General features: G+C 70.8%; 52 protein-coding genes and 1 pseudogene (1 of these 53 cut by a window edge). 31 read left to right on the forward strand and 22 right to left on the reverse strand.

Going from position 1 to position 51,907, the window contains the following annotated elements; genetic code table 11:
* From NMN56_RS28760 to NMN56_RS28770, 3 genes are all read right to left on the reverse strand, one after another.
* On the reverse strand, positions 1-156 hold the start of the coding sequence (locus tag NMN56_RS28760) for a LacI family DNA-binding transcriptional regulator (protein WP_274044881.1). It extends 918 nt beyond the left edge of the window; only the first 156 of its 1,074 coding nucleotides appear in the window; its start codon is at positions 154-156; its stop codon lies beyond the left edge, outside the window.
* Between the two features lie 220 nt (positions 157-376).
* The gene (locus tag NMN56_RS28765; RefSeq protein WP_274044880.1) at positions 377-1,231 is read right to left on the reverse strand and encodes a response regulator transcription factor; all 855 of its coding nucleotides are present in this window, start codon (positions 1,229-1,231) and stop codon (positions 377-379) included.
* Positions 1,228-1,395 (reverse strand): hypothetical protein, encoded by a 168-nt coding sequence (locus tag NMN56_RS28770; RefSeq protein ID WP_274044879.1) that lies wholly within the window; start codon positions 1,393-1,395, stop codon positions 1,228-1,230. Before NMN56_RS28770 ends, NMN56_RS28765 begins: the two co-directional genes overlap by 4 nt.
* Before the next feature lie 179 nt (positions 1,396-1,574).
* Here NMN56_RS28770 and NMN56_RS28775 point away from each other — a divergent pair, with 179 nt between their 5' ends.
* The 10 genes from NMN56_RS28775 to ygfZ all read left to right on the forward strand — a co-directional run bounded on the left by NMN56_RS28775 (position 1,575) and on the right by ygfZ (position 9,883).
* Positions 1,575-2,666 carry an alpha/beta hydrolase family protein gene (locus NMN56_RS28775; protein WP_274044878.1) on the forward strand — a complete coding sequence of 364 codons (1,092 nt, stop codon included), beginning with the start codon at positions 1,575-1,577 and terminating at the stop codon, positions 2,664-2,666.
* A 14-nt stretch (positions 2,667-2,680) separates the two neighbouring features.
* Entirely contained in the window at positions 2,681-2,947 is a 267-nt protein-coding gene (locus tag NMN56_RS28780) for a MoaD/ThiS family protein (protein ID WP_274044877.1), read from the forward strand.
* Positions 2,944-4,479 carry a hypothetical protein gene (locus NMN56_RS28785; protein ID WP_274044876.1) on the forward strand — a complete coding sequence of 512 codons (1,536 nt, stop codon included), beginning with the start codon at positions 2,944-2,946 and terminating at the stop codon, positions 4,477-4,479. The genes NMN56_RS28780 and NMN56_RS28785 overlap by 4 nt, the downstream gene beginning before the upstream one ends.
* Before the next feature lie 92 nt (positions 4,480-4,571).
* Positions 4,572-5,288 (forward strand): LmeA family phospholipid-binding protein, encoded by a 717-nt coding sequence (locus NMN56_RS28790; RefSeq protein WP_274044875.1) that lies wholly within the window; start codon positions 4,572-4,574, stop codon positions 5,286-5,288.
* Between the two features lie 629 nt (positions 5,289-5,917).
* Positions 5,918-6,754 (forward strand): sulfurtransferase, encoded by an 837-nt coding sequence (locus tag NMN56_RS28795; protein ID WP_274044874.1) that lies wholly within the window; start codon positions 5,918-5,920, stop codon positions 6,752-6,754.
* Between the two features lie 49 nt (positions 6,755-6,803).
* A complete protein-coding gene (locus NMN56_RS28800) occupies positions 6,804-7,091 on the forward strand; it encodes a DUF1416 domain-containing protein (protein WP_274045060.1) in 288 nt (95 codons plus the stop codon).
* A 67-nt stretch (positions 7,092-7,158) separates the two neighbouring features.
* Complete coding sequence (locus tag NMN56_RS28805; protein WP_274044873.1) at positions 7,159-7,521, forward strand: DsrE family protein; 363 nt, start codon at positions 7,159-7,161, stop codon at positions 7,519-7,521.
* A gap of 292 nt (positions 7,522-7,813) precedes the next feature.
* Positions 7,814-8,392: a heme-binding beta-barrel domain-containing protein gene (locus tag NMN56_RS28810; protein WP_274044872.1), complete on the forward strand. Its 579-nt coding sequence runs from the start codon at positions 7,814-7,816 to the stop codon at positions 8,390-8,392.
* A 51-nt stretch (positions 8,393-8,443) separates the two neighbouring features.
* A complete protein-coding gene (locus NMN56_RS28815) occupies positions 8,444-8,881 on the forward strand; it encodes a Fur family transcriptional regulator (protein WP_274044871.1) in 438 nt (145 codons plus the stop codon).
* Positions 8,882-8,890: 9 nt separating this feature from the next.
* Positions 8,891-9,883, forward strand: coding sequence for a CAF17-like 4Fe-4S cluster assembly/insertion protein YgfZ (gene ygfZ / locus NMN56_RS28820; RefSeq protein ID WP_274044870.1), 993 nt, complete (start codon positions 8,891-8,893; stop codon positions 9,881-9,883).
* A gap of 144 nt (positions 9,884-10,027) precedes the next feature.
* Here ygfZ and dtd read toward each other — a convergent pair whose 3' ends face one another.
* A complete protein-coding gene (gene dtd, locus NMN56_RS28825) occupies positions 10,028-10,453 on the reverse strand; it encodes a D-aminoacyl-tRNA deacylase (RefSeq protein ID WP_274044869.1) in 426 nt (141 codons plus the stop codon).
* Between the two features lie 149 nt (positions 10,454-10,602).
* On the opposite strand from dtd, the gene NMN56_RS28830 reads away from it, so the two are divergent.
* Positions 10,603-11,229: an RsiG family protein gene (locus NMN56_RS28830; protein WP_274044867.1), complete on the forward strand. Its 627-nt coding sequence runs from the start codon at positions 10,603-10,605 to the stop codon at positions 11,227-11,229.
* Between the two features lie 164 nt (positions 11,230-11,393).
* Entirely contained in the window at positions 11,394-12,347 is a 954-nt protein-coding gene (locus tag NMN56_RS28835) for an asparaginase (RefSeq protein ID WP_274044866.1), read from the forward strand.
* Between the two features lie 119 nt (positions 12,348-12,466).
* On the opposite strand, the gene NMN56_RS28840 is transcribed toward NMN56_RS28835, so the two are convergent.
* The 6 genes from NMN56_RS28840 to NMN56_RS28865 form a co-directional block, all read right to left on the reverse strand.
* On the reverse strand, positions 12,467-14,080 hold the full coding sequence (locus NMN56_RS28840) for a purple acid phosphatase family protein (RefSeq protein WP_274044865.1): 1,614 nt from the start codon (positions 14,078-14,080) through the stop codon (positions 12,467-12,469).
* On the reverse strand, positions 14,077-15,783 hold the full coding sequence (locus tag NMN56_RS28845) for an acyl-CoA synthetase (protein WP_274044864.1): 1,707 nt from the start codon (positions 15,781-15,783) through the stop codon (positions 14,077-14,079). Before NMN56_RS28845 ends, NMN56_RS28840 begins: the two co-directional genes overlap by 4 nt.
* Positions 15,780-16,871, reverse strand: coding sequence for a zinc-binding dehydrogenase (locus NMN56_RS28850; RefSeq protein ID WP_274044863.1), 1,092 nt, complete (start codon positions 16,869-16,871; stop codon positions 15,780-15,782). Before NMN56_RS28850 ends, NMN56_RS28845 begins: the two co-directional genes overlap by 4 nt.
* Positions 16,871-18,019 carry an LLM class flavin-dependent oxidoreductase gene (locus tag NMN56_RS28855; RefSeq protein WP_274044862.1) on the reverse strand — a complete coding sequence of 383 codons (1,149 nt, stop codon included), beginning with the start codon at positions 18,017-18,019 and terminating at the stop codon, positions 16,871-16,873. The genes NMN56_RS28850 and NMN56_RS28855 overlap by 1 nt, the downstream gene beginning before the upstream one ends.
* 213 nt (positions 18,020-18,232) lie before the next feature.
* Positions 18,233-19,069 (reverse strand): PaaX family transcriptional regulator, encoded by an 837-nt coding sequence (locus NMN56_RS28860; protein WP_274044861.1) that lies wholly within the window; start codon positions 19,067-19,069, stop codon positions 18,233-18,235.
* A 310-nt stretch (positions 19,070-19,379) separates the two neighbouring features.
* Entirely contained in the window at positions 19,380-19,562 is a 183-nt protein-coding gene (locus NMN56_RS28865; protein ID WP_274044860.1) for a hypothetical protein, read from the reverse strand.
* A 245-nt stretch (positions 19,563-19,807) separates the two neighbouring features.
* Here NMN56_RS28865 and NMN56_RS28870 point away from each other — a divergent pair, with 245 nt between their 5' ends.
* The 4 genes from NMN56_RS28870 (at position 19,808) to NMN56_RS28885 (ending at position 23,321) form a co-directional block, all read left to right on the forward strand.
* Positions 19,808-20,686: a winged helix-turn-helix domain-containing protein gene (locus NMN56_RS28870; RefSeq protein ID WP_274044859.1), complete on the forward strand. Its 879-nt coding sequence runs from the start codon at positions 19,808-19,810 to the stop codon at positions 20,684-20,686.
* A 231-nt stretch (positions 20,687-20,917) separates the two neighbouring features.
* The gene (locus NMN56_RS28875; RefSeq protein WP_274044857.1) at positions 20,918-22,102 is read left to right on the forward strand and encodes a phosphotransferase family protein; all 1,185 of its coding nucleotides are present in this window, start codon (positions 20,918-20,920) and stop codon (positions 22,100-22,102) included.
* 34 nt (positions 22,103-22,136) lie between these two features.
* Complete coding sequence (locus NMN56_RS28880) at positions 22,137-22,892, forward strand: HAD family hydrolase (RefSeq protein WP_274044856.1); 756 nt, start codon at positions 22,137-22,139, stop codon at positions 22,890-22,892.
* A gap of 9 nt (positions 22,893-22,901) precedes the next feature.
* The gene (locus tag NMN56_RS28885) at positions 22,902-23,321 is read left to right on the forward strand and encodes an ankyrin repeat domain-containing protein (RefSeq protein ID WP_274044855.1); all 420 of its coding nucleotides are present in this window, start codon (positions 22,902-22,904) and stop codon (positions 23,319-23,321) included.
* Positions 23,322-23,418: 97 nt separating this feature from the next.
* Here NMN56_RS28885 and phsA read toward each other — a convergent pair whose 3' ends face one another.
* From phsA to NMN56_RS28910, 5 genes are all read right to left on the reverse strand, one after another.
* Positions 23,419-25,335, reverse strand: a complete 1,917-nt coding sequence (gene phsA, locus NMN56_RS28890; RefSeq protein ID WP_430542731.1) for an O-aminophenol oxidase PhsA — start codon at positions 25,333-25,335, stop codon at positions 23,419-23,421.
* Positions 25,336-25,626: 291 nt separating this feature from the next.
* Entirely contained in the window at positions 25,627-26,403 is a 777-nt protein-coding gene (locus NMN56_RS28895; protein ID WP_274044854.1) for a class I SAM-dependent methyltransferase, read from the reverse strand.
* Between the two features lie 168 nt (positions 26,404-26,571).
* On the reverse strand, positions 26,572-27,411 hold the full coding sequence (locus tag NMN56_RS28900) for a maleylpyruvate isomerase family mycothiol-dependent enzyme (RefSeq protein WP_274044853.1): 840 nt from the start codon (positions 27,409-27,411) through the stop codon (positions 26,572-26,574).
* Positions 27,408-28,529, reverse strand: coding sequence for a Vgb family protein (locus tag NMN56_RS28905; RefSeq protein WP_430542732.1), 1,122 nt, complete (start codon positions 28,527-28,529; stop codon positions 27,408-27,410). The genes NMN56_RS28900 and NMN56_RS28905 overlap by 4 nt, the downstream gene beginning before the upstream one ends.
* A 38-nt stretch (positions 28,530-28,567) precedes the next feature.
* The gene (locus tag NMN56_RS28910; RefSeq protein ID WP_274044852.1) at positions 28,568-30,367 is read right to left on the reverse strand and encodes an ABC-F family ATP-binding cassette domain-containing protein; all 1,800 of its coding nucleotides are present in this window, start codon (positions 30,365-30,367) and stop codon (positions 28,568-28,570) included.
* A gap of 121 nt (positions 30,368-30,488) precedes the next feature.
* On the opposite strand from NMN56_RS28910, the gene NMN56_RS28915 reads away from it, so the two are divergent.
* Positions 30,489-31,142 (forward strand): TetR/AcrR family transcriptional regulator, encoded by a 654-nt coding sequence (locus NMN56_RS28915; protein ID WP_274044850.1) that lies wholly within the window; start codon positions 30,489-30,491, stop codon positions 31,140-31,142.
* Between the two features lie 233 nt (positions 31,143-31,375).
* On the opposite strand, the gene NMN56_RS28920 is transcribed toward NMN56_RS28915, so the two are convergent.
* On the reverse strand, positions 31,376-32,512 hold the full coding sequence (locus tag NMN56_RS28920; RefSeq protein WP_274044849.1) for a MerR family transcriptional regulator: 1,137 nt from the start codon (positions 32,510-32,512) through the stop codon (positions 31,376-31,378).
* A gap of 181 nt (positions 32,513-32,693) precedes the next feature.
* Positions 32,694-33,461 (reverse strand): AraC family transcriptional regulator, encoded by a 768-nt coding sequence (locus tag NMN56_RS28925; RefSeq protein WP_274044848.1) that lies wholly within the window; start codon positions 33,459-33,461, stop codon positions 32,694-32,696.
* 94 nt (positions 33,462-33,555) lie between these two features.
* Here NMN56_RS28925 and NMN56_RS28930 point away from each other — a divergent pair, with 94 nt between their 5' ends.
* Positions 33,556-34,641 (forward strand): TSUP family transporter, encoded by a 1,086-nt coding sequence (locus NMN56_RS28930; RefSeq protein ID WP_347178679.1) that lies wholly within the window; start codon positions 33,556-33,558, stop codon positions 34,639-34,641.
* A 258-nt stretch (positions 34,642-34,899) separates the two neighbouring features.
* Positions 34,900-35,823, forward strand: a complete 924-nt coding sequence (locus tag NMN56_RS28935) for an RNA polymerase sigma-70 factor (RefSeq protein WP_274044847.1) — start codon at positions 34,900-34,902, stop codon at positions 35,821-35,823.
* Between the two features lie 318 nt (positions 35,824-36,141).
* Here NMN56_RS28935 and NMN56_RS28940 read toward each other — a convergent pair whose 3' ends face one another.
* A complete protein-coding gene (locus NMN56_RS28940; RefSeq protein WP_274044846.1) occupies positions 36,142-37,056 on the reverse strand; it encodes an alpha/beta fold hydrolase in 915 nt (304 codons plus the stop codon).
* Positions 37,057-37,422: 366 nt separating this feature from the next.
* On the opposite strand from NMN56_RS28940, the gene NMN56_RS28945 reads away from it, so the two are divergent.
* Complete coding sequence (locus NMN56_RS28945) at positions 37,423-38,259, forward strand: helix-turn-helix domain-containing protein (protein ID WP_274044845.1); 837 nt, start codon at positions 37,423-37,425, stop codon at positions 38,257-38,259.
* A 4-nt stretch (positions 38,260-38,263) separates the two neighbouring features.
* Positions 38,264-38,386 (forward strand): annotated as a pseudogene (locus tag NMN56_RS43390) (VOC family protein); the annotation flags it as partial.
* Here the strand turns inward: NMN56_RS43390 and NMN56_RS28955 are convergent.
* Positions 38,373-38,954, reverse strand: a complete 582-nt coding sequence (locus NMN56_RS28955) for a TetR/AcrR family transcriptional regulator (protein ID WP_274045056.1) — start codon at positions 38,952-38,954, stop codon at positions 38,373-38,375. The pseudogene NMN56_RS43390 and the gene NMN56_RS28955 overlap by 14 nt on opposite strands.
* Positions 38,955-39,090: 136 nt before the next feature.
* Between NMN56_RS28955 and NMN56_RS28960 the strand changes: the two genes are divergently transcribed.
* Positions 39,091-40,101: an NADP-dependent oxidoreductase gene (locus NMN56_RS28960; protein ID WP_274044844.1), complete on the forward strand. Its 1,011-nt coding sequence runs from the start codon at positions 39,091-39,093 to the stop codon at positions 40,099-40,101.
* A 99-nt stretch (positions 40,102-40,200) separates the two neighbouring features.
* A complete protein-coding gene (locus NMN56_RS28965; protein WP_274044843.1) occupies positions 40,201-40,323 on the forward strand; it encodes a hypothetical protein in 123 nt (40 codons plus the stop codon).
* Between the two features lie 156 nt (positions 40,324-40,479).
* Here the strand turns inward: NMN56_RS28965 and NMN56_RS28970 are convergent, their stop codons facing one another.
* Positions 40,480-41,079, reverse strand: a complete 600-nt coding sequence (locus NMN56_RS28970) for a TetR/AcrR family transcriptional regulator (protein ID WP_280842827.1) — start codon at positions 41,077-41,079, stop codon at positions 40,480-40,482.
* 68 nt (positions 41,080-41,147) lie between these two features.
* On the opposite strand from NMN56_RS28970, the gene NMN56_RS28975 reads away from it, so the two are divergent.
* The 4 genes from NMN56_RS28975 (at position 41,148) to NMN56_RS28990 (ending at position 44,070) form a co-directional block, all read left to right on the forward strand.
* Positions 41,148-42,383: an erythromycin esterase family protein gene (locus tag NMN56_RS28975; protein ID WP_280842825.1), complete on the forward strand. Its 1,236-nt coding sequence runs from the start codon at positions 41,148-41,150 to the stop codon at positions 42,381-42,383.
* 70 nt (positions 42,384-42,453) lie between these two features.
* Complete coding sequence (locus NMN56_RS28980; RefSeq protein WP_274044840.1) at positions 42,454-42,834, forward strand: helix-turn-helix domain-containing protein; 381 nt, start codon at positions 42,454-42,456, stop codon at positions 42,832-42,834.
* A gap of 44 nt (positions 42,835-42,878) precedes the next feature.
* Positions 42,879-43,604, forward strand: coding sequence for a hypothetical protein (locus tag NMN56_RS28985; RefSeq protein ID WP_274044839.1), 726 nt, complete (start codon positions 42,879-42,881; stop codon positions 43,602-43,604).
* 133 nt (positions 43,605-43,737) lie between these two features.
* The gene (locus tag NMN56_RS28990; RefSeq protein WP_274045055.1) at positions 43,738-44,070 is read left to right on the forward strand and encodes a DUF2516 family protein; all 333 of its coding nucleotides are present in this window, start codon (positions 43,738-43,740) and stop codon (positions 44,068-44,070) included.
* A 124-nt stretch (positions 44,071-44,194) separates the two neighbouring features.
* Here NMN56_RS28990 and NMN56_RS28995 read toward each other — a convergent pair whose 3' ends face one another.
* Complete coding sequence (locus tag NMN56_RS28995) at positions 44,195-45,721, reverse strand: SpoIIE family protein phosphatase (RefSeq protein ID WP_274044838.1); 1,527 nt, start codon at positions 45,719-45,721, stop codon at positions 44,195-44,197.
* A gap of 246 nt (positions 45,722-45,967) precedes the next feature.
* Positions 45,968-46,972 carry a C40 family peptidase gene (locus NMN56_RS29000; protein WP_430542733.1) on the reverse strand — a complete coding sequence of 335 codons (1,005 nt, stop codon included), beginning with the start codon at positions 46,970-46,972 and terminating at the stop codon, positions 45,968-45,970.
* A 551-nt stretch (positions 46,973-47,523) separates the two neighbouring features.
* Here NMN56_RS29000 and pstS point away from each other — a divergent pair.
* The 4 genes from pstS to pstB all read left to right on the forward strand — a co-directional run bounded on the left by pstS (position 47,524) and on the right by pstB (position 51,751).
* Positions 47,524-48,651: a phosphate ABC transporter substrate-binding protein PstS gene (pstS, locus tag NMN56_RS29005; protein WP_274044836.1), complete on the forward strand. Its 1,128-nt coding sequence runs from the start codon at positions 47,524-47,526 to the stop codon at positions 48,649-48,651.
* Between the two features lie 268 nt (positions 48,652-48,919).
* Positions 48,920-49,873 (forward strand): phosphate ABC transporter permease subunit PstC, encoded by a 954-nt coding sequence (gene pstC / locus NMN56_RS29010; RefSeq protein WP_274044835.1) that lies wholly within the window; start codon positions 48,920-48,922, stop codon positions 49,871-49,873.
* Entirely contained in the window at positions 49,873-50,961 is a 1,089-nt protein-coding gene (gene pstA, locus NMN56_RS29015) for a phosphate ABC transporter permease PstA (RefSeq protein ID WP_274044834.1), read from the forward strand. The genes pstC and pstA overlap by 1 nt, the downstream gene beginning before the upstream one ends.
* 13 nt (positions 50,962-50,974) lie before the next feature.
* Entirely contained in the window at positions 50,975-51,751 is a 777-nt protein-coding gene (pstB, locus tag NMN56_RS29020; protein ID WP_274044833.1) for a phosphate ABC transporter ATP-binding protein PstB, read from the forward strand.
* The last annotated feature ends 156 nt before the right edge of the window (positions 51,752-51,907 follow it).

A 51,907-nucleotide genomic window follows, 5' to 3' on the forward strand; every position in this document is an offset into this window, starting at 1 on the left:
CCGGTCAGGGCGGTACCCCAGCTCCTTGATCGCCGCGAGCACCCGCTCCTTGGTCGCCGGGGCGACGGGCCGGGGACCATTGTTGATCACATAACTGACAACCGCCGTCGAGGTCCCCGCCAACCTCGCCACGTCGTCCCGCGTCACCTTGGCCACGCCGCGCAGTCTACGCGTGTCCCGACACGCGCGGCCCCCACCTTTCCGGCCCCCGAAAAGGGCGGGGCACACACGTGCCCCCGCTTCCCCCGCAACCGCGCCAAGCCCCCACATACACACCCGGCGGCGCCGAACCGGCCCACCGGGACGGTGCTTTCGGCACCGCCGGACACGCACGTCGCGGACGGAGGCGGAGCAGAGGTGGCGCGATCGGTCGGCGTCAGTCGGCGTCGCGGCGGGTGGAGGAGGGCGTGGCCTCGCCCAGGTGGCTGGAGGAGGACGTGGCCTCGTTCAGGTGGTGGGGGGAGGGCGTGCCCTCTCCTACCGCTTCGCGGGCGACGCGTGCAGCCGCGTCGGCCACGGCGCGCTCCTCGGCGGATGCCGCCTTCTCCCCCTTCTTGTCCTTGTCAGGCGACACGAAGCGGTAACCGACGTTGCGGACGGTCCCGATCAACGCCTCGTACTCGGGGCCCAGCTTGGCCCGGAGCCGTCGCACGTGGACGTCGACGGTGCGGGTGCCGCCGAAGTAGTCGTAGCCCCACACCTCCTGGAGCAGCTGGGCGCGGGTGAACACGCGCCCAGGATGCTGCGCGAGGAACTTCAGCAACTCGAACTCCTTGAAGGTGAGGTCGAGGACCCTCCCCTTCAACTTGGCGCTGTAGGTGGCCTCGTCGACCGACAGGTCACCGTTGCGGATCTCCATCGGGCTGTCGTCCGCCGTGATCTGCTGCCTGCCGGTGGCGAGCCGGAGCCGCGCCTCGACCTCGGCGGGGCCCGCCGAGTCGAGGAGCACGTCGTCGACGCCCCAGTCGGCCGTGACGGCGGCGAGCCCGCCCTCGGTCACGATCAGCACCAGCGGGCAGCCCGGCCCTGTCGACCTGAGCAGCTGGCACAGGGACCGCACCTGCGGCAGGTCGCGGCGGCCGTCGACGAGGATGACGTCGGCGGACGGCGCGTCAACGAGCGCAGGGCCTTCGGCCGGCGCGACGCGCACGTTGTGCAGGAGCAGTCCCAGCGCGGGAAGCACCTCGGTGGACGGCTGGAGCGCGTTGGTGAGAAGAAGCAGTGAACTCATGCGCTGACGGCCTCCTTCATCAGGAGCGTGTGCGGCTGGGTCAGGAGCGTGTGCGGCTTCGTCGGGAGCGCGTACGGCGGATTCGACGGGCGCTTCGGCGTCGGTGTCGGCTTCGGATGGTGTGCGGTCGTACGGTCTCGGTTCTGCGGGGTTCGCTTGCCCATGACCTGAGTTCCCTCCTGGCGCCCCCGCCCGGGGGCACCACCCGGGCCGTGTGCCCGGGGGAAGTGTGGCGGCACTGCTTCGTACGGCACTGCCCAAGGACCGCTCCAGGCCCTCAGAAAGCACAAAAGGACCCGGGGGCGACGCTGCCCGGATCCTCCTAGCCCAGCAGAATACCCATATGAGCAACCGAGCGGTGTGTGACCTCGCTCGCCCTCCCCACGCGTTTGTCACGGAGCGTGGTCGGCACGGAGCGGTACGGAGAGAGCTGCGAACGGCGGACGGAGTGCGGATCGAGGCCCTCTACGAACCGTACGCCGGACCTGTCGAACCGGCCTCCGGAAGCGCAGGGCAGGGCGGTGGACCAGGCGGAACGCCGGGCGCGATCGTCCTGGCGCACGGCTTCACCGGCGCCCTGGACCGTCCGGCGCTGCGCCGCGCGGCGACGGCGTTCACCGAGTACGCGGCCGTGGTCACGTTCTCCTTCCGTGGCCACGGCGGCTCGGGAGGGCGCTCGACGGTGGGTGACCTGGAGGTGCTCGATCTGGCCGCCGCGGTGGAATGGGCGCGCTCGCTGGGGCACGAACGAGTGGCGACGGCCGGCTTCTCCATGGGCGGATCCGTCGTCCTGCGGCACGGCGCGCTCTTCCGTCCCGAGGGCGCGGGGAGCCACGAGGGCAGCCCCGCGCAGCGTCACGCAGCGTCAGAGTCGGCGTTCTTGGCGCACAGGGGGCGCGCGGGCTCACACGCATCGGCATCCTCCGATGCGGTGATCGCCGTCAGCGCGCCCGCACGCTGGTACTACCGGGGTACGGCGCCCATGCGGCGGCTGCACTGGGCGGTGCAGCGGCCCCTGGGCCGGGTGGTCGCGCGGTACGGGCTGCGTACGCGCGTACAGGCGGGCGACTGGGATCCGGTACCGCTCTCGCCCGTGGGCGCCGTCCCGCACATCGCGCCCGCGCCGCTGCTCGTCGTGCACGGCGACCGCGACCCGTACTTCCCGCTCGACCACCCGCGCTCCCTCGCTGCTGCGGCGTCTCGTGAGGCGTGCGAGCTGTGGATCGTGCCCGGGTTCGGGCACGCGGAGAACGCTGCGGAGATGGCGCTGCTGCACCGTATCGGCGGCTGGGCGCGCGAGCGGGCGGCGGAATCCGCCACGGCCCGTTCACAGGCACCCGGCGCGAGGCGCCATCATGGGAGCCGCGACGCGCAGGGCCCACGCGAAGCGGAGCGCACCGAGAACACCGAGGGCACCGAGGGCACGGACGGCTGAAGGGGATCCCCACCATGGCGAGCGGCACGATCCGCTACTGGGCGGCGGCGAAGGCAGCGGCCGGTACGGCCGAGGAGCCGTACGAGGCCGGCACCCTCGCCGACGCGCTCCAGCGCGCCCGCGAGACGCGCACGGAACGGCCGGAGTTCGCACGCGTGCTGCTGCGGTGCTCGTACCTCGTGGACGGCACCCCGGTCGGTACCCGCGCACACGACGCGGTCGGGCTCAGCGAGGGCGGCACCGTCGAGGTCCTCCCGCCGTTCGCCGGCGGTGCCGCGTGAGCGGGCACGGCACGGAGGGGCCCGGCGGAGCCAACGGGCCCGGGCCCGGGCCGGGATCGGGGTCCGCCTGGCAGGGCGAGGACGCCCGGTGGTACGAGGAGCCGCAGGGCTACGACAGCCACGGCCGCCCCCTCCCCCAACCGCTCCCCGAACCCCAGTCCCAGCCACAGCCACAGCCACAGCCACAGCCACAGCAGCAGCCGTACGAGCAACCCGCGTCCTACCGACAGCCCGAGCCGTACCAGCAGGCCGAGCCCTATCAACAGCCTCAGCCGTATCAACAGACCGAGCCCTACCAGCAGACCGAGCCCTACCAGCAGCACCAGCCGCAACCCCTGTCGCAGCCGTACCCCCAACCCGAGCCCCAGCCCCAGCCCCACGTGCAGCCCTACCCGCAGCAGCAGCCGCTTCCGCCGCAGGCGCACCCTCAGCCGTTGCCGCCGCAGCAGCCGGATCCGTACGACCACCAGATGTACGAGCCGACGTACGAGGTCACGCGGGACACCGGGCCCGCGCCGTACGAGATCCCGCAGCACCCGGCGTCCTACGAGCTGCCGCAGGAGACCTCGTCCCGGTCGCCCGACGAGACGTACGAGATCCCGGTCGTCCCCCGGCACGCACGGCAACAGCCACAGCACCTGCACCGCCCCCACCCCGGCCCTCTCCCCCCGGAACACCACACACCCATGCAGACACAGCCCCAGCCGCATCCCCACCCCCAGGCACAGCCGCAGCGCCCCGAGCCGGCCTCCGTCCTGACGGAGCCCGGCACCGCCGCTTCTCCCGCGACGGGGCAGCGGGCGCGTACGGGGTCGCCGATCATCGCGCCCGGCTTCCGGCCGGCCGCCGTCACGGTGGTGCTCGCCGCGCTGCTCGCCGGGACGGCGCAGCTCGGTACGGGCGCGCTGGCCGGTGCGGTCGTCGTGCTCCAGGCTCTGACCTCGGCCGGCTGGTACCGGCTGAACGGGATGTGGCCCGCGCGGCAGGGCATCGCGCTCGCGTTCCTCGCCGGGATCTCGGCGGACGTCGGGCTGCTGCTCACCGAAGGTGACCAGGCGCCGACCGTGCTGATCGGCGCCATCGGCGTCTGGTCCGTGCTGTCGCTCGTGCTGCAGCTGCGTAACCGTTCGAGCCCCGACGAACGCCTGTACGCGCTCACGGCTGGGCTCGCCGCGACGGGGCTGACCGTGCTCGCCGCGGGGACGATTCCGTCGGCGCCCGACGCCGTGACGGTCGGCGCAGCCGCCGTGGGCGTCGCGGCGCTGGCCCGCGCGATCCCGCTGCCCGCGCTGGTGTCCCCTGTGGTCGCGCTGCTCGCCTCCGCCGGTGCGGGAGTGGCGTTCGGCCAGCTCACAGGCATGGGGCAGGAGGGCGCGCTGCTCGGCCTCGCGGCCGGCGCCTGCGCTCTGGTCGGCCTGCGCGTGGCCAGCTACGACTGGCCCTCGCGCTTTGTCCACATGACAGCGGGTGTGGCTCTCCCCCTGACCCTTGCCGTCCCCGCCCTCTATCTCCTGGGCCGGGCACTGGCCTGAAACCCCCGGGCAGCCGGGGAACCTCCGGCGGGGGCTCTCCGTCACTCGGGTTACGCTCGCGAGGAAGCCGACTCCATGGGGGACCCGACGTAATGCGCGCACTTCGCATCTGGCTTGTGATCTTGATCGTTCTGGCCGGACTGTTCGTCGCCGCCGACAGGGTCGCGGTGAACCTGGCCGAGGACGAGGTCGCCAAGAAGCTCAAGACCGAGCTGGAGGTGCCCGCTTCGGGCGATGCCTCGGTGTCGATCGACGGCTTCCCCTTCCTGACGCAGATCGCCTCCAAGGAACTGGACGAGGTGAACGCGGAGCTGACCGGCATCACCGCGAAGGCGGGCGGGCGCCAGGTGCGGCTCAGCACCATCGACCTCTCGGCGCGCGACGTCCAGCTCAAGGACAACTTCTCCTCCGCCGTCGCGGCCGACGCGACGGGCACGGTGCATATCTCCTACGACGATCTGTCCAAGGCGGCAGACGACGGTGTACGCATCGGCTGGGGCGGCAAGACCAAGTCGGGCCAGGGCCAGGTGAAGGTGACCGCGGGTGTGGTCCTCCCGCTCCTCAACCGCACCATCGAACGCAGCGTCTACAGCACGGTCAGCATCACCGGGGGCGACACGGTGCGGCTGCACGCCGACGAGGTGCCTGGCTCGAAGATTCCCGGGCTTGAGGACGCCATCCGCAAGAAGATCGACTTCGCCCGCCAGATCGACAAGCTGCCCTCCGGGCTGAAGCTGGAGAAGGTCGAGGCGACGAAGTCCGGCGTCGACCTGTCGATGTCCGGCACGGACGTACGGCTCGCGGGCTGAGCCCGCCGGGCGCGCGACCGGCCGCCCTGTGAACGAACGGCCCGTGAACGGCCGCCCTGTGAACGGCCGAGCCTCGGCGGACTCCGTGCGCCGACCGCCGTACGCCTCCTGTCGTCCGTAGAGCGAGACGTCCCGTCCAAGGGGCAGAAGAGGCCCGTCCGGTCGCCCCCGCACCCGGTGTCCCGCGACACCTTCGTCCCACATCGCGGACAAAGGTGTCTCAGAGTGCGGATCGACGGTGACACGGCCCCGTACTCCTCCTTACGATCGAGCGCATGAAGCGACAGGCGGACCTCACGAAGCGACGGGCAGTCGACCTGTGCCGCATCGCCGCCATGCTGTGTCCCGGGTGCGACGGGCCCAGCGACTCCCGCTGACGGCGCGCGCATCCGGAGCCGTGCCGCAGCGCACGGTATTCCCCTCGCGCAGACCCGATGTTCCCGAGCGAACCGCAGCGCACGACCGAACAGCGCCGTGCGCGCGATGCCGTGTACGCGCACCCGCGCCGCTCGCGCACCGCAGCCTCTTCGCCGTACTCCCGCTTCGCCGTACGTCCGCTTTCCCGTACGTCCGCACCCGGCGCGAACTCCCCAACTCCCGCAATTCACCCATCGCATGAGGAGACCAGCATGAGCCGCAGCGACGTCCTCGTAGACGCCGACTGGGTCGAGGCACGCATCGACGACCCGAAGACCGTCATCGTCGAGGTCGACGAGGACACCTCCGCCTACGACAAGAACCACATCAAGAACGCGATCCGTATCGACTGGAAGCAGGACCTCCAGGACCCGGTGCGCCGCGACTTCGTGGACCAGGCAGGGTTTGAGAAGCTGCTCTCCGCCAAGGGCATCGCCAACGACGACACGGTCGTCCTCTACGGCGGCAACAACAACTGGTTCGCCTCGTACGCCTACTGGTACTTCAAGCTTTACGGCCACCAGGACGTCAAGCTTCTCGACGGCGGGCGCAAGAAGTGGGAGCTGGACTCCCGCGACCTGGTCGCCGAGGTTCCCGAGCGGCCGGCGACCGACTACAAGGCGAAGCCGCAGGACCTGTCCATCCGCGCCTTCCGCGACGAGGTCGTCGAGGCCATCGACAACCTCAACCTGGTCGACGTCCGCTCCCCCGACGAGTTCAGCGGCAAGCTGCTCGCGCCCGCCCACCTGCCGCAGGAGCAGTCGCAGCGCCCTGGCCACGTGCCCAGCGCGCGCAACATTCCCTGGTCCAAGGCGGCCAACGACGACGGCACCTTCAAGTCCGACGACGAGCTGAAGGCGCTCTACGAGGGCGAGGGCGTCGACCTGTCCAAGGACACCATCGCGTACTGCCGTATCGGCGAGCGCTCGGCCCACAGCTGGTTCGTGCTGCACGAGCTGCTGGGCCAGCCGAACGTCAAGAACTACGACGGCTCCTGGACCGAGTACGGCTCCCTCGTCGGCGTACCCGTAGCCGTGGGCTCCAACTGACCGCTCCCCGCGACCGAACCCCGAACCCCGAAAGGACCGAGTGACCACCATGTGCGGAGCGAAGGCAGGCGGCCCCGACGCCTCCACCATCAAGCCCGGCGAGACCACGATCCAGGGCAGCGTCACCCGGGACGGCGAACCCGTCACCGGATATGTGCGGCTCCTCGACTCGACCGGCGAGTTCACGGCCGAGGTGCCGACGTCCGCGACGGGACAGTTCCGCTTCTACGCCGCCGAGGGCACCTGGACCCTGCGCGCGCTCGTTCCCGGCGGAACGGCCGACCGCCAGGTAGTGGCCCAGGACGGCGGCCTGGCAGAGGTCTCCATCGCGGTCTGACCCAGCGCTGTGGCCATGGGGCCGCGGTTCCGCCGAGGCGGTGACCGCGGCCCCTTAGGCTGAGGGCATGGCGAAGAAGCTGGTCATCAAGGTCACGGCGGGTGCCGACGCACCCGAACGGTGCTCGCAGGCGTTCACGGTCGCCTCCGTCGCCGCGGCGAGCGGCGTGGACGTCAGCCTGTGGCTGACCGGCGAATCCTCATGGCTCGCGCTCCCCGGCCGCGCAGCGGAGTTCGAACTCCCGCACGCGGCGCCCCTCCCCGACCTCATCGCCGCCATACAGGCGAACGGCCGCATCACCCTGTGCACCCAGTGCGCAGCGCGCAGGGACATCAAGGAAGAGGACGTCATCGAGGGCGTCCGGATCGCGGGAGCGCAGGTGTTCGTCGGCGAGATCATGCCGGACGGCGTACAGGCCCTCGTCTACTGACCGCCCACCGGGTCCGCCGACCGCCCACCGCGCGTGCCGACCGCCGGCCCGCGTGTGCCCCGCGCCTGCGACTGCCTACCGAGGGCTCGGCGAGCCGCCTTGCCACCCGGCGATTAGACTCGGCCGCGTCACAGAACACCGCACTAGGAGCGCCCCGTGCTTGAGGCATTCTTCACCGCCCTGATGGTTCTGGTCTGCGTCGGCACCGTCGCCTTCGCCGGGCTCGCCTACAAGAAGCTGTACCAGGGCCAGCGCTGACCCCCACCCCCTCTCTCTACGGATCGACTGCCCCATGATCGAGATCCCGTCCGACCTCCACCCGGACCTCGTCCCCCTCGCCTTTCTGCTCGGCAACTGGACAGGTGCGGGCGTCGCTGCCCCCGTTGAAAAGCAGGGCAGGGACCAGGACAAATGCAACTTCGGCCAGGAGGTCACGTTCGGCCACGACGGCCGCGACTTCCTGGAGTACGTCTCCCACTCCTGGGAGCTGGACGCCGAGGGCAAGAAGGTCCGTCCGCTGGAGACCGAGACCGGGTACTGGCGCATCGACAAGGACCGCAAGGTCGAGGTCGTGATGATCCGCGACCAGGGCATCGCGGAGATCTGGTACGGCGAGCTGGCCGACCAGAAGCCGCAGATCGACCTGGTCACCGACGCCGTCGCACGGACCGCCGGCGCCGACGAGTACAGCGGCGGCAAGCGGCTCTACGGCTATGTCAACGGTGACCTGATGTGGGTCGGCGAGAAGTCGACCCCCGAGATCCCGCTGCGGCCCTACATGTCGGCGCATCTGAAGAAGGTCGTCGACCCGAGCGAGTGGGCCAAGGACGTCGTGGACCTCCCGGACGACGGCATCGCCTTCTTCAAGTAGCCGCCTCCTTCGCGGTGAGGCGCCGCCCGGCACTCTCCTACACTGGACCGCGTGGCTACCACCGACTGGCAGAGCGATCTGAGGGCGCGCGGATACCGGCTGACTCCGCAGCGTCAGCTCGTGCTGGAGGCCGTGGACAAGCTGGAGCACTCCACCCCGGACGACATCCTCGCCGAGGTGCGCCGCACGGCGGGCAGCGTGAACATCTCGACGGTCTACCGCACCCTTGAGCTGCTGGAGGAGCTGGGACTCGTCTCGCACGCGCACCTCGGGCACGGCGCACCCACCTACCACCTGGCCGACCGGCACCACCACATGCACCTGGTGTGCCGGGACTGCACGAACGTGATCGAGGCTGATCTGTCCGTCGCCGAACCGTTCACAGCGACGCTGCGTGAACGGTTCGGCTTCGATACGGACATGAAGCACTTCGCCATTTTCGGCCGCTGCGGGAACTGCGCCTCGAAGGAGCCGGACGACGCGTCGTAGGCTGGTCGCATGTCCTCCAGCAGCTCCAGCCCCAGCCCCCTGCTGACCCTTCAGGGGGCCGTCGCGGCAGAAGGTCCCGACGACGGCGTCGCCGCGCACTACGGCGACCTGTTCAAGGAGCAACGGGCGCTCGCCGACGGCACGGGGTTCGTGGACCTCTCGCACCGTGGCGTCGTCACCGTCACCGGCGACGACCGCCTCACCTGGCTGCACCTGCTGCTCACCCAGCACATGACGGAGCTGGCCCCCGGCCAGGCGACCGAGGCCCTGATCCTCTCCGCCAACGGCCACATCGAACAGGCACTCCAGCTCGTCGACGACGGCACGGCCGTATGGATGCACACCGAGCCGGGCAAGCAGGGCGAGCTGGTCGCCTACCTCGACAGCATGCGGTTCTTCTACCGCGTCGAGGTCGCCGACCGCACCGACGAGTTCGCGCTCGTGCATGTGCCCGCCGGCTCCATCGCCGAGCTGCCCACCGACACCGCCGCCGTACGCGAGACGCCCTACGGGCGCGACGTCTTCCTCCCCCGCACCACGCTGAAGGACTTCGCCGAGTCGCACGCCCCCGCGATCGGGCTCCTCGCCTACGAGGCGCTCCGCGTCGAGGCCCACAGGCCGCGGCTCGGCTGGGAGACCGACCACCGCACGATCCCGCACGAGGTCGGCTGGATCGGCTCGGCCGTGCACCTGGAGAAGGGCTGCTACCGCGGTCAGGAGACCGTCGCCCGCGTCCAGAACCTCGGCAAGCCACCCCGGCGCCTCGTCTTCCTGCACCTCGACGGCAGCGAGGTCCGCGTCCCCGTGCACGGGGACGCGGTGCGGCTGGCCGACGGGGGCGTGGAGGGCCGCAAGATCGGCTTCATCACCACCTCGGCCCGCCACCACGAGCTGGGCCCCATCGCCCTGGCCCTCATCAAGCGGAACGTCCCCCTGGACACCCCCCTCATCGTCGGCGACGACGCGACAGCCGCCGCCCAGGAGGAAGTAGTCGCCCCGTAAAGGGGGGCGCCCCGTAAAGGGGGGCGCCCCGCAGGGGCGCGAGGCTCGGCCATATATGCGGCTCCGCCGCGTGAGCGCGACAAGCCACAAACGACGGGCAGCCCGCAACGCACAGAACGAGGCACCCCCTACCCGGAAGCGAGGTCACACCTCCAGCAGCACGGTGAAGGGCCCATCGTTCGTGAGGGACACCTTCATCTGGGCGCCGAACCGCCCGGTGGCCACCTCGGCGCCCAACAGCCGCAGTTGCGCGACGACTTCGTCGACAAGTGGCTCGGCCACATCGCCGGGCGCAGCCGCGTTCCACGTCGGCCGGCGCCCCTTTCGCGCGTCACCGTAGAGAGTGAACTGGCTGATGACGAGCAGCGGTGCGCCTGTGTCCGAACATGACTTCTCCCCGTGGAGAATCCGTACGCTCCACAGCTTGCGCGCCAACTGCGCCGCCTTGGCCGCCGTATCGTCGTGCGTGACTCCGACCAGCACGCACAGGCCCTCGCCGACTATCTGACCAACGGCCGCACCGTCCACGACGACGCTCGCACCGTCCACTCTCTGCACCACTGCTCGCATCCCGCCATGATGCCGTGCCGCCATTCGCCATGGTGCGCTGCCGCCGTATGGGTGCTGGGCACGCTGCACTCCATGGGTACGGAGTGGCACCATGCGCACACGCGGTGCGTTCCTGACGCCGCGCAATGGGGATGAGGGGACACAAGCCCATGAGCACAACCGGAGCAGGCCGGACACCCAGCGGTGTGCCCGCGGCGCGCAGTGCGAGCGCCGGTACCGGCGGCGCACCCGCCGTCGTGCCCGTAAGGTCCAGGCCGCCGCAGCAGCGGGGGACGCGGGAGGGGCTGCGCGAGCAGGGCGAGGCGGATCTGCACGCGCTGCGGCTGCAGGAGCTGCGGACGCTGCGGCGTTCGGCGCAGCAGGACGAGGCGGATCTGAGCTATGTGCGCAGGCTGCTGCAGGGCCGTATCGACATCCTCCGGGCGGAGTTGGCACGCCGCACGTCGCCTGGCTCGCCGCTGCTCGACCTGCTGCCGGAGATCCTGACGGACGGCCCGTCCTCGCACCGCTCCTCGGCCAGGCACGTGACGCTGGGCGCCCCGCGCAGCGAGGAGTACCGGCGGCTGGCCGAGGAGATGCTGGCCGAGGTCGAGCTGAGCGATCTGACGGCGCGTACGGACGACGAGCTGCACGATGCGATGGGGCGGCTGATCCGTTACGAGCAGCAGGTCTCGCGCCGTCGCCACGCCCTTCAGCAGACGGCCGACGGGTGCAGCACCGAGATCGCACGGCGGTACCGGGAGGGCGAGGCGCGGGTCGACGACCTGCTGCCGTAGCGGCGGCCCGCTCGCCGTAGCGGCGGCCCGCCGACGTCCCGGGGCTCCTCTCCATCCCTGCCGGCCCCCACCCCTGCATAGGCACGGGTGTTCGGCCCTCCGGTTACGGTGAGAGGCACACAGCTGCCTGTGTGCACTCCCGTACCGCCGGAAAGGTCCCGCCGATGTCCGCAGCACCGCTCCCCCTTCTCGCCGAGATCGTCAGGTCCGGCTTCGTCGAGGGGCACCACAGGGGGTCGGTCGTCGTGCTGGGGGCCGACGGGGGCGTGGAGTTCGCGCTGGGCCTGCCGGACTCGCCCGTCTACCCCCGCTCGTCGAACAAGCCGTTCCAGGCTGCCGGTGTCCTGGCCTCGGGGCTGGCGCTCTCCGGTGAGCGGCTGGCGCTCGCCACGGCGAGCCACTCGGGGGAGCCCTTCCACCTCGACCTCGTCCGCACGATGCTGGCCGAACACGGGCTCTCCGAGTCCGACCTGCGCTGCCCCGCGGCACTGCCGATCGACCCAGAGGAGACCGAGGCGTACCTCGCCTCCGGCCAGAAGCCCTCCCGTACGGCGATGAACTGCTCCGGCAAGCACACCGCGATGCTCGCCGCGAGCGCGGCCAACGGGTGGCCGCTCGACACCTACACGGACCCCGACCACCCCCTCCAGCGGCTCATCCGCGGCACGCTGGAGGAGGCGGCGGGCGAGTCCGTCGCGCACACCGGCGTCGACGGTTGCGGGGCACCGGTGATGGCGCTCACGCTGACCGGGCTCGCGCGCGGCTTCCGTACGCTCGCGCTCGCCTCGTCCGAGACGCCCGAGGGCCGGGTGGCCGACGCGATGCGCGCGCACCCGGAGTACGTGGCGGGCACCCGGCGGCACGACACCTGGCTGATGCGGGGCCTGCCGGGCGCCGTGAGCAAGGAGGGCGCCGAGGCCGTACAGGGTGTGGGGCTGCCGGACGGGCGTGCCCTCGCGATCAAGCTGGACGACGGTGGCAAGCGGGCGCTCGGCCCTGTGCTGGCCCAGGTGCTCGGGCGGGTCATGGGCGTGGCGGCCCCGGTGCTCGACCAGCTTGCCGAAGCGCCGGTGCTGGGCGGCGGCGAGCCGGTCGGCCGGATACGGGCGGCGTTCTAGCCGGCGCGGTACCGGAACCGGCACCGCCCGTGCTGTCCCTCACCCGGTCTGCCCCTCACCTCGTCTGTCCCTCACCCGGCCTGTCCCTCACCTCGCCTGTCCCTCACCCCGCCCGTCCCTCACCCCGCGTCTCCGCGCGGCCGTTCCAGGGTGAAGGTGTCGACCGGCTTCAGTTCGGCGTAGGGCCCGTGGAAGGTGTAGTAGGTGACCCGTATCCGGGTTCGCGTGCTGTGCCGGTCGCCCGGGTCGACGTCGAAGGCGGCGAAGCCGTGGGGGTGCTCGCGGTCCTGCACGGAGGCCCAGGGAGCGTCCTCCTCCAGCCATACCGAGTCCTTGCGGTCCGGCAGATCGGGGCTCTGCTCGTCGCTGCGGGCCACGATGACACGTCCGCGCGGCCGTTCGAAGAGGCTCCGGTACGAGGTGGCGAAGTTGCCGCCGCCACCGATGACCATGTGGACGGTGCCCCTGCTGGTGTCGATCACGTCCTGGCGGGTGGCTGCCGGAACCGGGGTGCGGGTGTCGTTGGGCAGCGCGCCGCGCACCGGGTGGGAGCGCTCGTAGTGGTGGTCATGGCCGCTCAGCACCAGGTCGACGCCGTAAGCGTCGAACAGGGGACCCCATGCTGCGCGTACGCCGAGATCGCTGCCGTTGGACCGGCGGGCGCTGGAGATGACGGGCTGGTGCATACAGACGACGATCCAGTCCACCGCCGCGTCCGCGCGCGAGCGGCGTAACTCCCGTTCCAGCCAGCGGCGTTGGGCGCCGCCGGAGAAGCCGCGCAGATAGCTGTCGCCGCCGTCCTGGATGGCCACGTCGTCGTTGGCGAGACTGATCACGCGCACCGAACCGACGGTGAAGGCGTACCAGAGCCCGCGGGTCTCCTGGGTGCTCCCGGCGTGCGGCAGGTCGTAGTACGCCTGGTAGGCGGCGGCTCCCAGCGGGCCGTTGCCCCGCTCGTTCTCGTGGTTGCCCGCGCACGGCATCCAGGGCCTGAAGCGGGTGGAGCGGCTGTTGCCCGTGAACCAGTCCGCCCAGGTGGCGACCCGGTCCTGACCGAACAGGCCGCCCACGGAGGCGTAGCACAGGTCGCCGTTGACGAGGTTGAAGAGCGGCCCAATGCGTTCGATCGCCGCGACGATGTCGGAGGAGGCGGGCGAGCCCACCTGGCTGGAGGTGTGGAGCGGGTAGGGGCCGGTGGGCGAGGGCACACCGTCCGGCAGCTTGACGATCCGGCGCAGGTCATGGGTGCCCTGGTCACCGAAGCTGGTGAACGTGAACGGGCTGCGGCCGTGCGGTGCCATGGTGAAGACACCGGTCTCGGGCGTGGCCCCTTCGTGCACGGCCGCGTACGTGTAGGTGGCGGCGGGCCGCAGCCCGTCGAGGCGGGCGTGGTGGACGAAGACCTCGGTCCTGGACAGGCCGTCGCGGTAGCTGCGGGTGTCGGCGGCCACCGTGCGCCCGAATCCGCCCCCGAGGGTGCCGAGATGGATGCGCGGCCTGCGTACGGGCTCGGGCGTGAGCCAGGAGACGGCCATCTCGCGCGCCGCGTCGGCGCCGAACTGCAAGTGCACGCCGGTCACACCGGGAGCGCCCGCGCGCGAGTGCCGGGACCACAGCACGGGGGAAGCGGCGGCCTCCCGCGTGCCGGAGCCCAGGAGCAGCGCGGCTCCGGTGGCGCCGCTGCCGGTGAGAACGGTTCTGCGGCGGAGAGCGGTGCTGCGGTCAACGGTCATCTGGTGCCGCCTTCCTCGGCCAGGTGCGCGTATTCCGTGCGCAGTTGCCGCTTGAGGATCTTGCCGCTGGGGTTCTTGGGCAGCGCGGCCACCACGGCCGCGTACTTGGGTGCCTTGAAGCCGGCCAGTTGCGCACGGCAGTGGCCGATCAGCTCGTCGCCGGTCGCGCTCGCGCCGTCCCGCAGCACGACCACGGCCGTGACCGCCTCGATCCAGTACGGGTGCGGGATGCCGAAGACCGCCGCCTCGGCCACGGCGGGGTGCCCGTGCAGTGCCTCCTCGACCTCACGTCCCGCGACGTTCTCGCCCCCCGTTTTGATCATGTCCTTCTTGCGGTCGACGACGTAGAGGTAGCCGTCCTCGTCGACGACGCCCAGGTCACCGCTGTGGAACCAGCCGTCCCTGAACGCCTCGGCGGTCTTCTCCTCGTCGTTCCAGTAGCCGAGCATCGCGTGCGGCGAGCGGTGCACGATCTCGCCGACCGTGCCCACGGGAACGGCCCGGCCCTCGTCGTCGACCAGCCGGGTCTCGACGTTGAGCGCTGCCCTGCCGGCCGAGCCCGGCTTGGTGGCCTGCTCCTCCGGGCGCAGCACGGTGGCCAGGGGAGACATCTCGGTCTGGCCGTAGAAGTTGGTGAACAGGACGCCGGGCAGCCGGGCACCCAGCTCCTTGAGCACCTCGACCGGCATCGGGCTGGCGCCGTAGTAGCCCTTGCGGAGCGACGACAGGTCGTAGCGGCCGAATTCCGGGCTGCGCAGCAGCGCGACCCACACGGTCGGCGGGCAGAAGAGCTTGGTCACCCGCTCCTCCTGGATGGTGCGCAGCAGGGTGGCGGGGTCGGGCCCGGGGAGCACGACGCTGGTGGCGCCGAGCTGGATGTCGGGGGTGAGGAAGACGTGCAACTGGGCGCAGTGGTAGAGGGGCAGCGCGTGGATCTCCACATCGTCGGCCGTCATCGCGCCGTCGACGGCGGCCGACGCGTACTGGGCGATCAGGCTGCGGCTGGAGAGCATCACGCCCTTGGGGCGTGACTCGGTACCGGAGGTGTACAGCAGCTGCAACGGGTCGTCATCGGCGACGGCCGTACGGGGCGCGCTCGCGTCGGGGTGGCTCTCCCAGTCCGCCACGTCCTCCCAGCCGCCGGGCGGCGAGGCCGCCTCCCCGAGCCCGATCCAGCCCCGGAGCCGCACGGGGCTGTGGCCGGTCCCGCCATCGGTCCGGCCGTCGGTCCCGTCGGTCCCGTCGGTCCCGTCCGTCCCGTCCGTCCCGTCCGTCCCGTCCGTCCCGTCGACTTTATCGGCCCCGTCCGTCCCGGCGTCGAGTGCACGCAGGGCAGCGGCGGCGACGGGCTGGAGCGTGTCCTCGGCGAGGATTCCGGCGGCCCCTGAGTGCCGCAGGATGTACGCGACCTCCTCGGCGCCCAGCATGAAGTTGACCGGTACGGAGAGCGCGCCCAGCCGGGCCAGCGCGAAGTAGAGGACCACGAACTCCCGGCAGTTGTGCGACAGGAGCGCGATCCGGTCGCCCTTGGTCACGCCACGGTCGGCGAGCGCGTGCGCCGTACGGTTCACGGCGGCGTCCAGCTCAGCGAAGGTGTCGCGGCGTTGGCGCCAGACGAGCGCCGTCCTGTGCGGGGTCCTGGCAGCGGTGCGGCGCAGCAGGTCGCCGAGGGTGTGGGCGCGTACGGGAGAGGTGTCGGTCATGTCGGTGCTCCTCCTGGCGCTTCGGCGCCCGGTGCTTCGGCGCCGGGCCTGACGAGGATCTTGATGTGCTCGCCGGGGTCGCGCAGCGCCTCGACGGCGGCGGCCAGCCCGTCCTGGCCGACCTCGCCGGTGATCAGGGCGTCGGCCTCGACGCTGCCTTCGGCGATGCGCCGCAGGGTACGGGGGTACTCCTCGGGCGGATACACCATGCACATCTCGATGACGACGTCCTTGTAGATGCCGACGACGGGCCGGAAGGTGTCGTCGGTCATCAGGGCCCCGATCTGCATGATCTTCGTGCGCCTCGGCACCGCGTACAGCAGTTCGTTCAGCAGTCCGGGCACGGCGGCGCAGTTGAAGACGGTCAGCTGCTGCCCGGCCCCGGCCAGGGTCCGCCACACCTCGACGGGATCCTCGCGCCGGGGGTCGACGGCGCGGTGCGCTCCGAGTCGTACGGCGGCCTCCCGGCGCTTCGCCGACGGGTCCGAGACCACGACGGGTGCGACGGCACGCTCGGCGAGGCCCGCGACGGCGCCGAGACCGACGGGGCCGCAGCCGATGACGACGGCGGAGCCGCCGGGGCCGATGGCGGAGCGCGCGACGTTGCCGAAGCCGACGGCCAACGGCTCGGTGAGCGCGGCCAGTCGCGGCGGCACATGGCCGGGCACGGGGACCAGGGCCGCGCTCTGCAGCACCATCCGTTCGCCGTATCCGCCGGGGAAGGCGTTGCTGTAGCCGACGGTGCGCAGGGTGCCCGAACCGTCCAGCGCCCAGGGGAGCGCGACGACGATCTGGCCGGCGGCGCAGGCACCGTTCTCCGGGTCCGGCCGGACGACGCGGGCACAGAACTCGTGACCGAGGACGACATCGGCGTCCGGATCGAAGACGAAGGCCGAGCTGCCGCTGTCCCGCGAGGCCCGCAGGAACTCCTCGGTGTGCGCCAGCGCGCTGAGGTCGCTGCCGCAGATGCCGCAGGCGAGGGTCTCGACCAGTACCTGTCCCGGCCCGGGAACGGGCTCAGGGACCTCGTCGACGACGAGGCCGCCGGCCCGCATGACGACGGCGCGCATCAGGCCCCCCGCCGTCATCAGGCACCCCGGTGCTGTGCGACGGCGGCGTCAACGGCCTGGCGCAGGGCGCCGATGAAGCGGTCGCTGTGCGCGTTGGCCCAGGAAAGGCTCGCGGCACGCGGCCCGTTGGCGCCGGTGAAGTGCGGAACGACGTACTCCGCGAACAGCTCGAAGCTGCGCAGCGCCGCCGTGGGCTCGGCGACGTTCAGGGCGAGTACGAGGAACGTGCCGAACCCGCCGGTCTTCTCCGCCAGTTGCTCGATCCGCGCGATGGCGTCCTCGGGGGTGCCGATGACGGGTACGCCGAAGGTGGGGAAGCCGTCCGTCGTCCACTGCTCCAGTGCCTGCCGCGCGCTCGCGCCCCAGGGCATGGCCCTTCCGCTGAGCCCCTCGATGTAGCGCACGAGCCCGAGCACCCCCCACTCGGCCTCCGCGCGCGCCTGCTCACGGGTCTCGGCCAGGTGCACGGGGGTGACCAGCCGCCAGCCTTCCCGGTCCGCCGTGTGCCCGTGCTCGGCGGCTGTGGCTTCGTGGATGTCCCAGTTGGTGGCGAGGGTGGCGAAGCCCGCCGGGTCGCCCGCCGCGAGCGAGAGCAGCGCCAGGCCGTGCCGCCCAGCGTGATGCGCGCCGGCGGGCGAGAGGGTGGAGGCGACGGCGATCTCGGTGCCCCCTGGCGCATACGGCGGGAGCTGCAACCGTGCCTCGTTCAGCTCGTACCAGTCCGTGCTGGCCGTCACCACCTCGCCGCGCAGCAGCGGAACGAGTGCGTCCAGCGACTCCCCCATCATGTCCCGCTGGCGGGCCGGGCCGATGCCCATCATGAAGGCGTCGGAGGGCAGTTGACCTGGCCCGGCGCCCAGCATGACCCGCCCCATCGTCTGGTGTTCGAGCTGGCGTATGCGGTCGGCGAGCATGAGCGGTTGGTGGTACGGGAGCGAATTGACGCCGGTACCGAGCCGGATCCGCCGGGTGCGCTCGGCAGCGGCGGCGATGAAGACCTCGGGCGAGGCGATGATCTCGTAGCCGCCTGAGTGGTGCTCGCCGATCCATGCCTCGTCGAAGCCGAGCCGGTCGAGGTGCTCCACCAGCTCCAGATCGCGGCGGAGTTGACGGGTGGGGTTGCCGTCGGGTGAGTGGTACGGGGCGATGAACGCGCCGAATTTCACGGAGCCCCCTCGTTGGACACAGTGAGAACTTCTGAGTTCTTACGTCCTACTGCGGGGAAGCCGAAGGTGCAATAAGTGATGCGGCGTCAGTTGGTGGCCATCTCCCCGTGCGGGGCGGGTCCCGGGGGGCCGGGGACGGGGTCGCGGAGTCGGGGGCGGTGTCGCGGTGAGGGACGGGCGCCAGTTGCGACTGCGGCTCCCGTGCTCCCGGGGCTACGGCCTTACCGGCCAGAGACCGTCCCAGTAGCGCTCAGCCGCCTCGTGCCACTCCAGCCAGTTGCGTACGAACAGCGCGGTGGCCGCCAGGCCCGGCCAGCCCGCCGGCAGGAAGCGCGAGGGCAGGCGGGGGTCACGGTGGAAGGTCAGCCGCCAGGCGTGCACGAGCTGGGTGCGGACGACGAATGCCTCTTCGTCCGTTGCGGGGCGCAGCCCTTCGAAGCGGGCCATGAACTCCTCGTGCAGGGGGCGTACCGCGTCCAGGTCCCACACCTGCCCGAACAGCGCGGGTACGTCGGGCAGTTCGACGCGAGAGGCCAGCAGGACGGCGCGTTCGGCGACGCCCAGCTCCGCCAGGGTCTCGCGCACCGCTTCCTTGCCACCCGGATCGGCGGCCAGCCAAGCGCCGCGCCCCAGGGGGCCGAACCCCTCGAAGGTGAGCCGCTCCTCCAGCTCGGCCCGCACCGGCCTGTGCTCGTTCGCCAGCCGCAGCAGCAGTACGGGGAACTCGCCGTGCCACGGGGTGTCCTCGGTCGCGCGCCGCAGCCGCTCGGTCCACCGCCGCAGCAGCCTCATCAGCCGGGCGGTGAGCACGAGTTGGGTGTACCGGCCCTGGGGCTCGGCCGTCAGCCAGCCCTCATGGACGAGGCGCGTGACGGTACGCCGCGCGGTGGTCTCCTCCACACCGAGCGCGCCCAGCGCAGCGACCACGGTCACCGACCAGACACGGTCCCTGCCGGGGTAGCGGACGTACTCACCGAGCACCGTGAACAACAGCGCCCGCGCGCTCGGACTGCCGTCCGGCCTGCGGCGGGTACGTGGCACGGGTGACATGCGGCGAGACTAGCCGGGGCCCTCTCGCGCACGGTCCGCCGGGGACAAGCCGCCTCCCCCCGTGGCGTGGGAAGAAGGGAGGGGGAGACGGCATGACGGCGGCGGAACGGGATGCCGGTCGCGTGAACCGATGCGGTCGGCACAGTTGGCACTGGCTGGCGCGGATTGGCACAGTTGGCGCGGGTTGGCGTCCGGGTACCCGGCAGGCCGGCGACGGCCTGCCGAGCCCTGCGAGGACGACTACGAGGGGCGGCTACGAGGGCCATGAAGCCCTGGGAAGACGCACGGGCTCCGTGGAGCGCTTCCGCGGTCAGGACTGGAGCAGCAGGGTGGCGAGGACGAGTGCTCCCGCGCAGCTGCAACCCACGTGCTTGGCCTTGATCCCGATGCTCAGCAGCAGGAAACCCACAAGGCCAAGGACCCCGAAGCGCACCTGTACGAGTTGCTCGAACGAGACAAGGGCTATAGCGGCGATGAGCGCGATCAACGGCATGACGGTCCCTCCTTCAGAGGCATGAGGGGAACGGGCGTTGCTGGTGGTGCGCCCATGCGCCGTTGGACGGGCGAATATCCGGGGCCCTGACTGCCTGGAGCGGGCCGTGATGGCAGTTGGCGAACTTGTCTGCCACGTTGGGGAGTTGGCGGCCAACCTCACGAGTTACATGCCCAGTTGTCCACCATTCGAAAACACTTGGCATACAACTCCCGTGCCCTGGCCGGAAGTTATAGGCTCTTGGCGTGACCAGGAAGCGTGACTCCTCAAACGGCCGTCGTCCACGCGACGTGGTCGCCGACACCCTCCGTGAACGCATCCGGAACGGCGAATTCGAGCCAGGCGCCCGCCTCCCGACCCAGCGCGAGCTGGAGACCGAGTTCGGCGTCAGCCGCAGCGCCGTACGCGAGGCACTCGCGGCGCTCGCCCAGGACGGCCTGCTGGAGGGCATAGGCCGAGGCGCCTCACCGACGGTAGCCATCCACGCTCGCCCCGGCGACGCGCCCCGAACGGCGGGAACCGAACTCGGCGAACGGCTCTACGCCGCATTTCAAGCCGACCACGTCACCATCGACGCCTTCTCCCTCACCACGGAGACCCTCAACAACGCGCTGTCCAGGCCACAGGTGGACATCATCGAGGGCACCCTGGCGCCGGAGTCCGTCACCATACGGATCCTGATCCCCAGCCTCGGAGCCCGCCTGGCCCTCCCCCGCCTCATGAGCGGCCCCGACGACCCTCGCCCCCTGGACCGCCTCCACGAGATGCAGCGGACCTATACCAAGACCCTTGAGCTGATGCTCAGGACGATGGGGGACCGGAGTCGCGTGGGGGAGGTGCGGTTCGAGATCCGTACCGTTCCGATCACCCCGACCCATAAGCTCTACCTGCTCAACAGCACCGAGGCACTCATGGGCTACTACCCCGTGCTGGCCGACCAGGAGGTCGAGTTCCGCGGGGACCAGCTGACCATCTACGACGTGCGCGGTGTGGAATCCCGGCTCTTCCGCTTCTCCTCGGGAGCCGACAGCCGGGACGATCAGGAGGCGGCATTCGTCGAGGAGTCCCAGCTGTTCTTCGAGTCGCTCTGGTCAACCATCGCAAAGCCGTTCTCACCCGACTGAACGGGACCTTTACGGCGAAACCCCATTCCACCGCGAGCGCGCGGCGATAGTCTCCCGCCCCGTACACACTCGTGCCCGCCCGTGCCCGTACAAGCCCTGGTCCGTACGCATCCGTGACCGGGCCCCGCACAGGCCCGTACCTCGTATCCCGTATCCCGTATCCCGTATCCCGTATCCGTCAGCGAAGTACCCCGTGAGTGAAGTGCCTTCTGTGAGCGAACCGGTGTCGCGATGACCTCCCCCCGTACCCGCCCCGCGCCCTCGCTGCCGCTGCGCTGGCACCTGCTGCGCCACCGGTTCGACCGTGACCGTTTCGCGCTGGAGGGGCACCACCACCGCAATGTGGTCGTCGCGCTGCGCGAACCGCTCGCCTCGGCCGTGGGGGCGCAGGCCGGCGAGCTGGGCAAGTTCCGCACGCGGCTACGCACTCCCGAGGTCGTGCCGCGAGCCTGGTACGACGAGGGTGCGGTCCTCCAGGCGGTGAGCCCTTATCTGCCTGCCGTACCGCGTTCGCTCACCACCGACCGGCGGCACGCACTGCATTCGTACGTCGACGGCGCGGCCCTCGCTGACTCCGCGCCTCCGCCCGGGCCCGTGGGCAGGGAAACGCTGCGCCGGATCGCGGCGCTCCTGGCCTCGCTGTCCGATGTGCCCTCGCACGCGCTTCCCCCGCTCCCCGAGGGCTGGCCGGAAGAGGGTGACAGCACGACGTTCCTCCAGCATCTCGCCACGTTCGCGCACGAGAAGGTCTACGTCGGCAACCTGCGGCGCTTCGGTGCCCTCTTCGACGCGCTCGGCGTGCCCACCGACGCGGTGGAGCGCTTCGGGGTCGAGGCCAAGCGGCTGACTCCTCGCCCCTACGGGCTGCTGCACTCCGACGTGCACAGGGCCAACCTGGTCGTGGGCCACGGCTCATCCGGGCCGGGCGGCCGACTCACCCTCGTGGACTGGGAGAACGCGCTCTACGGCGACCCCCTGCACGAGTTGGCCACCCACACGGTGCGCATGGAATACCCGCCGGAGGAGAGGGCACGGCTTCTCGGGCTGTGGCGCAGGGGCATGCGCGCCAGAGGGAGCGGTCACGTGGAGAAACTGGCCGCCATGAAGCGGGACTTCGCGCTGTACGTCGACTTCGAACACGCGCAGTCCGTTTTCCCCGACACCATGCGCGCCGCACTCGCGCTTCCGTGGCTCGCGCGCGACGAGCACTTCCACAAGGCGGCGCTCCGTGTCCACCGCGCGCTCTCCCGCGCCCGCGCCCCGCTGCAACTGACGTCCGTGCCGGGCCTGCCGGAGGTGGGTGCCGCGCTCAGGGCCTGGCACAGGAAACACAGAAACGGGGCGCTGCGGGTCCGCTTGTCACGGCGTTCCCCCAGGTCCATCGCCTCTGTACGCGAGGCGTTCACACGGGGATAGTTGTCGCCCGCCACTTTCCGTGAGGACGTCTTCCATGCAGGACCTGACCCGTTTCCCGGGCTCCACGACGTGCGTGCTCCTCGACTTCGACGGCCCCGTGTGCACCCTGTTCTCCGCCTACCCGGCCGCTGCCATAGCGCGCAGACTGGAGAGGCTCACCGCGGAACTCCCCTCCATGCTTCCCTCCACCAGGGAACGGGCCAGGACCGCCGAGGACCCCTATGTGCTGCTCCAGGCGGCGTTCGAGGACCCCGGCGCCGTCGCCGACGGCGCCGCCGGGGCGCTGGAGCGCCTGCTCACCGAGGAAGAGGTGACCGCCGCCACCGGCGCCAGGCCCACCCGCCACGCCGACCACGTCATCCGCGCCCTCCACGAGGCCGGGCACGCGCTGGCCGTCACCACGAACAACTCCCGTGAGGCCGTGGAGTGTTACCTGGCCAGGCGGGGACTGCTCGACCTGTTCGAGGGCCATGTGCACGGCAGGACGCCGGGCGGCCCGCTGCGGCTCAAGCCGGCCCCCGACTGTCTGGAGCGCGCGTTGGAGGCCGCCGGCACAGCGGCCCGGGACGCGGTGATGGTCGGCGACCACCCACGTGACCTGGAGGCCGCCCGGGCAGCGGGAGTCCGGTTCGTGGGGTACGCGCGGGACCGGCGGAAGGCGGCGCAGCTGCGCGGGGCGAGCGCCGCCGAGGTCGTGCGGTCGCTGCCGGAGCTGCTGCGTCTGCTCGACCCCGCAGCGTACGAACTGGCTGCCGCCCGCTTGCGGGACGACGTGGCGGGTCGTACGTAAGGTGGCGGTATGACGGACGCACCCACTCCCGAGAGCGACGAGCCCGCGCACGATCCCGAGGTGCTGGAGCTGGCGCAGAAGATCTTCGATCTGGCGCGGCACGGCGACACCGACAAGGTCGCCGCCTATGTGGACGCGGGGGTTCCCGCCAACCTCACCAATGACAAGGGCGACTCGCTGCTGATGCTGGCCTCCTACCACGGACACCCGGAGACCGTGCGCGCGCTGCTGGCGCGTGGCGCCGATCCCGACCGTGCCAACGACCGGGGGCAGACCCCGATCGCGGGTGCCGTGTTCAAGGGCGAGGACGAGATCGTGCGCGCGCTCCACGACGCGGGCGCCGATCCGCTGGCCGGGCAGCCCTCGGCCGTGGACACCGCGCGGATGTTCGAGAAGCGGGAGCTGCTCGGCCTGTTCGGCGCCGAGTAGCCCCCGCTTCCGCTGCTGCCTCTGTTACCGCTGCTGCCTCTGTTCCTCCGCTGCTCCCCGTTCCCGCGCTGTCTCTGGTTCCGCCGCTTCCTCCGGCTCAGGCGCCGTGCGGGTGACCGCCGTGACCGTGGTCGAACTTGAGTACCTCGGGCGGCATGACGGTGAAGGGCCGCATCATGCCCATGTCCTCGTGCTCCAGCAGGTGGCAGTGGTACATGAACCGCCCGTGTGCGCCGTCGAAGCGGCCGAGTACGGTCACCATCTGCCCGGCCGGCACCTGGTAGGTGTCCTTCCAGCCGGTCTCGTTCGGCGCGATCGGGATCGGCCTGTCCGGCTGGAAGACGACGGGACTGCCGTCCCGGGTGCCGCCGATCGCCGGGTCGAAGCCGGAGGCATCGTAGGCGTCCCTGGCCGTCAGTTGGAAGTCGGCAAGGTGGATGTGCATGGGATGGGTGGGGCCGCCGAGGTTCAGGAAGCTCCACTGCTCGACGTCGTTGTGCGCGACCTTGAAGCCGAGCGTGTCGTCAAACGTGCGAGCGATCCTGCGGTACGTCCTGAGTACGCCGTCCCTCCCCCTGAGCTGCACGATCCCCTCGGCCTGGGTGAGCGGCCCGTCGCCGACCTCCTCGGTGACGTCGGTCATCTCCCAGATCTCCGGGTGGCCGCCGCCACCCACCGTGCCGGGCGGGGTGAGCAGGATCAGCCGGTGGTTGTGCGGGATGTCGTGGCCCAGCCGCTGGAAGGTGCCGGACAGCGTCGCGGGCAGTACGAACGGCTCGCGGACCGGCTCCTTGTCCACCCGGAACTCCATGACCTGCGGGTAGGCGACCCCCGCCGCCGGGTCGGGCGTGCCGAAGCCCTTGGTGCCCACGTTGACCAGGCGCAGCTTCTTGCCCCGTAGCGCGCGGAAGTCGATCAGCAGGTCGAAGCGTTCGGCCGGCGCGGCCGGGAGCACCTTGCGCCGGGCCGGGTCCGGGTCGTCGGCGAACGTGATGTCGACGGGACGCGGCAGCAGCCCACCGTCGCTGCCGATCTGCTTGACCGTGCCCGGAGGTACGGGAACGCCCTTCTCGTCCACGAGCGCCAGGTTGTAGACGCGCGCGTTCGAGGCGTTGACCAGCCGGAAGCGGTACCAGCGCGGCTCGACCTCCAGGTGCGGCCAGATCGTTCCGTTGACCGTGGAGTAGGGGCCGCTGAACGGCAGGGTGATGTCCTTGCCGGACTCGGGGTTGGGGCCGAGGCTGATCACCTTGTGCAGGAGCTGCCCGTTGAGGCGTCCGGTACCGGCCCCGGCGTCGTCGTCCACGTCCAGGTTGCGGTCGGCCAGCACCAGCGGCACCTCGTACTTGCCGCGCGGCAGACGCAGCGCGTCCTCCTCGGCGTCGCGGATGAGGTAGGTGCCGACGAGCCCGGCGTAGACGTTCCACCGGGTGATGTTCATGGCGTGGTCGTGGTACCACCACTGCGTCGCCTGGTGGTTGTTCGGGTACTCCGACAGCTGCGCGTCGCCGTTCGCGACGGCGTTCTCGGCCCAGCCGTCGTTGCCGCCACCGGTCTCGGCACCGTGCAGGTGCGTGACGATCCAGCCGGGCAGCGCGGCGACGTTCGGGTCGGGCTTGACGCCGTCCCTGCCGGGGTGGTTCGTGTTCGGGTCGGCGGGGTCACCGCGCTTGACGGCGACCGAGGTGACCGGGAAGGTGCCGGTCAGCCGGTTGGTCCACGCCACCCGGATCCGCTGCCCCCGGCGCACCTCGAAGGTGGGCCCAGGGAAGTGGCCGTTGTACGCCCATACGCGGGTCGGCGGCAGTTGGGAGTGCAGCCGCGTCCAGGTCTCGGTCAGCTCGATCTCGACCTGGGTACCGCGCGGGTCCGTGGTGGGCACGGGACGCAGCACGGGCGGCACGCGTAGCGCGTCGACGTACGGAGTCAGTTCCTCCGCTGTGGCTGCTCCCGCGAGTTTCTCCTCCTCGCCGGGCGCGAAGATTTCCTCGATTGTTTCGATGAACTCGGACAAGGTGTCCCCCCGTTGAACTGGTCGTGCCCACACGCCGCAACGGCGGCACTGCGGGCTTTCCTGAGTAACGGGACGTCTGAGACACGAGGGAGAGTTGCCGTCATCCCGGGCCTTCGGGCCGATCCACGCACAGGTTGCGCCGCGTGAGGGAGCCAGCGCTAGCGCAACAGCACGAGAACCGCTACTCCCCCCGGGGCAGGTTCCCTGGGCGCGGGCCGCACGCCGATGTGACCGCGCGGGCTCGGCCCGCGACAGGCCGGCTCGGTCCGCGACAGGCCGGCTCGGCCCGCGTCAGGCGGAAGGCGTCGCCGTATGTGCCGGCTTGCGGGCCTCGATGAGAAATCGGGAGGAGTGGGCGACGAAGGCGCCCTCCGTGGTGATCAGTTGGTGCAGTTCGCGCAGGCGGTCGTGGTAGCGCTCGACGGTGAAGCCGGGGACCATCCAGATGACCTTGCGCAGGAAGTAGACGACGGCACCGATGTCGTGGAACTCCATCCGCAGGCGCTCCGAGCGCAGGTCCACGATCTCCAGTCCCGCCGCCTCGGCCTCGGTACGCGCGTCCTCGGGGCGGCGGCCCTTGCGTGCCTCGGGCTGGGGGCCGAGGAAGAACTCGACCAGTTCGAAGACGGAGGCGGGGCCGACATGCTGCGCCAGATAGGTACCGCCCGGCTCCAGCACCCTGGCGATCTCCTCCCACCAGGCGCGTACCGGATGACGGCTGGTCACAAGGTCGAACGCGCCCTCGGCGAACGGCAGCGGAGGCTCGTCCGTGTCCGCGACGACGACCACGCCGCGCGGGCGCAGCAGGGCCGTGGCCTTCGCGACGTTCGGGGGCCACGCCTCGGTGGCCGCCATCACCGACGGCAGCCTTTCCGCGCCGGCGAGCACCTCGCCGCCGCCCGTCTGGAGGTCCAGCGCCGCGGTGGCGGACGCCAGGCGTCCGCTCATCAGCCGCTGGTAGCCCCATGAGGGCCGCTCCTCCGTGGCCCGTCCCTCCAGCCAGGAGAAGTCCCAGCCGTCAACGGAAACCGACTCGGCCTCACTCACCAGCTCTTCGAACGAACGCATCCCGTCATCCTCACAGGCCCCATGCGTCACAGCCAACCGAATTCCGGGCCCCGCCTGCGGGGAGGCGATTCAGGCCACTCGGGAGGGCTCGGGGCCCGGGAGGGGAACCCGGAAGGGGGGTCCGGGAGGCGGACCCGGAAGGCGGATCCGGGGCACTGTGTGCGGGATTCAGGCGTGGAGCCAGTAGCCGGAGCGTCGTTTCCACAGGTCGAGCAAGGGGGCGTCGCCCAGGACTTCGACGGCGTGGCCGTCCCGTGCGGGGCGGCCGTAGAGGTGCAGCAGGAGGTCGGTGAGCGGGGCCCGCGCGGCAACGGTGGCCTTGGCATGACCGAGCTGCCATACGGGGTGCTCCCCGGTGAGGTCGACCAGCCACTCACCGGCGCCGGGCGCCGCCGTGTCGGTCGCGTGGAGGTGGAGCGTACGGCCGGGGCCGAGCAGCGGGGGTTCGCCCGCGCGGGACTCGGACGACACCTCTGGGAGCGCGGCGAACTCCATCCACTCCCCCACCGCGTCCAGCGCCACCTCCTCCATGAGCACGTACTCAGCGCCCACGGCGAGCGCCACATCGGCGCGGTGCATGGCCGTCTCATGCGTCATACGGCGGGCCCAGAACACCGGCGTCCTGTACCGCTCGGGCACCGGGGTCCACAGTTGGGCCTCCGGACCCGCCTCACGCAACGTCTCCGCCAGCCGGACGGCACCCTCACCCAGCCAGGCGCGCAAGGAGTCCGCGCTCTCGTGCTCCCGTTCAGGTACGTCGTTCACCTGCCTGTCCGGGACGAGCCCTGCCGCCCGGTTCCGCACGAGCGTCTCGACCCAGCGATGCGCCCCGCCGATGTGCCGTACGAGTTGTCCCAGGCTCCAGCCGGGGCAGGACGGTACGGGCGCTGCCATGTCTGCGCCGGCGAGCAGGTGGCGCACGCCGTCCGTCTGCGCCGGGATTTCCGCGCAGTACCGCGCATAGCTCAGCCGGTTCGGGTCGTCGGCCGGTGGGGGCGTCGAGGTCATGGGGCAACGGTACTGACGCGTGCCACCTCCCCCGTCTCCAGCGCCACGTGGATGGCTCCGTCCGGACCGACGGTCAAGCCATGCGGCTCACCTCCCGGCGCCGGCAGCGGGTGCTCCGTGACGTGGCCGTCCGGCGCGAGGGCGCCGACGCGGTTGGCCCCCCACTCCGTGAACCAGCAGACCCCGTCCGGTGCCACCGCGACCGCGTGCGGCTTGCACGCGCGGTCGGGCAGCGGGAATTCCTCGATGCGGCCTTCCACGGTGATCCGGCCGATCTGACCCGCACCGATCTCCGCGAACCACAGCTCCCCGCCACCGGCCGGTCCTGTGTCACCGGCCCCCCTTCTGTCACCCGTGAGGCCTGGTCCGTCCGCGAGGGACGGGCCGCAGGTGATGCGGACGGGTCCCGCGCCCTTGGTGGGCAACGGGTAGACCGTCACATGGCCTTCCAGGTCGATCCGGCCGACGGCGTCGGCCTTGTGCAGCGTGAACCAGAGCGCTCCGTCGGGGCCCGCGGCGATACCGGAGGGGAACCCCCCACTCAGCGGCAGCGGGAACTCGGTGACCTCGCCGTCCGTGGTGATGCGCCCGATCCGGTCCGCGTTCATCTCCGTGAACCACAGTGCCCCGTCGGCACCCGTCACGATCCCGTACGGTCCGCACTGCGGTGTCGGCAGCGCGAACTCCGCCGTCTCGCCGACCACCCGCACCCCGTTCGCACCCCCGCTCCCGCGCTCCTCCCCGGCCGCGAACCGGTCTCCGGCCGTGAACCTGTCTCTGTCTCCGTTCCTGGGTCGGTCTCCGTTCCTGGGTCGGTCTCCGGCCATGAACCCGCCCCCGTTCCCCGGCCCGTCTCCGTTCCCGGGCCGGTCTCCGGCCGTGATGCGGCCGATCCTGTGGTCTCCCGTCCGCGCGAACCACAGTGCCCCGTCCGGTCCTGGGGTGAGGACCGTGGGCGTGCAGGCGGGCGTGCCCAGTGCGTATCTGTCGCTGTGGCCGTCCATGGTGAGCCGGGCGATCTCGCCGGAGTGCGCCAGCGTGAGCCACAGCGCCCCGTCGGGTCCGGTGACGATGTCGTACGGGCCCGAGCCCGGCTCGGCCACGGTTGTCAGTTCCACGCGCGTCTCCTCGGTGTGTCTCATGTCCTCGGTGTCTCTCATGCCTCGCCCCGGCCCCGGGGTGTCAGCTCCATGCGCGTGCCCCGCCAGCGGTGGCGCAGGAGACGGTCGTGGCTGACGACGACCAGCGCGCCCTCGTACCCCTCCAGCGCCTGTTCCAGCTCCTCCACCAGTGCGGGCGACAGGTGGTTGGTCGGCTCGTCCAGCAGCAGCGCGTCGGCGGGTTCGGTCAGCAGTCGCGCCAGGGCCAGGCGCTGCCGCTGGCCGGTGGACAGGTGCCCGACCCGCACCGCGAACCGTTCCCGGGTGAACAGCCCCAGCGACAGCAGCCGTTCCGCGTGCTCCTCCCACGCTCCTGCGCGCCCGTACGCGTACGCCTCCAGCAGGGTCATTCCCGGCCGCGCGTGAGCGAGTTGGGGGTCCTGGCCGAGGTGCCCGATGCGGCCTCGCCGGATGACACGGCCCGTGCCGGAATCCAGCTCCCCCGCCAGCACCTGGAGCAGCGTGCTCTTGCCCGCACCGTTGGCACCCGTCACGAGCAGCCGCTCGCCTGCCGCCAGGGCCAGGTCCGTACGGCGCAGCCGCCCCGCGACCGACACCCCTTCCGCCGCGATCACGACCGCGCCGGCACGCACTTCCCCGCACTCGCCTCGCGGTTCCCCCTCGGGGTCGCTCACACCCCCGGGGGCACCGATGCCGCCTGTGCCGCCTGTGCCAAGGTGGCCGTCGGCTGTTCCGAGCTGGCCGTCGGCTGTGCCGGGGTGGCCGTCGGCTGTGCCGGGGTGGCCGTCGGCCCGGGGTGCGTCCGCGCTCTTGGGGCGCAACGCCCGGGCGAAGCGCAGGGGCTCGGGCGGTGGGGGCACCGGGTCGGCGAGCAGCCGTCGGAGCCGCTCCTCGGCGCTGCGCACTCTGCTGGCGAGCGACTGCTGTACGCGGCCGGCGGCGCGGTCGTACGCCATCTTGTTGCCGTCCTTCATCGCTCGCCCCGGCGCGACCCTGCGTGCCGTGGTCGCCGCGGCCTCCTGGAGGCGGGCGATGTCGGACCGCCATCTGTCGTGCTCCTCGGCCCAGCGGCGTCTGGCGGCGGCCTTGCCCTGGAGATAGCCCGCATACCCGTTGCCGTACCGGACGACCTGCTTCCGGTCGGCGTCGACTTCCAGGAGGGTGCTGGCGACGCGCTCCAGGAACGTTCTGTCGTGCGAGACGGCGACGGTCGTACCGGGCCGTGTGCGCAGGTGGTCTTCCAGCCAGGTCAGCGCGGCATCGTCCAGGTGGTTGGTCGGCTCGTCGAGCAGCAGTACTTCGGGGTTGGCGGCGAGAAGCGCAGCCAACCGCAGCCGGACCCGCTCACCTCCGGAGAGGCCGCCCACGGCGCGGTCACGGGGCAGCCGCACCAGACCGAGCCCGTGCAGGGCACGTTCGACGCGCGCCTCCGCCTCATATCCCCCTCGCGCTTCGAAGAGCGTGAGCAGCTCCCCGTACTCCCCCATGGCCGATGCGTCGCCCTGGGACATCGACGCTTCGAGGGCGTGTAGGCGTCTCTCCATGGAGCGCAGCTGTCCGAGCGCCCCCTCGATGACCTGCTGGACGGTCAACTCCGCGGCAAGCCGCTCCTCTTGAGCGAGATAACCGACGCCACCCTCGGCGCGGAGGACGACCTCGCCCTCGTCGGGCAGCTCCCGTCCGGCGAGGAGCTTGAGCAGCGTCGTCTTGCCCGATCCGTTCTCCCCGACGATGCCGGTGCGCTCACCCGCCGAGAGCGTGCAGGTCACCCCGTCGAGAACGGTCCGGCCTTCGTACGACCTCGTGACGGCGTGTGCCGTGATCTGTGTGGGCATGGCGGCTCTCCGAAGCGTTCAGGCGTGGTGCGGCCGACTGGGACCGCGGGACCGGACGAACACTTCGAATGAGCATCAGCGATTCCCCCTACTGCGACGGATGTAGCGTTATGATGATGGCATGTCGTCATCCGAGTTGGCAACCCCCGCCCGCCGCCCCGGCGGGCGCAGCGCCCGTATCCGCTCACAAGTCCTCGATGCCGTCGGCCCGTTGCTGGTGGAGTACGGCTATGACGGCCTGACCGTCGACGCCGTCGCCGCCCGCTCCGGCGTGCACCGCACGACGGTCTACCGCCGCTGGGGAGACGTCGGCGGGCTGCTCGCCGACGTACTGGAGGCGGCGGAGGGCGACAGCTGGCGCCCGGCTGACACCGGCTCACTCCAGGGCGATCTGACGGCGCTGAACGAGGAGGTGCAGGCCGGGCTCACCGAGGACCCGCCCGTTGCCCTCGCCCTCATCGCCGCATCCTTCCGCTCCGAGGAGGCGACAGCGGCGCTGCGCCAGTTCTGGGACGACCGCTATGCGCGCTGCGAGCCCGTCGTCGCGCGCGCGGTGGAGCGAGGAGAGCTGCCGGCCGCGACCGACCACCGAAAACTGCTGGTCACGGCCACCGCACCGCTGTACCACCAGCTCGTTCTGCTCCGCACCCCACCGGATCCCGCGCTCCCCGCCGAAGCCGCACGCACCGCAGCGCTCGCCGCCTCAGCGGGCGCGTTCACGGTGGCCACGGCGGAGGGAGGGGGCAAGACGGAGGAACAGGGCAAGGCGGGGTGACGAGAGGAGACGGGACCAGACGTGCCTCCTGTGCGGCCCGCTCCAGGCGAGTGCGGTAGGCCGCCCACCAGGAACGGTCGCCGGGTGGGTCCTGCGCGCCTCGCGACCGAGCCGATACGCGTCCGCCTCGCGGATGAGCTGCTCGCAACGGGCATGGTGCAGCCTCTCAACGTCCACGCCGAGCCCCCTCTCTCCCTCTCCCCGCCCTCTCCCTCTCCCCACCCTCCGGCCCCTTAGCGCCGAGGCCGCAGCACGTCGGCGATCACGCAGCTGACGTTGTCGGGGCCTCCGTTGCGATTGGCGAGGGTGACGAGTTCCCGCACGGCTGGTTCGGGTGCCGTGGGTGACGCGAGCACCTGATGCACGGTGCCGGTCGGTACGGCGGCGGTCAGGCCGTCGGAGCAGAGGAGGTAGCGGTCACCCGGCTCGGCGTCGCACAGCCGGGTGTCGGGTACGACGCCTGCGTCGCCGCCCGTCAACGCGCGGGCCAGCAGGGCTCGTTGGGGGTGGGTGGTGGCCTCTTCCGGGGCGAGGCGGCCCTCGTCGACCATCGACTGAACCAGCGTGTGGTCGTGCGTGATCTGGAACAGTTCGCCGCCGCGCAGCAGGTAGGCGCGGGAGTCACCGACGTGGACGAGGGCGAGCTGCGAACCGGTCCAGAGCATGGCGGTCAGCGTCGTACCCACCTCGTGCGGTGCCTCGCTGGAAGCGGCGATTCCGCGTACGGCCTCGTCGGCGCGTTCGATGGCCTCTTCGAGAACGTTGAGCAGGTCGCCCGCAGGAACGGGCCCCGCGCCTCCCCCGCCGTGCGTCCCCGGAGCGTGCGCATCCAGTCTCCTGAGTACGTCGACGGCCGCCGCGCTCGCGGGACCGCCCCGCTTCCCGAAGCCGTCGGCGACGGCGAGCACGCCTGATCCCGCGTAGGCGGTGTCCTGGTTGCTCTCGCGAACAAGCCCGGTGTCGGACAGCGCCGCGTAACGGATCTCCAGAGGTGCGGTGTTCCGGGACATCGTGTGCTCCTTCTCCGGTGCCCGGTGCGAGCCGGGCATCCCTGACAGGTGCTCGACGAGGAAGGACGCGAGATCCCGACGCTCGGCGGTCTCCGCCTCGACCTGCTCCCAGAAGTCCCTGACCTCGCACGCCGCGCCCCGCGCATCCAGCTCGCACACGTGCTTGATGCGGGCCAGCGGCATACCGAGCCGCCGCAGCCAGGCCACCAGCCGTGCGCGTTCGAGCTGTTCGGGTGCGTAGAGGCGATAGCCGGTCGACGGGTCGACGCGTGCGGGGGTCAGCAGTCCGAGCTGGTCGTAGAGCCGTAGCGCCTTCGGCGAGAGCCGCGACGCCTTGGCGAAGGCACCGATGGTAAGCACCTCACACCGCCCTTCCTCACACCGGGCACACCGCCCGGCCCCACCGATGCTGTGGCTTGCCCCAAGGTGAAGGTCAACCGCCGTCACCGACTGCCGGATTGGGCCCGGCTCCCTCCGCTCCCCTCCGCTCCCTGCCTCCCCTTTCCTTCCTCCCCTTTCCTTCCTCCGCTCCCTTCCTTACCTACCTCCCCTTCCCGGAGAAGCGGGAAGGTGGCGTGCCGAAGGCGCGGGTGAAGGCGGCCGTGAAAGCGGCGGGTGAGGCATAGCCGAGGCGGCCTGAGACCTCGCTGACCGATGCGGTGCGCAGCAGCGGTACGGCTGCGAGCAGCCGCGCGCGTGCCCGCCAGACGGCGGGGCTGTCCCCGGTCTCCGCGCGGAAGCGCCGGGTGAACGCCCGTTCGCTCATGGCCGTACGCACGGCCCAGGCCGCGTTGGTGACGCCGGCGTCGGGTGCCACCAGGTACTCGCGGCAGAGCGCCGCGAGATCGGCGGAGGCGGGGATCGCGACGTGGAACGGAAGGGGGGCGCGCGCGGCGATCTCGTGCAGGAGGAGTTCCGCGACGCTCCCCTCCCGCCCTGACAGGCTGTAGTCGGCCTCGAACTCGACGGCTGTGAGCAGCAGTTCGCGCAGCAGCGGCGGAACGTCCACGACCGTGCAGGTCGCGGGCCACCAGGGGACGGCATCCGGCTCGATGTAGAGGCTCCGGGTGCTGACCCCCAGCATGCGGACCCGGTGCAGGGTCGCGGCCGGAATCAGTACGGCGCGCTCGGGCGGAACGGTCCACGTGCCCTCCGCCGTGTCCACGACCATGACCCCGGTGGCGCCGTAGAGGAACTGCGCGCGCCGGTGCGCGTGCCAGTCCAGTACGTGTCCAGGCGGGTAGTCGGTGCCGATCGGGAGGACCGCCCGGTCCACGTGGTCGATGTCGTCCAGCGAGACGTTCTTCACCTCTCCACCCTACTGGCTGAGACGCGAAGGAATGGTGCCGAACATCGCATGCGAGAAGGCTTGCCGGAGTGGTGAAGTTTCTTTTGTGAACGATGTGGCATTGCTTGGAATCGGGCTCCTGACCGGAGTCACGACGGTGTTGTTCGGGTTCGGCGGCGGATTCGTCGCCGTCCCTGTCGTGGTGTGGGCTGACGCCGCCCTCGGCGGAGACGCGATGCGGGTGGCGACGGCAACGTCGGCCCTGGTCATGGTGGTGAATGCGGGGTTCGCCACCGCCGTCACCCCACGGCGGGTACTCGCCGGGCTACGGGGCAGCGGCGCGTTGCTCGCCCTGCTGGCGGTCGGCGCCTCGGTCGGCGCGCTCGCCACCCGGCACGCCCCGGCCGAGCTGGCCCGCTGGCTGTTCGTCGCCTACGTCGCGCTCACCATCGCCGACCTGCTCCTGCGCCCGGGCTTCCTGCGCCCGCAGGCACTGAAGGGGTCGGCGAAGGGGTCGGCGAAGGGGCGGGCAAAGAGAGCAGCGAAGGGGTCCGCGAAGGGAGCGGCGAAGGCGGCCGGGGTGACGGCATCGGCGGGGTCGGCCGGGGCGACGGGGTCCGCGGGAGCGACGGAGTCGGCCGGAGCAACGGGACCGACCGGAGGACCGGCCGGAGCAACGAGGTCCGCAGGAGCAACAGCACCGGCCGGGGCGACGGGACCGGCAGAAACCGAAGAGCCAGCCGCAGCCAAAGAGCCGACCGAAGCCGAAAGGCCGACCGAAACGGAAGGGGCGGCCCCCGACAAGGCGCCGCGACCGCTGTCGCCCGTACTCGGCGCACCCGCGGGTGCGGTGGCGGCGTTCCTCGGCGTGGGAGGCAGCGTGATGACGGTTCCGGCGATGCGGCGGGCCGGGCACACGATGCATGTGGCGACCGCGCTGGCCAACCCGCTCACCCTCGCCATCGCGCTCCCCGCGGCCGTGGTCTCCCTCGGCGGTGCCGCCGGGCCTGACGCCGCGCACGCGCACATACAGCTCGTCGGGCTCGTCGATCTCCGCGCCGCGGGTGCACTGCTGCTCGGCGCCCTGCCGGTGATCGCCGTACTGCGGCGGCGCCCGCCCCGCATACCCGACCGCGCCTACGCGTGGTCCTACATCGCGCTCCTCGGTGTGGTGACGGTCGCGATGCTGTTCTCGGGCTGAGTGAGTGCGGTTCGTCGGCGTAGGAGACCGGGCCGATGTCACAGCCGTACGGCCTGTCTCGTCTTCGCATCGAGAGCGGTTCGGAATCGGGAAGGTGATGGTCATGCGGGTGTTCGTGGCAGGCGGGGCCGAGGGTCTCGGGGGACGGCTGGTGCCGCGGCCCGGAGCCGGCGGACGGCTGGTGCCGCGGCCCGGGGCCCGGGGCCGGCGGGAGCCGCGCTGCCCCTCGTGGCGCCAGAGCTGCGGGGAGGCGCCGACGTGACCAGGACCGAGGAGTTCGAGGGACTGCGAGGGCTGCTGTTCTCGATCGCCTACCGCATCCTCGGCAGCGTGAGCGAGGCGGAGGACGCGGTTCAGGAGACCTGGCTGCGCTACGAATCCTCCGCGACGCCGCACACGTCGACCAGGGCGTTCCTCTCCGCCGTTGTCACCCGGATCTCGATCGACGTACTGCGCTCGGCCCGCTTCCGGCGGGAGGAGTACGTCGGGCAGTGGTTCCCCGAGCCGCTGCTCACCGACCCCTACGAGGACCCCGCGCGGTCGGCGGAACTGGCCGACTCGGTCTCGATGGCGGCCCTGTTGCTGCTGGAGCGGCTCAGTCCGCTGGAGCGGGCGGTCTTCGTACTGCGGGAGGTGTTCGCGTTCGGGTTCCCCGAGGTCGCGTCGGCTGTGGGCAGGTCGGAGGCGGCGTGCCGCCAACTCGCGGTACGGGCACGGCGCCACATGGAAGCGGGGCGCCCGCGGTTCGAGGCGGACCGCAGGGAACGGGAAGAATTGGCGGGCCGCTTCTTCGAGGCACTCCGTGAGGGCGACGTCGACGGGCTGCGCGAACTGCTCTCCGCCGACGTCCAGATGGTCGGGGACGCGGGCGGCAAGGCCCCGCAGTGGGGCAGCGGCATCTTCGGCTCCGACAAGGTGGCCCGCGTGCTCGCCTCGTCCTTCCCCCCGTTCCTGCGGATCGGCGGCACGTTGGAGCCACACGAGGTGAACGGCCAGCCGGGCGCGATCTTCCGCGACCGGGGCGACAAGGTGCTCGCCACCTGGACGCTCGACGTACTCGACGGACGTATCCAGACGGTCCGCGCGGTGATCAATCCCGACAAGCTCGGACACGTAGGCCCGGTGGCGAACGCCTGGGAGGCCCACCGCGAGGCGAAAGAGGCCCGCCGGCCCACGCGTTGACCGGGCGAGGATGCGCGGCAGCTTGCGGGGCGAGGGCACGCGGCAGCTTGCGGGGTGAGCGCGGACAGTCCGTCCGGATGTCCGGATGTCCGGATGCCGGAGGCTCCGATGCCCGGATGCCCGGATGCCCGGATGCCCGGATGCCCGGATGCCCGGATGCCGGGGCCCGGATACGCCGGTACCGCTCTGCCTGACCCGGCCGGGGCTGCCCGGGCCCGGCCGGTGTCGCTCGGACCGGACCCGGCGCCGTCCACGGTGGCGCCCTCCGCGGCAGCGCCGCAACGGCGCCGTCCGCAATGGCGCTCCGCACCGCGGGCCTCAGCCGTCCCGTTCCGCTGCCCGTGTGCGGCGTACGGGCGGCGGATGAGCGGCGGCGGCGAAGGCGAGCAGCAGCTCGGCTGTGCGTCGCGGTTCCTCAAGCGGGGGTGAGTGCCCGACGCCGGGGAGCATCTCGATCCTGGCGCCGGGCACCGCGCGGTAGTCGGCGGCGGAAGAGGAGTGCCATCGCCGGTCTTCGTCGCCGAAGACCACCAACAGCGGTTTACCGAGGGTGGCCAGCCGATCCGGCAGCGGGCGCCGCCGGAGGTAGTCGCTGGATGCCTGGGAGCCCGCCATGAACCCGTGATGGGTCATTCCTCGTACGTCGTCGACGACCGCCTGGGGGATCTCGATGTCACGGGTGACCGCCGTGGCCGCCGCCCGGCGGATCAGGGAGTCGGTACGCAGCCGCCACAGCAGTTGCCCGATGACGGGCAGCGGCAGAAGCCGGTTGAGGGGCGCCTGTGAGATGTGGGCACCGATGTGCGGCCCTGAGTTGAGGAGCGCGACGGCGGTCACCAGGTCAGGCCGTCGCTCGGTGAGCGCCGTGACCACCGAGCCGCCGCTGGAGTGCCCGACCGCGAGGGCGTGGCCGACCCCCAGCCGGTCCAGTACCTCACCGACCCGCCGCGCCTGTTCGGGTACCGCGTAGTCGGCCCCGTCGGGCTTGGCCGACCGGCCATGCCCCAGCAGGTCGATCCGGATCACATGATGGCTCTCGGCCAGCAGCGGGACCAGCGGTTCCCAGCTCCTGCCCGAGGCAGCGAGGCCGTGGATCAGGACGAGTGCCGGGGCATCGGCCGGGCCGTCCTGTACGACGTACACCTCGCCGCCGGCACCGGACGGACGCGCGTTCTCCGCGCCCGACGCTTTCTGAGGCAGTAAACGGAACGAAGTCCGCGAGTTCTTCACCATGCGCCCACCGTGACCGGTCCGGCCGGTGCGCGTCTTGCACAAATGTCGCGGTCACCGGTATGGCACGTAATGCCTACACGGCACGGCGGACGAGCACCACGCGCGCCGACCACCCACACACCCACACCCACCCACACGGGCCCGCCAGGGCGAAGAGGCTCCCGGCACGGAAGCGGCAGCCCCGGCAAAAGCGGCGGCCCCCGCACGGAGACGGCGGCCCCCAGCACGGAAACAGCTGCCGACGCGAAAGGCGGCTCCTAGCATCAAGGCATGCGGTCTGCTGGGTACAAGCGCACGCACACACCCACACCCACGGGATTGGACGTCGTACAGCCGTCAGGGCGCAGCCGGTTGAGGGGCGTCAGCATGGCGGGGTTCCGTGCGCAGGGTTCCGGGCCGATCGACATCCGGGCGATCCCGCACCCGGCCGTGACCCTGGCCCTCGCCTTCAACCCCGGCACGCTGGTTGTCGAAGACGCGACCGGCCGCCGGCCGGGAGCCCTCGTCGCAGGGCTGGCGTTCAGCGATCTGCAGGTGCGGGGCCGGGACATGGAGGCCGTGCAGATACGCCTGTCGCCGCTGCTCGCGTACACCACGCTGGGCACCTCGGCCGCCGAACTCGAAGGCGCGGTTGTCGCCCTCGACGAGCTGTGGGGGCGGGACGCCGAACGCGTCCAGGAACAGTTGAGCGAGGCACCCTCGTGGCAGGACCGGTTCGCGTTGCTGGACACCCTGCTCGTCCGTCGGTACGAGGCGGGACGGCCGGAACGGGCCATGCCTCCCGAGGTGGCCCACGCATGGAACCGGATCGTCCGCGCCTGTGGCCGCATCCGGGTCGAGGAACTGGCTGCCGAGGTCGGGTGGAGCCGCCAGCGCCTGTGGGCCCGGTTCCGGTCCCACATCGGCCTCACCCCGCACCGTGCGGCGAAACTGGTCCGCTTCCACCATGCCGCCCACCGCCTGGCCGCAGGCCGGACTCCCGCGGGCGCGGCGGCCGAATCCGGCTACTACGACCAGTCCCATCTCCACCGCAATGTCCGTGCGTTCACCGGAATCACGCCGACCACTCTCGCCGACGAACCGTTCCTCGCGGTCGACGACCTCGCCTGGCCCGGCCAAGCCCCACCCGTCACGAGAACCGGCCGTTCCCCGGAGGAACGGAAACGGCCACCGACCGACCCGGAGGTGCCGTCCGCCCGCTGATGAGGTGCGCGTGACAACGCTCGACTGCCCGGACCCGCAGGCCCTGGCTGCGTACTACCAGCAGGCCACCGGCCCGGAACCCCACCCGCGGTCCGACGCCGAATGCGCCGGCCTCACCGGCGAGGACGCCCCTCGGCCCCGCCGCTCCCCGCGCTCGTCAGAACCGCGCTCGCGACGACCGCGAAGAGGCGATCGGCGCGGGGCGCGAGCGAGGGTTGGTCGCCGAGCCAGGCCAGTGCCGCCACGAGCGCGAACAGATCGGTGCCGTCAATGTCGGTCCGCGCCGCACCCGCGTCCTGAGCGCGTGCGAGGAGCCGGGCACCGGCCGCGCGCAGGGTGACGCACGAAGCGTGGAGAGCGGATTCGGTGTCCTCCATGGCGGCTGCCATCAGCGCGGTCACGCCCCGGTACTCGGTCGTCCACGCGACGCAGTCGCGTAGCCACGAAACGAGAGCGTCTTCCGGTGAGCTCGACGTTTCGAGTTCGGCCGCCTGTGCCGTCAGTTCATCGAAGCTCGTGCGGAGCAGGGCATCGAGCAGCGCCTCGCGCGTCGGGAAGTGCCGCAGCAGCGTCGCGAGCCCGACGTCGGCCCTGCGCGCGATGTCACGCAGTGATACGTCGACACCCTGCTCGGTGATGGCAGTGCCCGCTGCCGCGAGCAGGTGGTCGTGGTTCTTCCTGGCGTCGGCCCGCATCTGCCCCTCTTGTCTATCCGGTTCAGTGGCCCATTTGACCAACCGGTTCACTGGTCCATATATTCGGATCAGCGGTTCACTTATGTGGACCACCGATCCGAATAAGCGTATCCCGCAGCGCGGACAGGAGAAAACGATGTCGACGCACACGATGAGAGCGGTCCGGCTGCATGAGCACGGCGGCCCCGAGGTTCTGCGCGACGATGAGGTGCCGATCCCCGATCCTGGGCCGGGTGAGGTGCTCGTTCGCGTGCACGCGGTCGGCGTCAATCCCCCGGACTGGTACCTGCGCGACGGGCTGAGCAATCTGCCTCCGGAGACGAGGCCGAAGTTCGACCTGCCCGTGATTCCGGGGACGGACGTGTCGGGGGTCGTGGAGGCCGTCGCCGCGGACGTGGAGGGCTTCTCGGTCGGCGACGAGGTCTTCGGCCTCCTTCGCTTCCCCAGCTTCGACGGCAGCGCGTACGCCGAGTACGTGGCCGCGCCCGCTTCCGATCTCGCGCCCAAGCCGGCCGGCATCGACCACGTGCACGCCGCAGGGGCGCCCATGTCACTGCTGACGGCGTGGCAGTTCCTGATCGAGCTGGGACACGATCACCCGTCGCCCTTCCAGGAGGCACGCCATCGCCCGACGCCGCTCGGCGCCGAAACGACGGTGCTCGTCAACGGCGCCGCGGGCGGCGTGGGGCACTTCGCGCTGCAGTTGGCGAAGTGGAAGGGCGCACATGTCACCGCGGTGGCGTCGGGCGCGCACGAGTCGTTCCTGAGGGAACTCGGCGCCGACGAGTTCATCGACTACACGGAGAGCCGCGCCGAAGAACTCGTGCACGACGTCGACCTCGTTCTCGACGCCGTCGGCGGCCCCCACAGCAGCCGCTTCCTGCGCACGCTCAAGCGCGGGGGCGCCCTGTTCCCCGTGTTCTTCGGCGAATACGACGAAGAAGAGACCGCGCGGCTCGGCGTCACGGTCTCGGGCACCCAGGTCCGCTCGAACGGTGCGCAGCTCGCCGAACTGGGGCGCCTGCTCGACGCCGGAACGGTCCGCGTCGCGATCGACAGCACGTTCAAGCTCGCGGACGCCCGAGCGGCACACGAACGCGCTGCCCGGGGCCACATCCAGGGCAAGATCGTACTGACGGTCGCCTAGGAACGAGCCGTCCCCCCGACCCGACCAGCACCCGGCCAGCCCACCTGCCCCCGGAATCGGCGTCCCCACCCCCTGGAGCCCAAGCCCGTCACCGAGCACATGTTCCAGTGGTTCGCCGAGAGCGGCTACCAGGCCGACATCCCCACCCTGCGCCGCCTCCACCCGAACACGCTGCCCCTGGAAGCCTTCCTGCGCCGGCGCGCCAAGCCCGCCGACGCCTGATCCCTACCGGACAGCAGGACCCGCCCGATCGGCATGATCGGGCGGGCCTCGTCAACCGCACACCAGCTCGCTCGTGAACGGTCCCACTCAGTCGGCCAGGAGGATCTGCCGGCGAAGAAGGGCGAAGAAGATCGAACGCGGCGTTGACCGTTCACGTCACTGGGTGGGAAGGGTCAGCTTGCGGAGGCTGATGCGGAGGGCGGCTTCGGCGTCGTTGGCTGTCATGCGCCCGGAATCGACTTCGTCGGCAGCGGTGTGCACGAGAGCGATGATCGCCGCGACCAGCCAGTGGCACGAAAGCCGGTCGCTGAACTCTCCGCTCCGCTGGCCACGCTCGATCACCTCGGCAAACCGTTCAACAATCGGGCGGTGCAGTTCGTGTGCTCGTTCCGAAGTGAGCGGCTGGTCGCGCAGGACAATGGGCAGCTGGTCAGCGACGTGGGAGCTCGCGGACAGTAGCCGTATGAGGGTGGTCTCGGCCGGTTCCCCGTCGACGGTCTCGTTCATAGCGGCATCCATGGCGGCGACGACGCCCTCGGTCACATGGTCGAACACCGCGTTGATCAGTGTCTCCCGTGACGTGAAGTGCGCGTACACGGTCTGCCTGCTGACCCCTGCCGCCTTAGCGATGTCGTCGAGGCCGGCGTCGTGTTGCGCACCGAGGACGCGTGTAGCCGCGGTGAGGATCGCGGTCCGGCTGCGTTCGGCGTCGGCGCGGCGGGGTGCTCGGGGGGTGTCGGGGTTGTGGTGCGGCATCGCCGACCATCGTAAGCAATGTTTGACAGCCATGTAAGGTTCAATAAATTAGACACGTCTGTCAAGGCTTGGGGGCCGGGATGAAATTCGCTCAATGGGTTCGTGAGCGGGCGTTCACCGCTGGAACGATCAACCCGGAGGCGCCACTGGACGACCTGGAGCCGCTGCGCGCGTTGATCGGTGGCGCGCGGGTGGTCGCGATCGGCGAGAGCGCCCACCACGTCCGGGAGTTCTACCTGCTCCGACACCGCCTGCTGCGGTTCCTCGTCGAACGGTGCGGGTTCAGCGTGTACGCCTTCGAATCGCCGTACGTCGAGTCCGAGTCACTCGACGGCTGGGTGTGTGGTGGTCCCGGTGACCTCGCCGCGCTCACCGGCACACCCGACATGTCCCTGACCGCGTGCCAGGACATGCACGACGCATTGACCTGGATGCGGGAGCACAACACGACGGCAGAGCGCCCGGTGCGCTTTGCCGGAACGCTCGCGGGCAACGGTGGCGTACCCGAACTGCGCAGGCTCCGCACCTGCCTGCAGCGGACAGACCCGGACGCGATCCCGCTGCTGGACCGGGCGCTGACCGCTGCCGGTAGCTTCTACGACGATGACCCGTTCCGAACGATCGCGCGTTACCAGGCACTTGATCAGTCCGTCCGGGACGCACTTACCGCGGACCTGAGCCGTCTCCTCGCCCGGTTGGAGAGCATGAGGGCTGGGCGGGCATCGGTCGACGACGCCATGACCTACCTGCGCGGCGCCTGGTTGATCGATCACCTGTACCGGGATGTGTCGGGTTGCGGGCTGTCGGTCGGCACGACGTCGCTGGACGCGTTCGTGGCCGAGTCGGTGCTCCGGCGTCTCGATCACGAGCCTGATGCGAGGATCGTCCTCGCCCTGCACAACGTCCACATCCGCACTGCAGAGGTTGAGCACGACGGGCCAACTGGTCTCTTTCCTGCCGGATACCACCTGCGCAAGGTGCTCGGCGATGACTACGTCGCCATCGCCGCGACAGGCAACCACGGACACGTGGTTTCCGGAGACTTCGACGCCGACCGACCGAGCGGGATGCGACTCCTCGAACGCGCCCTGCCCGCACCCGAACCGGGCAGCGTCGAAGCGGCCTTCGACGGCACCGCGGCGTTGACAGTCGCCGACCTCAGGGAGGCCGATGTGGAGGATGCCGACACCTTCTGCAAATTCCGCTCACAGGACGAGTTCCTCAAGACCCCGGTGTTCGAGGCGTTCGACGCGGTGGCTTACCTCCCGCGGCTGCGAACCACGGACGGATTCCACGCGACCTGAGCCTCCAGGTCCGGCAACATTTGCAAGCGAGCTGCTTGCAATAGTTAGCAGAAGGGTGCAGGGTGGGGACATGGCCTCGCTCAATGTCGGCAATCTCGGGGAGTTCCTACGGGAGCAGCGGCGGAACGCCAAGCTGTCGCTGCGGCAGCTCTCCGAGGCTGCGGGGGTTTCGAACCCGTATCTGAGCCAGATCGAGCGGGGGCTGCGTAAGCCGAGCGCGGAGATTCTGCAGCAGCTCGCGAAGGCGCTGCGGATCTCGGCGGAGACGCTCTACGTGCAGGCCGGAATCCTCGACGAACGTGACCGTCAGGACCTGTTGCAGGTTCCGGCGGCCATCCTCGCGGACCCGTCGATCAACGACCAGCAGAAGCAGGCGCTGCTCCAGATCTACGAGTCGTTCCGCAAGGAGAACGGTCCCGCCGGCGCGGACCAGCCGCGCGAGAAGTCGTAACAGACCAGCACATGAAGCCAGTTCAGCCACGGAGGCGCACCCTCATGCCCAACGCGAACGACCTGCGCAAGACCCTCACCGACCCGACGCCGCTCTACTTCGCCGCCGGCGTGATCGACAAGCTCCGCGAGGAGGCACCCCAGCGCATCGCGGCCGTGCGGGAGGCCGACCCCAAGGAGGTCCAGGCGCGGTTCACCCAGCAGGCGAAGGAGACCCAGGCCAAGGTCAGCGAGACCCTGGGCGGGATCGACACCGACATCAAGAAGCTGCGCGAGCAGGCGCAGCACCTGGCGCTGCAGAGCCTCGGCGTGGCAGCCGAGTACGCGGTCAAGGCGCGCGAGACCTACGACGAGCTGGCCGAACGCGGTCGCGAGGCCGTGCAGAACTGGCGCGGTGAAGAGGACAGCGAGGCCCCCGAGGTGACCGTCGAGCGCGAGCCCGTCAAGGTCGCCGAACCGCCGGCCGAGCCCACCGCCGGCGCCTCGGGCAAGGCTCCGGGCCAGACCACGGGCCGGACCGACACGAAGAGCACCGCCGCCACGAGCGAGAAGAGCGGCGCAGCCACGAGCGAGGCGAAGGACGAGCCCAAGAGCGAGGCGAAGAGCGAGGCCAAGCCGGGCAGGTCGACCTCAGCGGCGGCCTCGTCGAAGGCGGGCGGCTCCGCCACCTCCTCGAAGCCGACTTCCGCCGCCTCGTCGGCCAAGAAGACCAGCGCGACCCGCAAGACGACGTCCACGCCCCGGAAGACGGCTCCCAAGACGGAGTCGTGAGGGGTTTCGGTACGGGGGTGGAGCGGGCAGAGCACCCTTTATGTGCTCGGCCCGTTCCTCCCGTGCTGCGGTACCGTTGTCCGTCACCGCCCCCTCAAAGTGAGCGAAGAGACCGACCAGGAGTGTGAGCACCATGCTGATGCAGGGCTTCGGGACTGTGCTCTGGCTGATCAACATCGCGATCCTCGCCCTGGCAGTGTTCGCGCTCGTGGACAGCGCGATGCGGCGCGGGGACGCCTACACGGCGGCCGACAAGCAGAACAAGCAGTTCTGGCTGATCATCCTGGGCATCACCGTGCTGGTGAACCTGCTGGTACCGATGATGCTGCTCCAGATCATCGGCCTGATCGCCACGATCGTCTACATCGTGGACGTCCGCCCCGCCCTCAAGCAGGTCATGGGCGGCCCCAAGCGCAGGGGCGGCAGCAGCAGTGACGGTCCCTACGGGCCCTTCAACGGCCGCTGACCAGTACGCCGCACCCCGTACGCCCCGCACCAGCACCTGCTCCTGCACCCGCTCGAACCCCCACGGACCGCCCCTCCCAGTAGGCGGTCCCGCTCGCTTGACGCGCGCACGCCGCCGACCGGCCTCACTTGTCGCGGTCGAGCAGCAGGACCGCGACGTCGTCCGTCAGCTCACCGCCGTTGAGGTTCCGTACGTCGCCCATCGTCGCGTCGAGCAACGACTCGCCCCGTGCGCCCTCGGCCAGCCGCCTGGCCACGATGTCGAGCATGCCCTGCTGGCCCAGCCGCTCACGGCCCTGACCGTTCACATGGCCCTCGATGAGCCCGTCGGTGTACATCATCAGGCTCCAGGACCGTCCCAGCGTGACCTGCCTGCGCGGCCAGCGCGCCTGCGGGAGCAGCCCGAGCGCCGGTCCGCTCTCGTCGTACGGCAGCAGCTTCGGCGCGGCTCCGCCGCTCCCCGCGAACAGCGGGGAGGGGTGTCCGGCGAGGCAGACGCCCGCGCTGCGCCCGTCGGGGTCTATGTCGACGGTGCAGAGCGTCGCGAAGATCTCCTCGCTGTCGCGCTCGTGCTCCAGCACCTTCTGAAGCGTGCCGAGCAGCGTGTCACCGCACAGCCCCGCGAAGGTCAGCGCGCGCCAGGCGATACGGAGTTCGACGCCGAGCGCCGCCTCGTCTGGGCCGTGGCCGCACACGTCGCCGATCATGGCGTGCACGGTGCCGTCGGCGGTGCGCACGGTGTCGTAGAAGTCGCCGCCGAGCAGGGCGCGGGAGCGGCCGGGGCGGTAGCGCGCGGCGAAGCGCAGTTCGCTGCCCTCCAGGAGGGGCCTGGGCAGCAGTCCTCGTTCCAGCCTGGCGTTCTCCTGGGCCCGCAGCCGGGTCTCGGTGAGCTGCCGCTGGGCGAGGTCGGCGCGCTTGCGTTCGACGGCGTACCGGATGGCGCGGGTCAGCAGGCTGCCGTCCAGTTCGTCGCGGAAGAGGTAGTCCTGCGCTCCGACCCGTACGGCGTCGGCCGCGCGCTCGGCGTCGGTGCCGTCGGTGAGCGCGAGCACGGCGTGCCGGGGCGCCATGCGCAGCACTCGGCGCAGGATGGCCAGCTCGTCGGGCCCCTCGGCACGGGCCTCGCCGTCCTCCGCTTCGCCGTCAGGTCCTTCCCCGCCGTCCTCGCCGGTTCCGTCGCCGCTGAGCCCGTCGATGAACTCGCCGCGCGCAACGCCCGCAGCGCCCCGCACCTGCCCCGCGTATCCGGCGTCACCCACCGGGCCGGCCGGGGCCGCCGAGTCCGCGTACTCAAGGCGGCACCCCGGGCCCCCGGCGCCCTTCGCCTGACCCCGTGTGCCGCTGGGGCCAGGGCTCTCGGCTCCCGTCACCGCGGCCTCGGCGGGCCCAGTCGGCCCGCCGCCCTCCTCGCAGGGCAGCGCCAGGTCGAGCAGGATGCAGTGGACGTCGTCCGTGAGCAGGCGTGCGGCCTCGGTGAGATTGCGGGCCGTACGTACTCGCACGGGCTTGCCGGACGAGTCGAGCATCCCGGGCACGCTCACGGTGCCCGCTGGGTCGTCCTCGATCACCAGCAGCGTCAGGCCGCCGGTGTCCGCCCGCTCCTGCCCAGCCGCCTCCGGCGAAGCCGCGGCTGAAGGCGCGCTAACAGGCATGATGCGAAACCTCTTCCCTCCCCCCGAGGGCGTGGCGGCGCGCGGGTCGGCATCGCCGCCAGTATTCAGCCCGGAACGGCGTGCGATGGTCGGTTGCGCGTCATCCCGGGCTTTCCGAAGGGACCTTAGCGCCCTCGCTCGGGCGTACGGAATGGCTGGAGGGAAAGGGTCTACGTCATATGCCCTCGGTCCGGCGGGAGTTCGGGCCCAGCCGGCCCCCACTCGCCACCCCGTGCATGACCAACATCACTTGTCCGGCCGCACAACCCCCAGGATCGGCATCGTCCCCGCGCCCTCCACGGTGATCTGCCGTCCGGTACGCGGTGCGTGCAGCAGGGCGCCGTCGCCCGCGTAGAGGCCGACGTGGCTGGCGTCCTTCTTGTAGATGATCAGGTCGCCGGGCTGCATCTTGGACACCGGGACCCGGGGCAGCTGCTTCCACTGCTCCTGTGACGTGCGCGGAATCCGTACCCCCGCCGCCTCCCAGGCGCGCATGGTCAGGCCCGAGCAGTCGAACGTGTTGGGGCCCTGGGCGCCCCATACGTAGTCCTTGCCTATCTGCTTGGTCGCCCAGTCCAGGGCACGCTTGCCCGCGCCCGAGCCCTTGCCGTTCACGCCCTTGAGCGCACCGGTCTTCAGCCACTTCGCCTGGCGCTTCTGCGCCGCCTGCTCCTCCAGCTCGCGCAGCCGCTCGCGCTCTTCCTTCTTGAGGCGCGACTCCATGCGCTTGGCCTTCTTGAGCTGAGCGGTGATCTTCTTCTTGGCCGCCGCCTTCTTCGCGCGGTTCTTCTCCAGCTTCTCGTACTGGTCGGTCGCGTCCTTGGCGTAACCGTCGAGCGCCGTACGGGTCCTGGACAGCGAGCCCATGAATCCGCGGGTGGCCTGCTGCCCCTTGCGTACGAGCGACGCCTCGCGCAGGAAGGCGTCCGGGTCCTTGCCGAGCATGAGTCTGGCCTCGTCCGGCATGCCGCCCGTGCGGTACTGGGCGCGGGCCATGGCGCCCGCGGTGTCGCTGAGCTTGTCGAGCCTGCCCTGGGTGGAGTCGATCTTCTTCGCGATCCGGACGACGGCCTTCTGCTGCTTCTTGACCTTGTCCTCGGCCGCGTTGTACGCGTCCGTCGCCGAACCCGCCTTGTCGTGCAGCCGCTCGATGTCCTTGCGTACCTGCTCCAGACCGGGCTTCTTGGCGGGTCCTGGCCGTTCCGGCTCCGCCTGTGCCGTGCCGAGCGCGGGCCCCGCGAGCATGCCCATGGCGCAGGCCACGACGAGCGCGGCACGGCGACTGGACGAGAGGGTCGAGCTGATCTGCGGCCGTCCCACCCGGGCCACCCCCTGTTTGTATGGTCAACTCAGGCCAACTCAGCGGATGGTGCCATGTACTCGCGGAAACCAACAGAGTCACGTACTGAGGAGTACGCACCGGGTCCCGGGAAGATTCCAGGGCGACGGGCGGGTGGGCGGGTGTGCTTGCCGTCACAACGGACGCCACAGCGGACGCCACAACGGCGCGCACGGCTGGCGACAACCGCACGGGGCGCCGGGCCACAACACCGGCACACAGCGCAGGGTGGACGCGCGGCAACAGGCCGGCGGCACGACTGCGCACCGGTCTGACTGCCGAGGTTCACTCCGCGTTCACTCAGCCCCGTTGGCCGATTCACCTGATCTGCCTAATTTCGGCCTTACCAAGAGCGCGCCGCTCCGTGAAACGGGGGTCGCGCCACATAGCCAGAGAGCCGGACGGCCGACCACCCGGAACATGACCGTCCGCTCACAGGCCCCCAGGAAGGAACTGAACGACAGTGAAGCTTCAGCGCACGAACCGGCTCCGCGCCGCAGCTGTCGGCGCTCTCGCGGTCTCCGGCGCCCTGGTCCTGAGCGCCTGCGGCTCGGACAACAACTCCGGGGGCTCCGGAGGCGAGAGCACCTCGAAGGCCGCCTCCAACATCAAGTGCGGCGAAGACGCCAACCTGCTGGCGTCCGGTTCCAGCGCGCAGAAGAACGCGATGGACATCTGGACGCAGACCTACCAGTCGGCCTGCAGCGGCACACAGATCAACTACAAGCCCACCGGGTCCGGTGCCGGCATCCAGGAGTTCCTCCAGGGCAAGACCGCCTTCGCGGGTTCCGACTCGGCGCTCAAGCCCGAAGAGGTCGCGCAGTCCAAGAAGGTCTGCAAGAGCGGACAGGGCATCGACCTCCCGATGGTCGGCGGCCCCGTCGCCGTGACGTACAACGTCAGCGGGGTCGACGATCTGGTCCTGGACGCCGAGACGCTGGGCAAGATCTTCGACTCGGAGATCACCAAGTGGAACGACCCGGAGATCAAGAAGCTCAACCCGGACGCGAAGCTGCCGGGCACCAAGATCCAGGCGTTCCACCGCTCCGACGAGTCGGGCACCACCGACAACTTCACCAAGTACCTCAACTCCGCAGCGCCTTCCGCCTGGAAGCACGAGCCCGCCAAGGCATGGGCGGGCAAGGGCGGTCAGGGCGCCGACGGCTCCTCGGGCATCGCGACGAACGTCAAGCAGAACGACGGCGCGATCGGTTACGTCGAGCTGTCCTACGCGACCGGCAACGACCTGAACTCGGTCAAGCTCGACACCGGCGCGAGCGAGCCCGTCGAGGCGACGACGGACAACGCCTCCAAGGCCATCGCCGACGCCAAGGTCACCGGCAAGGGCAAGGACCTCGCCCTCGAACTGAACTACAAGACCAAGACCGAAGGGGCTTACCCGATCGTGCTGGTCACGTACGAGATCGCCTGCGACAAGGGCAACAAGAAGGACTCCCTCGACGCGATGAAGTCCTTCCTCACGTACACCGCCAGCGAGGACGGCCAGAAGGCTCTCGGCGACAAGGGCTACGCGCCGATCCCCGACGAGATCATCGCCAAGGTCCGTACGACGATCGACAGCCTGAGCTGACCCCCGGCGCGACCCTCCCCGCCATGGAGGCGGGAAGCGAGACGGAGCGGTGGGCCCCCGGCCCGACCGAGGCCGGGGGAAGGCGCCCAACCGGCGCCCAACTCGCCGCCGCCGCTCCCCCGTACGCCGCACTCCGCCCCAAATATCCCGAATTGCCTCCCCGCGAAAGGGAGATCGGGGCGGAGGGCAAGGACCCATCCGGTGCACCGCCAAGGGCCCGCGAGCACGCACGACGCGCAACGGACCCGCACCTCAGACCGGAGAAATCATGGCAATAGAAAACCCACCCACCCAGGGTGCGGCCCGCAAGGGGGACCGGATCTTCCTCGGGCTCTCCCGGGGATCCGGGATAGCCCTGCTGGTGATCATGGCCGCCATCGCGGTCTTCCTCACCTGGCGTGCGGCACTCGCCATCAGCGCGGACGAGGGCAACTTCCTCACCACGTTCGAATGGGACGCCAACGGCGACCCGCCGGTCTTCGGCATCGCCGTCCTCGCCTTCGGCACCGTCGTCAGCTCGATCATCGCGATGGTGCTCGCCGTGCCGGTCGCCGTCGGTATCGCGCTGTTCATCTCGCACTACGCGCCCCGCAAGATGGCGACCACCCTCGGCTACGTCGTCGACCTGCTGGCCGCCGTCCCCTCGATCGTCTACGGCCTGTGGGGCGCGCTCTTCCTCGTCCCGCATCTGACCGGACTCTACGAGTGGCTCGACCAGTTCCTCGGCTGGACGGGCCTGTTCGCCTACGAGGGCGGTGCGGCGCGCTCCCTCTTCACGGTCGGCATCCTGCTCGCGATCATGATCCTGCCGATCGTCACCAACGTCTCCCGCGAGGTCTTCAGGCAGGCGCCGAAGATGCACGAGGAAGCAGCGCTCGCGCTGGGCGCCACCCGCTGGGAGGTCATCCGCATCTCGGTGCTGCCCTTCGGCCGCTCCGGCGTGATCAGCGCCTCCATGCTGGGCCTCGGCCGCGCGCTGGGCGAGACGATGGCCGTCGCCACGGTCCTGTCGCCGAGCTTCCTCATCAGCGCCAGCCTGCTCGACCCGGGCGGCGGCACCTTCGCGCAGAACATCGCCGCCGGCTTCAAGGAAGCCGGTTCGATGGGCCGTGACGCACTGATCGCCTCCGGCCTCGTCCTCTTCGTCATCACCCTGCTGGTCAACGGAGCGGCCCGGTTGATCATCGCGCGCCGCAAGGAGTACTCGGGAGCGAACGCCTGATGAGCCAGACATTCCTCCCCGACGCACCGGACGGACCCGACAGCCCCACGGCCCCGGCACCCGCGGGCCCCTCGCTCCGCCAGCCCCGCCTGCCGCGCTGGGCCCCGCTCGGCCTCGCCGCCGTCTCCGCCGCGCTCGGCGCCGGCATCGGTGCGCTGGGCGGCCTCGACAGCCGCGTCCAGTGGGGCCTGATAGCCGCGCTGCTCTACATCGTGCTCACCCTCGTGCTCGCCGGAGCCGTCGAGGGCGGCAGGCAGGCCAGGGACAGGCTGGCGACCAGCCTCGTGTGGGTCTCCTTCCTGGTCGCCGTCATCCCGCTCGCCTCCCTCATCTGGGAGACCATCGCGCGCGGCGTGAAGGTACTGGACGGCTACTTCCTGACCCACTCCATGAACGGCGTGATCACGCTGGAGCCCGGCGGTGGCATCTACCACGCGCTGATCGGCACCCTGGAACAGGTCGGCCTCGCCACCGTGATCGCGGCGCCCATCGGGCTGCTGACTGCGATCTACCTGGTCGAGTACGGCACAGGCAAGCTCGCCAAGGCCGTCACCTTCTTCGTCGATGTGATGACCGGCATCCCCTCGATCGTCGCCGGCCTCTTCGTCCTCTCGTTCTGGATCATCATCCTCGACTTCGGCTACTCGGGATTCGCGGGCGCCATGGCCCTCTCCATCCTGATGATGCCGATCGTCGTGCGCTCGACCGAGGAGATGCTGAAGCTCGTACCCAACGAGCTGCGGGAAGCCTCGCTCGCCCTGGGCGTGCCCAAGTGGAAGACGATCCTCAAGGTCGTACTGCCCACGGCCATCGGCGGCATCACCACCGGCATCATGCTGGCCGTCGCGCGTATCGCGGGCGAATCGGCCCCGGTGCTGCTGCTCGTCTTCGGCTCGGCCCAGATCAACGGCAACCCCTTCGAAGGCGCCCAGTCCTCCCTGCCGTACTACATCTACGAGCAGTGGGCCAACGGCAACGAGCCCTCCTACGACCGCGCCTGGGCAGCGGCCCTCGTGCTGATCGCCTTCGTCATGATCCTCAACCTGGTCGCCCGCGGCATCGCCCGCTGGAAGGCCCCCAAGCACTAAGAGAGTGAGTCCCATGGCCAAGCGCATCGACGTCGGCGGGCTCTCCGCCTTCTACGGCAGCTTCCGCGCGATCGACGACATCTCCATGACGGTCGAGCCCCGTTCGGTCACGGCCTTCATCGGCCCGTCCGGCTGCGGCAAGTCCACGTTCCTGCGCACCCTCAACCGCATGCACGAGGTCACCCCAGGCGGGCGCGTCGAGGGCAAGGTGATGCTCGACAACGAGGACCTCTACGGCTCCGGCGTCGACCCCGTCTCCGTACGCCGCACCATCGGCATGGTCTTCCAGCGCCCCAACCCGTTCCCCACGATGTCCATCTACGACAACGTGGCGGCCGGCCTGCGCCTCAACGGCGAGGTACGCAGGCGGGACCTCGACGAGGTCGTCGAACGGTCCCTCCAGGGCGCCAACCTCTGGAACGAGGTCAAGGACCGCCTCAACAAGCCCGGCTCGGGACTCTCCGGCGGCCAGCAGCAGCGGCTGTGCATCGCGCGCGCCATCGCCGTCGAACCGCAGGTGCTGCTCATGGACGAGCCGTGCTCCGCCCTCGACCCGATCTCCACCCTCGCCATCGAGGACCTGATCGGGGAGCTGAAGGAACAGTTCACGATCGTGATCGTGACGCACAACATGCAGCAGGCGGCGCGGGTTTCGGACCGCACCGCGTTCTTCAACCTCTCGGCCGTCGGTGAGCCAGGCCGTCTCGTCGAGGTCGACGACACGGAGCGGATCTTCTCCAACCCGTCCGTCCAGGCCACCGAGGACTACATCTCCGGCCGCTTCGGGTGAGACCACCCCTCAGACCGCCCGCGGTGCCAGACCCCCTGCCCGTGCCGGCCGGGTCGGCCGGGCCGGCCTTGTGCCCTCCACCCCCGAACGCCCGCGGTGCTGCATGGCGGTGCCACCGTGGGTTCCCGTGGGGCAGCCGTTGCGGAGGTCGTACGA

The organism is Streptomyces iconiensis, assembly GCF_028657195.3.
Taxonomy (GTDB): Bacteria; Actinomycetota; Actinomycetes; order Streptomycetales; family Streptomycetaceae; genus Streptomyces; species Streptomyces iconiensis.

Excerpts from the sequence above, each read along its gene's own strand:
- NMN56_RS28765 (WP_274044880.1), bottom strand. The coding sequence starts at position 1,231 with ATGAGTTCACTGCTTCTTCTCACCAACGCGCTCCAGCCGTCCACCGAG.
- NMN56_RS28770 (WP_274044879.1), bottom strand. The coding sequence starts at position 1,395 with ATGGGCAAGCGAACCCCGCAGAACCGAGACCGTACGACCGCACACCAT.
- NMN56_RS28775 (WP_274044878.1), top strand. The coding sequence starts at position 1,575 with ATGAGCAACCGAGCGGTGTGTGACCTCGCTCGCCCTCCCCACGCGTTT.
- NMN56_RS28780 (WP_274044877.1), top strand. The coding sequence starts at position 2,681 with ATGGCGAGCGGCACGATCCGCTACTGGGCGGCGGCGAAGGCAGCGGCC.
- NMN56_RS28790 (WP_274044875.1), top strand. The coding sequence starts at position 4,572 with ATGCGCGCACTTCGCATCTGGCTTGTGATCTTGATCGTTCTGGCCGGA.
- NMN56_RS28795 (WP_274044874.1), top strand. The coding sequence starts at position 5,918 with ATGAGCCGCAGCGACGTCCTCGTAGACGCCGACTGGGTCGAGGCACGC.
- NMN56_RS28800 (WP_274045060.1), top strand. The coding sequence starts at position 6,804 with ATGTGCGGAGCGAAGGCAGGCGGCCCCGACGCCTCCACCATCAAGCCC.
- NMN56_RS28805 (WP_274044873.1), top strand. The coding sequence starts at position 7,159 with ATGGCGAAGAAGCTGGTCATCAAGGTCACGGCGGGTGCCGACGCACCC.
- NMN56_RS28810 (WP_274044872.1), top strand. The coding sequence starts at position 7,814 with ATGATCGAGATCCCGTCCGACCTCCACCCGGACCTCGTCCCCCTCGCC.
- ygfZ (WP_274044870.1), top strand. The coding sequence starts at position 8,891 with ATGTCCTCCAGCAGCTCCAGCCCCAGCCCCCTGCTGACCCTTCAGGGG.
- dtd (WP_274044869.1), bottom strand. The coding sequence starts at position 10,453 with ATGCGAGCAGTGGTGCAGAGAGTGGACGGTGCGAGCGTCGTCGTGGAC.
- NMN56_RS28830 (WP_274044867.1), top strand. The coding sequence starts at position 10,603 with ATGAGCACAACCGGAGCAGGCCGGACACCCAGCGGTGTGCCCGCGGCG.
- NMN56_RS28835 (WP_274044866.1), top strand. The coding sequence starts at position 11,394 with ATGTCCGCAGCACCGCTCCCCCTTCTCGCCGAGATCGTCAGGTCCGGC.
- NMN56_RS28840 (WP_274044865.1), bottom strand. The coding sequence starts at position 14,080 with ATGACCGTTGACCGCAGCACCGCTCTCCGCCGCAGAACCGTTCTCACC.
- NMN56_RS28845 (WP_274044864.1), bottom strand. The coding sequence starts at position 15,783 with ATGACCGACACCTCTCCCGTACGCGCCCACACCCTCGGCGACCTGCTG.
- NMN56_RS28850 (WP_274044863.1), bottom strand. The coding sequence starts at position 16,871 with ATGACGGCGGGGGGCCTGATGCGCGCCGTCGTCATGCGGGCCGGCGGC.
- NMN56_RS28860 (WP_274044861.1), bottom strand. The coding sequence starts at position 19,069 with ATGTCACCCGTGCCACGTACCCGCCGCAGGCCGGACGGCAGTCCGAGC.
- NMN56_RS28865 (WP_274044860.1), bottom strand. The coding sequence starts at position 19,562 with ATGCCGTTGATCGCGCTCATCGCCGCTATAGCCCTTGTCTCGTTCGAG.
- NMN56_RS28875 (WP_274044857.1), top strand. The coding sequence starts at position 20,918 with ATGACCTCCCCCCGTACCCGCCCCGCGCCCTCGCTGCCGCTGCGCTGG.
- NMN56_RS28880 (WP_274044856.1), top strand. The coding sequence starts at position 22,137 with ATGCAGGACCTGACCCGTTTCCCGGGCTCCACGACGTGCGTGCTCCTC.
- NMN56_RS28885 (WP_274044855.1), top strand. The coding sequence starts at position 22,902 with ATGACGGACGCACCCACTCCCGAGAGCGACGAGCCCGCGCACGATCCC.
- NMN56_RS28895 (WP_274044854.1), bottom strand. The coding sequence starts at position 26,403 with ATGCGTTCGTTCGAAGAGCTGGTGAGTGAGGCCGAGTCGGTTTCCGTT.
- NMN56_RS28900 (WP_274044853.1), bottom strand. The coding sequence starts at position 27,411 with ATGACCTCGACGCCCCCACCGGCCGACGACCCGAACCGGCTGAGCTAT.
- NMN56_RS28910 (WP_274044852.1), bottom strand. The coding sequence starts at position 30,367 with ATGCCCACACAGATCACGGCACACGCCGTCACGAGGTCGTACGAAGGC.
- NMN56_RS28915 (WP_274044850.1), top strand. The coding sequence starts at position 30,489 with ATGTCGTCATCCGAGTTGGCAACCCCCGCCCGCCGCCCCGGCGGGCGC.
- NMN56_RS28940 (WP_274044846.1), bottom strand. The coding sequence starts at position 37,056 with ATGGTGAAGAACTCGCGGACTTCGTTCCGTTTACTGCCTCAGAAAGCG.
- NMN56_RS28945 (WP_274044845.1), top strand. The coding sequence starts at position 37,423 with ATGGCGGGGTTCCGTGCGCAGGGTTCCGGGCCGATCGACATCCGGGCG.
- NMN56_RS28955 (WP_274045056.1), bottom strand. The coding sequence starts at position 38,954 with ATGCGGGCCGACGCCAGGAAGAACCACGACCACCTGCTCGCGGCAGCG.
- NMN56_RS28960 (WP_274044844.1), top strand. The coding sequence starts at position 39,091 with ATGTCGACGCACACGATGAGAGCGGTCCGGCTGCATGAGCACGGCGGC.
- NMN56_RS28965 (WP_274044843.1), top strand. The coding sequence starts at position 40,201 with ATGTTCCAGTGGTTCGCCGAGAGCGGCTACCAGGCCGACATCCCCACC.
- NMN56_RS28970 (WP_280842827.1), bottom strand. The coding sequence starts at position 41,079 with ATGCCGCACCACAACCCCGACACCCCCCGAGCACCCCGCCGCGCCGAC.
- NMN56_RS28980 (WP_274044840.1), top strand. The coding sequence starts at position 42,454 with ATGGCCTCGCTCAATGTCGGCAATCTCGGGGAGTTCCTACGGGAGCAG.
- NMN56_RS28985 (WP_274044839.1), top strand. The coding sequence starts at position 42,879 with ATGCCCAACGCGAACGACCTGCGCAAGACCCTCACCGACCCGACGCCG.
- NMN56_RS28990 (WP_274045055.1), top strand. The coding sequence starts at position 43,738 with ATGCTGATGCAGGGCTTCGGGACTGTGCTCTGGCTGATCAACATCGCG.
- NMN56_RS28995 (WP_274044838.1), bottom strand. The coding sequence starts at position 45,721 with ATGCCTGTTAGCGCGCCTTCAGCCGCGGCTTCGCCGGAGGCGGCTGGG.
- NMN56_RS29000 (WP_430542733.1), bottom strand. The coding sequence starts at position 46,972 with ATGGGCATGCTCGCGGGGCCCGCGCTCGGCACGGCACAGGCGGAGCCG.
- pstC (WP_274044835.1), top strand. The coding sequence starts at position 48,920 with ATGGCAATAGAAAACCCACCCACCCAGGGTGCGGCCCGCAAGGGGGAC.
- pstA (WP_274044834.1), top strand. The coding sequence starts at position 49,873 with ATGAGCCAGACATTCCTCCCCGACGCACCGGACGGACCCGACAGCCCC.
- pstB (WP_274044833.1), top strand. The coding sequence starts at position 50,975 with ATGGCCAAGCGCATCGACGTCGGCGGGCTCTCCGCCTTCTACGGCAGC.